We start from the raw sequence: 57,671 nt of genomic DNA on the forward strand, positions 1-57,671 counted from the left end.
TAGCATGAGTAGTTTTACAGGCAAAGCCGAAACGGATGATAACCACCTACTGAAGTAGGTGGTTTAGGGCTGAAAATGAAAAAGGAGCACTCGGCTCCTTTTTCTCATTCTAAAGCTGTTTTGCTGCAAGAACGCGCTCAACAGTATCAACAATTGCTTGAGTCTGAGGATCAAACTCAATATTAACACGCTCCCCTACTTGTCTCACTCCGAAAAGCGTTCGCTGCAAGGTCTCTGGAATTAGGTGTACCGAAAAACGACACGCTTCAACTTCACCAATAGTTAGCGAGCAGCCATCTAAACCAATGTAACCTTTCGCTAATACATATTTCATTGATTCTTGCGGCAGTTGAAACCAAATCGTGCGGTTATTGGGCGTATCGATGATATCGACAATATCTGCCGTCAAACTAATATGACCAGACATGCTATGCCCGCCTATTTCGTCACCAAACTTAGCCGCGCGCTCAATGTTTACGCTATCCCCTTCCACCAGCCGACCTAAATTAGTAAGAGCCAATGTCGCTTGCATTAAATCAAAACTGATAAGGTTGCCTTCGATCTTAGTCACAGTTAGACAACATCCGTTGTGTGCAACGGATGCACCAATTTCTAACCCTTTACAAAGTTCATCGCTTAACTCGACAACGTGCGTTTGAAAGCGTTCTTTTTTATCAATTTTAACGACCTTCGCCGTACCCTGAACTATTCCTGTAAACATTTCTTTTTACCTATTGATTTAATACCAACTGTAGTCGAAGACTAAGCCCTAAACACTGCGCTACAGGTCGGAAATAAAGACCGCAGACGATAAAGCCATGGCTTAATGAACACTGGTTTGTTCTCATGCATGTTTCAACATTACCATGATTCGCTGCTGTTCTCAGTAAAAGCGTATCCTTAGCGTAGAGAGCGTCCAGTCAGTGTTATCGACTATTCACTACCTAGCTATGGAATATAAACATACAATTGTTTATCATTTGCGCGGAGTTTCTCCGAGGCATTTTTTCACCTTATCGTGACTAAAATCAACCATCAGATCCGTTCACCACATCTTTTGCCCTCGAGCACTCTCATTCTTTCAACTTATTGTTCCGCTCTGGAGTATTTTTAGTGCATCGCTATAAAGAAGAAGCATCAAGTCTTATCAAATTGGCGACCCCGGTATTGATCGCATCTGTCGCTCAAACTGGTATGGGGTTTGTTGATACCGTAATGGCTGGCGGCGTTAGCGCCACCGACATGGCTGCGGTTTCTGTCGCTTCAAGTATTTGGCTACCATCCATTTTGTTTGGGGTGGGTTTATTAATGGCATTGGTCCCTGTTGTCGCACAGTTAAATGGCTCTGGTCGTCGAGTGAAAATCCCGTTTGAAATTCAGCAAGGCGTCGTTTTAGCATTGCTGATCAGTGTGCCGATAATTGCAGTCCTGCTTCAAACCCAGTTTATTCTCGGGCTGATGGATGTTGAAGCACTGATGGCAGAAAAAACGGTGGGATACATTCATGCCGTTATATTAGCAGTACCCGCTTTTTTACTTTTCCAAACGCTTAGAAGCTTTACGGATGGTATGTCATTGACGAAGCCGGCAATGGTGATTGGCTTTATCGGTTTGCTGCTCAACATTCCTCTAAACTGGATTTTCGTGTACGGCAAGTTTGGTGCACCTGAATTAGGCGGTGTTGGATGTGGTGTAGCAACCACGATTGTTTACTGGGTCATGTTTGCCATGCTATTGCTGTATGTGATGACATCAGAGCGATTGAAAAGCATCAACCTATTTGGAGAATGGCATCGCCCACAATGGAAAGCGCAAGTTCGTCTATTCAAGCTCGGCTTTCCTGTTGCAGCAGCGCTGTTTTTTGAAGTGACACTGTTTGCTGTCGTTGCACTGCTCGTTTCACCACTGGGTCCTATCATTGTGGCAGCGCATCAAGTCGCGATTAACTTCTCCTCGTTGGTATTTATGCTACCAATGAGTATTGGTGCAGCAGTAAGCATTCGTGTCGGCCATCGACTTGGTGAAGAAAACGTAGATGGCGCGCGCGTAGCGTCACGAGTCGGCATTATGGTTGGTCTAGCATTGTCCGTTCTCACAGCGATTTTAACCGTCTTGTCTCGTGAGTGGATCGCCGAGCTTTATACTAGCAACCCAGAGGTAATCACTCTAGCGATGCACCTGCTCGTGTTTGCCGCTGTTTATCAATGTACGGATGCGGTTCAAGTGATCGCAGCTGGTGCATTACGCGGCTATAAAGACATGCGAGCCATCTTCAACCGTACTTTTATTGCTTATTGGATTCTTGGGCTGCCAATTGGTTACGTCCTTGGCCGTACAGACTGGATTGTCGAGCCAATGGGAGCACAAGGCTTCTGGCTTGGTTTTATCATCGGCCTATCTTCTGCGGCCTTTATGTTAGGCGTCAGAATGCGTTGGATGCATCGCCAAGAGCCAGAAGTGCAATTGAACTTTTCAGTTCAATAAAAAGTAAAAAAAGCCAGCTTCCGCTGGCTTTTTTGATCGAATAATCACACGGTTGAGTATACTTATAACAAGATTACGAAGCGGTTGATTTTGCTCTCTAGACAACGGATACGAAGTTATAAAAAAGGATATTTGTGCGGTCTATTTTATTGTTCTTAATCTTGATTCTTAATGGTTGTGATAACTGGTTTAATCCAGAGAACGCCATGTTTGATAAGTATCATCAACGTGTAGCCAATGTATTGGAAGCTCCTGCTATTCCAATAGAATTACAGTCTACGGTAACGATTCCTGCGAAACGCGTTTTGTTCGAGCCATTGCCAAGGCTATCTATTGGCCTGCTAGAGAGCTATCAATTACGACAGTGCGGACTCTTCAATTTACTTGCTGAGAAAAACTCGCAACTTGGAAAGGTGCAGGATGCCTTTCATGATTTTGATTATCAAACTGCCCTTTTAAGAGTCATGCATCGATGTTTATCCGAGTTTCCACTTAGCGATGAAGAACGCGCGACATTGACAGAGCTTTACTCAACCAAGTGGCAACACTTAGACATTCATCTCGACAACTTACTACTTGTAAGTGATGCCATGCAGAAGCAACTAACTGCCTCTGATTGGCTATCTCAAGACACGACGAATGATATTGCACGCATTAACGATGTCTATCGTATTTTCAGCGAAATGTATGATTTACCCCACCGCGCGGTCTCACGTCTTCCCGATGTGGAAGTTACGCAATATCAAGAAGAGTTAGAGAAATCTCGTTTACTCGGACGACTTTACTATTCAATGGTAAACACATCCCTTTGGTTAAAAGCGACAACTCAGCTACTTGAGCAGAACCAGAGCAATGTATTGTGCGGGCCGAACAGAGACACCACTCAGTTCCGCTACTTAAGAAATGTCTTTCAATCCATTTACGTTGAAGAAGTGCAACCTTATTTGGCTTATTTAGACAGTACCTATCAACAACTTAATGATGGTGCCACTTTGGTGGAGAACCGTATGCAACTCCATGGTCACCAGTATGGCATCATTGAGGCACATAGGACATTTAGGCAAGAAACCCTAAACCACGTTCAGTTTTGGCAGGGTCTCTTCAAACGATGTGGCGTAACCGTTGGCAACTAGTAAGTGCAGAGCGTTCTATTCCTTCAACCTTTCACGCAAGAATCGAGCAAAACGTGGTTTACCAGTATGTGTAAAACCGTTATATCTAAATGTAATGGTTGAACCAATTTTCGGAGGCTGGCGACGTACTTCATCGGTAAATCCGCTACCGATGTAAAACTCAATGCCATTTGGTAAGCGAACTAACATTGCTCCCATCATACCTAATAAGCGCCCTGTTCCTGGCTTATAACCCACAACTAACGCTTCATCATCTGCGTATCGTTTTAGTTTAAGCAAATCACTACCGCGTCCAGCCTGATAGCGGCTTGATACCTTCCGCAACATCACCCCTTCACCGTCGGATATTGAAATTTTATCCAACTGTGTAAACAGATGAGCTTCATTTTGAATCGCTCGGTGCTCGACATATTTGATATGAGGCTGGTCGACTTCAAGCACTAAGTCTTTGATGTTGTAATAACGCTTCCGATAATCACCAGCGGAATATGGCATATCAAAGATCATAAAGTCGATGTGTCGCCAAGCAGACTCTACAGGAGTTTTATCTAACACCGTTTGCTGAACAAGATGGAAATTACCTCTCCCAGCCCAAAGTTCACCGTCCAACGGATAATCAGGCAAAGGTCCTGTAAACCAATCTGGGGCGTAGATTCGATTACCATTTCTCGTCACGAGATGTTGCCCAGTCCAATAAGCGCGAACACCATCAAGTTTTTCGCTATACCAATATTCAGACACATCAATGCCATCCTGATAGCTTTGTGCAAGAGAAACTGGTGGTGCGAGAGACGTATCCGCTTGAAGCTGTGAAGACGCTGCCATAACAGCCAGCGCAATTAATGTCATTTTTAATGGCATAAGAAGACCTTGTACAAAAAATCGCCTTTATTGAAACGTAAGTCCTCTCGATGACCTATTTATTACTAGTCATTCTTCGACTCATAACAATCAACATTAGTAATAATTTGCAAAGATAATCATAAACTTTAGACAGGTTTTGCATTTAGTCGTTACACGTTATTCACGTAAGGCGGATGGTTCGTCAATCGAGTTGGAATCTAATCATGACGAGCCCCCAGCTCTAACGACTTCTTTCGGCTCAAAACCTCTTATAAGCAAACCATTTCTCTGTACGTTTTTGATTCTCAATTTGAGAATCAGTCCTTTCTCAAATTGAACAATATCATTAACAATATTTAACTATTTGATTTTTCATTAATTTCAAATTGGCACGTTACCTGCTCTATATCCAATTAGAAAAACAAACGGAGACAGAGTCATGGAACTACGCAAACTAGAAATCAATCAAGACAAGTTAGCCATTGAGTTTTTTGGTGACTTAGATGCAAGCGGCTGTCGACAAGCACAACATCACATTGATGAGGTAATTCACAACAATCATCACAAAGAAGTCGAAATTAACCTACAGCACGTCCAATTTCTTGATTCTTCAGGGATTGGTGCCATTGTTTACTTATATAAGCGTCTAGTTGAACGTGAAAGAAGCATGAGTATTGAAAACGTATCAGGCCAACCTTTAGAAATCATGAGCTTGCTTCGTATCAACCATGCCATTCCCGTTAACTCAAAAGGACACTAAAAATACCGGTTTAAACGGAGGTTGGCATGGTAAATCTTATACGACGATATGCAGTAAACGTTCTTGTTGTCGGCATATTTGGTTGTTCGTCGTTTGACTACCCAGAGCACGGGAAAGGTGGCTTGGCGGAAAGCTATCAAGATATCTCGATCGAGAATTATCAGTTTTCCCCAGTGATGCCTGACGAGCCTTTAGGTCCAGAACATGGGTTAAGGTTTGATTGGCAACTGACCAAGTTACATCTAGACGCACTAATCCAAGAGGGCGCGCGCTGGTGTTTTCCTGCGGCAGTTGTTCAGGCCCTTGAAAAACAAAATAGAATTGCGCGCGAGTTAGAAGGTGGGCTTTTACTCGACGCTGCCAACGACCTTGTGATTCAGCGTCGACGCTTAAACCAGCTCGAACAACAACTCGACTACGTACTAAGCCAAACCACTTGCACACCGCCCGATGATATTGAAGCGCTGCGTAGCGACCTAAACATAGTCGCGGATATCTATGCACTACTTAATATCGACAACCAGTTTGCTGTCGATTCAGCTGAAATCAACCCGAAGTACATGGGACATTTGGCAGAAGCAGCCTACATTTTACGTGACCACCCTAACCTATCTCTTGTAGTAACGGGGCATGCGGATGCAACTGGAACACCCGATTACAACCAGAAACTTGCTCAAGCGCGTGCAGAACAAGTAAAGCGTTACCTAACCGTATTTGGTATCACTTCAGAGAGAGTCACTACCAAATCTGTCGGAGATAACCTGCCACTCTATGAAGGTGAAACATCCGCAGTGCGTTTAACTAATCGTCGAGTAAGCATCGAGGTTATTAGCCCTAATTCAGATAGCGATACCTCAATAAACCGCAACCCAACGGCAGGAGGCGCGCTATGAACACGATGAAACCATTTATCCTCTTAATGTTGTTGTGTCTGGTCGCGTGGGTACCTTCTTCCATAGCGGATGAGAGCAATACTGTTAAGGTCGGCGATTTAATACAGATTAACTTACCTGGAGAGGCGTCGTTAAACCAAGGGTTTCAGGTTGATCGTCGTGGACGAATTAATTTACCAGAAGTCGGCCCTGTATTAGTGGCCGGCTACAATGAACAACAACTCCAAGACGTGATTATCGACAGGCTAAAGACCGTGTATCGTGACGTTAACAACGCTCGAGTTTTTATTAAACAGCAACAGTTGTTAGTGTCCGTTCAAGGCTACGTGGTCAAACCCGGTGAATATACCTTACCTTCTGGGTCCAACATTCAAATGTTTGTGTACGAAGCTGGAGGCCTGCGCGCAGGGGCTCAGCTTGATAAAATGATCGTGAAACGTGGAAATAAAAACATTGAATTTGACTACAAACGCTTCCTTGATACGGGGGACAATAGCCAGCTGCCAAAACTAGAATCACTGGATGTCTTATTTGTCCCCGCCTCCCCACTCGTAGGGAATATTGAGCAAGAGTTTGATGCAGCAAAACTCGCGAATTCAGGTGACAGCGCAGATTCCGCTCGTGCAATCAAAGTCTTTGGTGAAGTCAACGCACCTGGCTCGTTCTCATACAAGCCAAACACCACGCTAGTTGATGTCGTAATGCGAGCTGGCGGCGTGACACGATATGCCAGTGTTGAGCAAATTCGCGTGATAACAAACAATAACCCAACCATGTTTAACCTGAAAAAGTACCTTGATACTGGAGACCAAAGCCTATTGCCGGAGATCCTGCCAGGTGCCACCATCTTTGTCCCAAAACAGGAAGAAGAAATCAAAGCAGGTGCAAATGTGGTTTACGTGATGGGTGAAGTCGCCCATCCTGGGGCATACGAAGGCAAGCAAGGCGCTAGCTTCATGGATATCCTCGCCAACGCTGGCGGGCCCACTCGCTACGCAGAATCTCGCCAAATTCGCGTTATAAAAGCCGATGGCAAAGTAATCAAATTCGATCTTACCGCGCATACAGAAGGACTATCTTCAGCCAGACCACCAAATGTTGGACCAGGAGACGCGATTTTCGTACCGGAGAAAACCGATTTCAATGAGAAGTCTTGGTTAAAAGTAGCACCTAGTCGAGCGGTCGCAGTGATGGGAGAAGTTGTTCGCCCTGGACGCATCGAGTGGTCAGACGAAATGGATTTGATTGATCTGCTTGCACACGTTGGAGGCCCAACTCGACGAGCTGATACCACCAAAATTGAAGTCGCCAATAACGGTCAAATGACACAATTTGACTTAGACCAATACATTCTGGATGGCTCACCAACATCAAGCCTACCTCAAGTTTCCGCTGGTACAGTCGTAAGGGTACATGCATTGCCTGACGACCCATCCGATAATAAATCGCAATGGGTAAGCCAAAGCTCTGACGCATCGATATACGTTTTCGGGCAAATCAATGCACCTGGGCGCTATCGTTTCACTGAAGATATGCATTTTCTGGATATTTTGTCTGCCGCCGATGGACCGACAATGGATGCAGATATTCACAACATCCGTGTCACACACCGAGGCCTAGGTTATGCCAAAGTGAGTAAATTGAATTTATCGATGTACTTTGAAACAGGTGATGAATCAATTCTGCCCCACGTTCGTCCTGGTGATACCATTTACATTCCAGAAAAAAACAAAAACTGGTTAGATCGTTCAAAAGAGTCCACGGTACGCGTATTAGGTGAAGTAAGAGACCCAGGGCGATACGTATTCAATGACAACATGACTGTGCTTGATCTGTTAGCGGAAGCAGGAGGACCAACTGACAATGCCTACCTTGAAAAGATCAGTGTGGTCAATATGTCTTGCTGCCAGGGCCAAGCCCGAACATTTGATTTGGTGAACTTTAGTAAAACAGCCAACATTTATGAGCTGCCAGTTATTCGCGCAGGCGACACGATTTACATTCCCCATAAAGACGAAAGCTTTGTTGAAAAAGCGAGGGCCGGATTAAGAGATATTTTACAAATCACCACAACCATCGTGTTAATAGGAGCGTTGTAATGACTATTCCTGCAACTCACGCTGAGATTGAGCAAATTTATCTTCAGAGCGAACAGAAAGGCCACAAAACGATTTGTGTTGTGGGTTGTAAATCTGAAGATGGTGTCACTTCCGTGGCGTCATCTCTTGCAGAGCGCTTGGTTTTAGCAGGGCACAATACTTTGTATGTAGACCTTAACTTATTCAAACCCGCTTATCACACTGTTCACGAATTTGATGATGACGAGAAGGTTGGCCATTTGATCACACGAGAGAATACACATCAAACTTTAGTCGGCCTCCCTGCTCCATCTCTCGCCAGCACTCAGTTAGCGTACCGAGACCCAACAATGCTGAAACGAAACATTGCACAATGGTTAACGCAGTACGAGCGCGTCGTGATAGATACATCACCACTTCTCAGTGTCAACCGAAGCAATATTGCGCCTCAAGTGATTGCTGGCGTATGTGATGCTACTTTGTTAGTAGCGCATTATGGTTCTACGACTGCAACCCAGCTCGAGCAAGCCAAAAAGCTACTCGATGCTAGCGATGCGAACTTGATTGGTTCTGTCTTGAACATGAAGCATACACCAAGCCTGAAAGATGAGTTAATCCGCCAAGTTTCCAAGCTGCGTTTCTTACCAAAAAAGTGGAAAGAAAAACTGTCTCAGCAAATTAAAAAAAGCGAACTGTTTATGTTATAGGGAGCGCTATTATGACGATAAATAACACATTGACTATCGAGCAAGAATTAGTGGATGAGCATATTCTTCAGCAAATGATCAAAGATACGTGCGCCGAAATCATCCCTACCTTGATTGATCACTATGTCGAAGAGTCACGCGATCGCATGGAGAAAATAGAGCAAGCATTAAGCACAAAAGACCTTCAAACATTAGAGTTCGAGGTTCACACACTGGGCAGTTCTGCTCTCGCTCTAGGCAATCGAACGCTTTCAAGACAAGCAAGAATGATTGAGAAGTACTGTGTCGAAGGAAAAATACCAAAAGCATTGGAGCTTTGTGAAACACTTCCTCAACTCGCCAATGAATCGTTTGATGCGTTAGAAAAGCGAAAAGCTCAAGGGTTTGAGTAGTATCAGTGTCTTACCCCCTAGCGAAGCATCACGTTTGATAAAGCGCGATGCCTACATCATCTCAGAAATTTAGGCTCCAAATTCAGTCACCCTCGCCAAGCCACACACCTTGAAGTTATTTGGGCATAACTTAATCAATTAAAAAGTATGGATTTTTCGCAAATTTCCTACCTTGTGCTAATACTTAAATAACGCTTTTCTCAAATTGAGAATTTTCAGCACTAGAGAGCAATAAACCACTCATAACGCCAAATAGTAGTGCTGACAAAAATCATAAAAAATGAAACAAACTACGTTGGGATGGGACTATGAGACCAAGGGTGTTACTGGTAGAGGACTCTACTTCACTAGCCATACTTTATAAGCAGTATGTGAAAGACGAACCTTATGACATTTTTCATGTCGAGACAGGTCGCGAAGCGATTCAATTTATTGAAAGAAGCAAACCTCAGCTCATCATTCTCGATTTGAAACTGCCCGACATGTCTGGCGCAGACGTGCTGGATTGGATCAACCAGAATGACATTCCTACGTCCGTTATTATTGCTACGGCACACGGCAGCGTCGACTTAGCCGTTAATCTAATTCAAAAAGGTGCGGAAGATTTCTTAGAAAAGCCCATAAACGCTGATCGCCTAAAAACGTCAGTTGCATTGCACCTTAAACGCGCCAAATTGGAAGATTTGGTGGAAAATATTCAGTCCAAGTTTGATCGCCACAACTATCACGGATTCATCGGTTCAAGCCTCCCGATGCAGGCGGTATACAAGACCATTGATGCTGTTGCGCCAACTTCTGCCAGTGTGTTTATTGTGGGAGAAAGCGGCACAGGTAAAGAAGTTTGTGCTGAAGCCGTCCACCGCCAGAGCGACCGTAAAGACAAGCCTTTTATTGCAATTAACTGTGGGGCTATTCCACGAGATTTGATGGAAAGTGAGATTTTTGGTCACGTTAAAGGGGCCTTTACTGGAGCAACAACAGATCGAAAAGGTGCGGCGACGCTGGCACATGGTGGTACGCTTTTTCTTGATGAGCTATGTGAAATGGAACTTGAGATGCAAAAGAAGTTGCTCCGCTTTCTACAAACGGGCACTTACACTCCTCTTGGTGGCACTCGAGAAATGAAAGTGGATGTGAGAATCATTTGTGCCACCAACCGAGATCCATTAACAGAAGTAGAAGAAGGTCGTTTTCGTGAAGACTTATACTACCGTGTGCACGTTATACCTATCGATATGCCCCCATTACGTGAACGAGGAAGTGACATCGTCACGCTTGCCAAGCACTTCTTGACCACTTACGCCAAACAGGACAAAAAGAAATTCTCAACAATCGACAGCGAAGCTCAACATATCATCAAGCATTACGAATGGCCGGGTAATGTAAGGCAACTACAAAACATCATACGTAACATTGTGGTGCTTAATAACGACGAAAAAGTCACGGTGAGCCACCTACCCGCTCAACTTACTAAAAAGTCTAAAGTGACGAAAACAACGACGCCTGCGCATGTTGCTCAAGAGTCAGCAAACATTGCACCAATCACACCACCACCTGGTTATACTGAGGAACCTTCACCTTCTGCGGTCGAACCGTCGATTACCGCAGCGGAGCAGCCTGGTACACCGTCCTCTGCTGCTACCTCACCGTACTTTAACTCTGATGGAACCATTCGCCCTATGTGGCAAGTAGAGCGTGAAGCAATTCAAAACGCAATTGCGTACTGTGATGGCAACGTCCTCAACGCCGCTGTCATGCTGGAGTTAAGCCCATCTACGGTTTACCGAAAAAAACAAGCGTGGGAAGCGGATGAAATTAATCTCGAACAATCTTGATAAACCTGCCATTGGTGAAATTTGGATCTTGCTTGATAGCCGTCTATTCGGCGGCATTGAAAGTCACGTTATCGAGCTAGCTCGGGGATTAATCGCCTTTGGAAACAAAGCTCGAGTTGTGCTAACCACTGAGTATTCGCCAGCCGCTCAGATTGTACAGAAGGCAAAAGAAGCCGCGATCCCTGTGAGTTACTTAAACTATTTGTCTGGCGAGCCCAATAAAGCTTTAAAAATTAAACACCTAACAAGCGCCGTCGCCAATCACCAACCCTCAGTGGTTCACTCCCATGGTTATAAAGCGTCGATTTTGTCGCGCTGCGCCAAACTGCTCACCCGTACGTTTCCTCGTTTGATTTCAACTTATCATGCTGGTGAATCGTCCTCAGGGAAGCTATGGCTATACGATTGGCTTGATAGAAGCTCAGGCAGCCTATCTGACTATCGCTTTGCTGTCAGTCCAAGTATTCAGCGCAAAGTTTTTTGTTCTTCAGAACTGCTGAATAACTTTGTTTCGATTCCCAACAGTCAACTCAACTATCAGGAGATCGCTTTTGTCGGCCGATTGAGTCAGGAAAAAGGCGCCGATCAATTTATTGAGGTAGCGAGGCTCTGTCCAACATTACAGTTTAGTGTGTACGGTGATGGCCCAGAAAAAGAGTCGCTTAATCAAACTGCCCCTCCAAACGTGACTTTCTTCGGCCATCAAACCGATATGGAAGGTGTTTGGGAAAATATCAGCGTACTTATCATCTCTTCTCGTTATGAGGGTCTTCCAATGGCGGCGCTGGAAGCCATGTCGAGAGGCATTGCCGTGATGAGCTTACGTGTAGGTCGTCTTCCAGATATTATCCAAACGGGTAAAAATGGTTTTATCGTCGAAGACATTCCCTCTCTTGCTAAATGTCTTCATGACTGGATGTCGATTGGTGAAGCGCAACAATCACTCATTCGCCAGAATGCTCGACAAACCATCATTGATGATTTCTCAGCGCAAAGTGTGATTCCCGTATTGCTACAAAAATATCAAATTGAAACGGATCACTAATCCATATTGGTTCTCAATATGAGAATGATGACTTCCAAACATAAATATCATATAAGATTCAATCACATAAACTAATGGCATATTTTGGCATCTCTATTGCAGCTCAGCAGTTAACGCAGATTAATGATGAGACAGAGGTGACTTATGACTACGCCAAAACGCATTCTATATGTTCATTATGGTGATAATTGGATTCGCGGCAGTGAAGTGGTGCTTCTGGATCTCATTTCAGGAATCGACCGCAATAAGTTTGAGCCTTTCGTATGGTCAAACTGCCAACCATTAATCGATAAGTGCCAATCGCTCGGAATTGAAGCGGAACATTCAGCCTTCAATTTGGTTGGTGGTTGGAGCGCTCCACGCTGGGATATTAGCGGGTGGAATAGCCTTATCAAACAAGGCTCAGATTTGATCGAAAAGCACAGCATCGACTTGGTACACGTCAATAGCGGCGGCCCTTGTCAATGGATGTGTTTGGCTGCTCGCATGAATCATATACCACTTGTCACGCAACTTCATTGCCATTATACATTGCGCGATCGCTTCTCTCTCGGACTTCACCTCTCTCCAAAATTGATTTGCGTTAGCAAAGATGTTGGACGCGAAATTCTTCAGGACGGCTACCCGCAAAACCAACTTCATGTCGTACACAACGGCGTGTCACTTCAAGGCGTGGATACACCCATCGACATTAAAGATCGCCTCGGAATCCCATCACAGGCCTTTACCTTTCTGTCGGTGGGTTCGCTGATTAAGCGCAAAGGGTTCGACCGCCTTATTCGCGCAATGCGCATGCACAACTACCACCACCACAACCCTCACCTTGTTATTGTTGGTGACGGCGAAGAAAGAGAAGCATTGCAACAGCTTGCCGCGGATCTTGGTATCCAAGAGCGAGTGCACTTTGTCGGGGAGCAACACAATGCCGGAGAGTGGATGTGTGGTAATGCAGACGCTTTTATTAGCGGCGCCTATGAAGAGGCCTTTGGTCTCGTGCTCGGGGAAGCGGCTTTAGCTCAACTGCCTATCGTGGCTCCTAAAACGGGAGGCATTCCTGAGTTGTTCGAGCATAATCACTCTGCATTGCTGTACCAGAACAGTGGAATGGCGAGCCTGTTAAACGCGATTCAACAAGTCATGCAAGACGCGGCATTAAGAAACAAGCTGGCGGAAAACGCTTACCTACATGCTAGCCAGCACTTAACGACGACTGCATCTATCAACGCTATTGAACGTATTTACGAAGGTGAACTTAATAATAACGCCATTACACCAATGCCAATGACTCACTGCATGAAGCCTCTTTCACGCTGGTTGAGCATCAATTGAGGAGCCCGGTCATGAAACGTGTATTGATGTTCGACGCCATCCCAATGCAAGGTGGATCCAAAATCGCGAATGCAGAGCTCCTTAAGCAGTGCGATAAGCTGAACGTGATTGGTTATCTACTCACTACAAATCCAGAGCATTGGGCGTCACTGCTTAGTGATACACCGCGTGTGCAAGTTATAAAAATAAAACCATCACCATTTAACTCGACTCATGGCCTGACCTACTGGTTGATGAACGCTTACTACTTTCTCCAACTTCTCTACGCGTGCATGAAGCTGCCAAAAATAGATAGCTTTTTGGGCCTATCTTGCCCAAGTAATGATATGCCTTTGTACTTACTACGATTAATTAGCAAAAAGCCTGTGGTACAGATGGTTCATGGTCCTATTGGACGATCGAGATCTGCTGGCTACTGCTTAGTAAAAGCATCGGCAATTTACTACTTGGCAAACACCCGCGAATCAATGGTAGAAGCATTACAGGTCTACCTCAAAACAGAGAAGCCAGCCACCGAACGCTATTGGTGTGGTTTGAATACATCTACGTTTGTTAATGGATTATCTAAAGATCGCTGGCCAAAACAAGCGAATCCGATTTCAAGCCGCGTTTTCTGGGCAGCTAGCTTACTAAAATGGAAGAACATCGATCTTTTGCTTGATGCTTTAACACTTGATGAGTCGAAAAAGATCAAATCCACCGTGTGTTACATCAAACCTAATGTGGCAGGTGTGGAATATTCAACACCGGACTTCAACACACAAGGTGTTGAATGGCATGAGTGCCCAAACAACTTAGATGAATTGCGTTCACAGTGTGGTGTGTTTGTTTCCACCAGTCTCAACGAACCTTTTGGGTTATCTATTTTGGAAGCTCTCGCTGCAGGTATGTGTGTCGTCATTCCACATGATGATAGTTATTGGGACCGCGTGTTAACTCACGGCCGCAATTGTATTAAATACACGCCTAACAATGTGGCTTCGTTACACAACGCAATTCGCCTTTTGAATGAATCGCCGTGGATGAAAGTAACGATGGGTATCGAAGCACTCAATGTTTCTCAACTATACACAGCCGAACGTTGTTATTTACCAATCGCCCAGCACCTCGCTAGCGAAATTGCTACCAACAATGATTGCACACTCAAGACACCGCAAGACATCAAAGGATATGATCATGTCTAAAGCAATGACCAACATGACGCTATTTGCTATCGCCTTAGTGATCAATAAAAGCATCAGCCTAATCATGCTGCCTGTATTGCCCCACTTTCTCTCACCAGAACAAATGGGCAAGCTTGAGCTTCTAACAACCTTTGGTGTTGTTACGACCTTGTTTGTCAGTTTCGCTTTGCATGAAGCGCTTTATCGATTCGTCGGCGTTGAACAGGATCAAAATACGCGCACAAGCCTACTAAACCAGCTGTACTCACTTGCTTTACTCATCGCTGGCGTCGTCGCTCTTAGCTTGCTCACTATCATTTTAATCGCCCCCATTCCCGCGCCTTTTACGCGAGTCGAATTCGCTATTGTTATGTTTGCTATCGTTTTAGAAGGCAGTATTGCAATCGGCACTGCCTGGTTAAGAACACAAGACGACAAAGCAAGAACACTGCTTAACGTCATGGTCACTACCACCATTTTTCAGGTCATTTTTATCGTCGCGGCGCTGTCTGTTCAGCCCCATGTTATTTCTGTTTTGTGGGGGGGCTTGTTGGCTGCTATTACTCAATTTGTTTGGCTGCACATTGTTAACCGTTACAATGTCACCCTTCCTAAGCTGACATTGGCAAAACAATACCTAAACTACTGCCTACCAATGATGATGGCCGGTTTAGTAGCATTTTGTCTCAATGGCGCTGAACGCTGGTTCATTGGTGCCAACACTTCTCTTGCGACGTTAGGGATTTACGCGATAGCGGTAAAATTTGCAGTGGGCATGTGTATTTTAGTGCAGCCATTTGGCATGTGGTGGATGCCACGTCGATTTAACTACTTAGAAGGGCGCAAGAACACTGAAGCAGTGCGCATCACACACTTAGGTATGATTTACATTACAGGTTTGAGTGTAGTGGTTGGCACATTAGCAATGGTGATGATCACCTACTTACTGCCAGAAACCTATCATGAGGCGGTATTATTCAGCTTATTCTTGCTACCTATCGCCATGTTAAAAGAATGGAGTGAGTTGATTAACATCTCCATTTTGTACAAGCGTCGTACTCGCTGGCTACTGGGTATAAATGTCGTCTCTGCGTGCGTTGCGATTGCTTTGCTGTTTGGCTTATCTTCTCTGGGTATTTATGGTGTGTTCATTGCGCTTTATTACGCACAACTGTGTAAGCTGGGCCTGACTTATGTAGTAGGCCAACAATGTATGACGTTGCCTTTTCACCTAAGTCTGATGGTTTTATTACAGATTATATCCGGTGTGGCACTGTTCCTGCTTCACTCTTCACAATCAATAGGCATCGCCATCGCAATTTGCATTTTGACATGCAGTTTGCTGGCAGGGATAGCCACTCGCTACATGAGTAAAGAGACGCTCAATGCTCTCACTCGATACATAGTGAAACGGCGTGGACAGGTGAAGAGATACTCGTTATGAATGAAACCAAGGTGAGAACAAAACAGTCCATCGCAGCACTGACGATTACAGTCTGTATCGGCCTGCTTTGGATTGTTATGCCTCATCCCATTTTGATTGTTGCGTTGTGTTTCGCACCACTCGCGTTACTGTTTGTTCTCAATCAAACGTTTTGGCTTGTCACACTGTTCGTTATTTTTTCATTCTTTCGTATTCACGAAGCCTTTCCTGTTATCTATAACTTCAAGATCCCATTACTGTTATCACTGGGGGCACTCGCCGCACTCGCCTTTCACCTTCTTATAAGCCGCCAGATTACAGCTTTTTGGCACCCTTCATTAAAGTGGCTGTGTATATTTTGGGGTCTGGTGATCATCGGAATCATATTCGCTTCCAGTCGTGATATCGCAATAACGGTGTTCAAAAACACCTATTGGAAAATCATCATTATGACGTTGGCCATCACCTGGCTTATTACTAAACCTTCACAGCTCGCTCAGATGTCAAAAGCAATTATTTTCGCCGGATTATTGATTGGTCTAGTGGCATTACAAAACGCAGCGAATGGCATTGATTTAGTCGAAGGAACGCGCGTGTCGATAGGACGATCCATAGGTTCCGTACTTGGCGATCCTAACGATTTGGCACTAGTGCTGATGTTTCCCCTTGCCTTTACCGTTAGTCAATTGATGGAGAAGCATTCCCCCAAGCATCTCAGGCTCTTTGCCCTTATCACCTGTTTGGTTTTGTTCTTTGCGATAATTGAGACTCAGAGCCGCGGGGGGTTACTAGGTTCACTGTCTGTATTTGCCTACTTTGCTTTTAAACACATCAAAAGCAAAACATTAGTCTTGGTATTAGGTGCTATCGCAGCGATCGTACTCTACGCATTCGCTGGTATTTCAGGACGAGAATCGGGGGGAGCCGCTGAGGATGGTATAGATGCCTCTGCGATGGGGCGACTTTATGCGTGGGAAGCGGCATTTAAAATGGCGCTGCATCACCCGTTGACTGGAGTAGGTCTAGATAACTTCTACTTTAATTACTATTTCTACAGCCCACACTGGGATGGTATCAACCACGCCGTCCATAGCACTTGGTTTGGCGTGTTAGCAGAAACGGGTTTTGTCGGGCTCGCGGTGTTCATTACTTTAATTGTGTCATTGATCCGCACCTCTTTGCATTCCATCTCATTGTTGACACCAAAATCAGATTACACCCTCTCTGTAGGAGCAAACGCCGTGTTAAGTGGGCTTATCGGTACCATCGTATCAGGCACTTTTCTGACTCAAGGTTTCACCTGGCCAATTTACATTCTAGCGGCATTAACAGTTGTAGTTAGCCGAATTGTTCAAAGTGACTGTCAAAATGAGAAATCCTAGTTTCAAACATAAACAAAACCCATAACTCACTGTTTTAAAATGGCTAATTCCTTGGCACGCATTGTGATTACTCACTTAATTAGTAATCAAATAACCAAGACTCAAGGAGAGCCACATGACGGACATCGTAGTATTTGGAGAAGATTTTGGTGGGTTACCCTCTTCCACTCAGCATATTGTCAAGCAACTAGCAGCGAACCATCGAATCCTTTGGGTGAACTCCATTGGCCTTCGTCAACCTAAGCTGGATTCTAAAGACATACAGCGTGCGTTAAACAAACTCACTCGTGTATTTCATAACGTAGGCTCACACAAGCCAACATTGGACTCTGAAACAAACCCAAACATTCACATCATCAACTTGCTCACCATTCCTGCCCCTAGTTCTGCATTAGCAAGAAAAGTGGCCGCTAAGATGATGAAACACCAACTCAACAAACAATTACAAGCTCTTGGTTTTGATAAGCCTGTATTTTGGACGTCGCTCCCGACTGCTGCTGATCTTTGCGCAGAAATGAACCCACGTGGACTGATTTACTATTGTGGCGATGACTTTAGCGCTTTAGCTGGTGTTGACCACGACACGGTGGCCAAGCACGAACGTACTCTTGTTAATGCGGCCAGCGTTATCTTTACGGCAAGCGAAACACTCTCCACCAAGTTTCCATCACATAAAACCGTCACTTTGCCTCATGGTGTCAACGTTAGTCTGTTTTCTGAGCCAGCACCGAAGGCCAAAGACTTGCCTGACAACGGCCGCAAAGTGCTGGGCTTTTATGGCAGTTTGTCTGAATGGTTAGACTACGACTTAATTGCCCAAGTCGCAGACCAAGCGCCTGACTGGGATCTCGTGTTCATCGGCCCTAACGAGTTCAGTGATAATCCACTTCCACAAAGATGCAACGTATACTACCTGGGCCCGAGAGCGCATCACACTCTGCCACGTTACTCCCAACACTGGGATGCCAGTTGGTTGCCCTTTGTTGATAACGCTCAAATCAAGGCATGTAATCCGCTTAAACTTCTTGAGTACTTGGCAACAGGAACCCCTGTTATCAGCACACCGTTTCCTGCATTAATGCCCTACAAACATATGCTTCATGTGGTTCAAGATGTCGAAGACGTATGTGCCAGTCTCGATCACCTGATCCCCCCCCCGGCAAACTCAAAGCAATATGTTCAACAGCAAAGCTGGGAAGCAAGAGCCAACCAAGTTGAGAAATTAGTGAGGACGCTATGAACGATTTGAGAGAGAACCTTAGTGTATTACTACATGGCGCTTGGCGACGTCGTTACATGATCGTTATACCAATGCTTGTCTTGCCGGTGCTGGGTTTCATCGTAAGTAAGCTGGTTCCGACGACTTATGTTGCTCACACCAGCATGCTTATTCAAGAGACAGCGAAAATGAACCCGTTCCTTCAAGACCTTGCCGTCTCAACAATGCTTAAAGACCGATTGAGCGCACTCAGTACTCTGCTAAAAAGCCGACACGTTTTGTATTCTGTCGCAAAAGAACAATCGTTGATCAATGATGAGATGAGTGCAAAAGAGCAAGAGTTCATCATAAAAGATCTCGCGTCGCGCCTGTCTGTTCAGCCACTCGGTAAAGACTTCATTCAAATTCAATTGCAAAGTGGTAAATCAGAAGGAATGGAGTCGATGCTGCTGTCTGTCAGAGAGCATTTTGTCGAACAGCTTTTGGCTCCTGAGCGTTCTTCGATTAAAGATTCGAGCCATTTTTTGACTATCCACATCAACAAACGTAGGGAAGAACTAGACAAGGCAGAGCAAGCCTTTGCAGAATATAAAAATACTTACTCAGACGCGACGCCCGAAATGCAAGCTCAAAGCCTTACTCGCCTTGCTAGCCTCAAACAAACGCTAGCCGAAAAGGAGGCGGAGCTTGCTGGTGTTTCACGAAGTCTAGGCAGTTTGGATCAACAACTATCCAAAACGAACCCGGTTATCGGTAAACTGGAAGAGCAAATCATCGACATTCGTAGTGAACTTACCCTGCTTCGCGCTAAATACACAGAGGCGCATAGTTTAGTGCAAGGTAAGTTGCGAGAATTAAACCGGTTGGAGCAGGAACGCTCGGTACTCTTGAACTCTAAACAACCAGAACTAAACAGTGCTCAACTATGGGATATCGCGAGCAATACCACAGTAAACAGTCTTGGCGAAGCACAGCCTCTACTTGTCTCCCAACTACATCAATTACAAATGATGCGCGGACGTTTTGAAGCACTTACGGAAGAAACCAACAGCTTGCGAGACATGATCCAAGAATTAGAGCGAAATGCGCACCAATTTGGGAGCACAGCAACAGAAATCAACCGCTTAGCTCGTGACGTCGCAGTGAAGAGAGAAATGTATGATGAACTCGTCGAACGCTATGAGATGGCCCAACTAACGGGTTCTTTGGGAGAGTTTGAAGAGAATAAGCGCGTAAAAATCATTGATGAACCGTTCACGCCAACGATTCCAACTAACTTACCTAGTTTTGTATTTGTCATTTTAGGATTTATTGGTGGCGCTGGTTTAGGCATTGGATTAGCGGCGATACTAGAGTTAGCCGATAACTCTATCCGCTCTAAAAGAGCATTAGAAAAACACCTTGGTGTTCCTGTCATCACCACTTTACCTAACGTAGTGTACGGAAACTAACCGCCATAAGAACTCATTTACAAGCACTCAGTCGGCGAGTGCTTTTCTTTTACTACTGCCTTATACAGCCTCATAGCATGTCCACTAATATGAATCTCAAATTGAGAATAAACATAAAGCCTCACAAGTATAAACATTAACTTATTGTTTTTAAATGATTAATTTTTTGGCACGCTGTCTGCAATTCCTAAATAAACAAAGAACTCAACGAGGGTTTGAAAATGGAAGTCAGACAAAAGCACAATAACACTGAGCACAGCAAAAAAGTGATATTACACGTCGTGCAACACTTAGCTCCTGGCGGTTTAGAAACGCTCGTACTAGAAATACTTCGTTTTGCGCAGCCCAACCATTCCGTTTTTGTCGTGAGCTTAGAAGGAAGTAAAGAACATGCACTACAAGGTTGGCAAAAACTATTGCCCTACCAAGGCCAACTGCACTTTCTTAATAAGAAACCTGGATTCAGCGGAAAAACCATCAGTACACTGACTTCCATGCTCAAAGGACTTAAGCCTGATGTGGTCCACACCCATCATATCGGCCCACTTCTGTATGGTGGTATTGCTGCACGTTTAGCGCACGTACCTGTAGTGATTCATACCGAGCACGACGCATGGCACCTTAATAACAAAAAATCAGCTCGACTACAGTCCCTTTTGCTAACGGTGATTCGCCCGCAAGTAGTTGCCGATGCTAACTTTGTCGCCCATCAAATACAGACTAAGTTAAAGTATCGCAAAGTTTGTACTATCCATAACGGGATTGACTGTCAGAAGTTTAAAAGCGGTGACCAAACGGCAACAAGACACTTGTTTGAACTTCCAACCGACAAAATCGTGATTGGCGTTGCCGGGCGTCTAGAAGCAGTTAAAGGCCATAAAGTGCTTATCGAAGCCTTCTCTCATCTTACGCCAAACACACACCTAGCCATTGCTGGAGATGGTTCTCAGCGAACTCAATTGGAAGCACAAGTTAGAACGTTAAAACTTGAGGATCGAGTAACCTTTTTAGGTTTGGTGGACGATATGCCCAGCTTTTACCAAAGCCTAGATTTGTTTTGCTTACCATCACTTCAAGAGGGCTTTCCTCTCTCAACCCTCGAGGCTCAAGCATGTGACATTCCTTGCGTCGCGACGGATGTTGGCGGCGTGAAAGAGACGCTCTGTCCGAACAACAGCACACTGGTTGAAGCAAATCGCGTGTTTTCGTTGGCCGAAGCGTTATCACAGCAACTGGAATCATCACACCATTCTCCTCGAACTTTTATTCTCAAACACTTTGATATCAGAGACATGGTGAGTCGCTACTCACGTTTGGCCAAGGAGGCTAGCTATGAATGATTTACTTTGGATTATAGGGTTTGGTTTATCCGCGTTTTTGATTGTCTATCATCACGTTGGGTATCCACTGCTCCTTAAGTGGCTTCCTTTAAAACAGCAAGACGAAACCAAAGCACCATTTGTAGAGCGAGCTTACAAAGCCTCCAAAACAGACAGCCAGCTACCCTCTATTACTGTCATCGTGCCCGCCTACAATGAAGAACAATGGATAGCAGAGAAGATCCGTAACCTTGCGAGCCTAGATTACCCAAGGGATAAGTTAAGAGTAGTGATCGCATGTGATGGCTGCACAGATAACACAGCCGAGATTGCTCAAGCGACAATTCAAGAAGCAATCTGCTCTGATACTCTGTTCATTATTAATGATCACCAAATCAATCACGGTAAAGTTGCCCTACTCAACGAAGAAATGCGTCATGTTAGCTCGGACATTACCGCACTGAGTGACACGTCGGCATTGATTTCTTGCGATTCTCTGTTGCTAGCTAGTCAGCATTATCAAAATGAGAACGTTGGAGTGGTTAACGCAACATATCAAATAATGAGCACTAATAACCAAGGTGAAGCGGCGTATTGGCAATACCAGTCTCGAGTAAAGCACCAAGAATCCTTGTTAGGTTCAACGATTGGTTCCCACGGTGCGTTTTACACTTTCAGAACTCACTTATTTGAACCACTGGAAGTTAGCACCATTAATGACGACTTTATTCTCCCTATGAGAATCGTTTTGCGAGGCTATAGCGCTATTTACGAGCCAAACATGCTGGCTCTTGAGCTCGAACAAAGCTCAGACGACGCAGATTTCAAACGACGCCTAAGAATTTCAGCGGGTAACATGCAGCAGCTCATGCAATTAAAGAAATTACTGCTACCTCGTTATCGTGGCACTGCCTTTGCATTTCTATCGGGAAAGGTTCTGCGCTTAGCAACACCCTATTTGATGATTGTTTGCTTTATTTGCTCACTACTACTGGCACACAATCCGCTGTTTCAAGTAATGCTGTTCGCACAAGTTGGTATTTACAGCATCGCGCTTATTACTTACTTAATGCCAGCACTTAACACTATTAAACCTTTTAAGCTGATTAGCTACATCGTCATTGGTCATCTCGCCAACTTTATCGGCGGTATGAAGTATTTGCTCGGAATGGAAAATGGACGTTGGAAACGCGTCAACCAATAAGGAAAGCATCATGAAAAACTCACGCTACGATTCAAATGTATGCCACGCAAAAAGAACGTTTGATGTACTGGTTGCAATGCTTATTTTGGTCGTCACTGCACCACTATTCCCATTTATCGCGCTAGCGATCAAAACCACATCGAAAGGCCCTGTGATTTATCGCCAATTGCGAGTAGGACGCTGCACACCAGAAAAAATGGATCTTTTTCAAATCATGAAGTTTCGCACCATGTATATTGATGCAGAGCAACGCTCTGGCGCAGTATGGGCAACTGAAAATGATCCCCGCATCACGCCAGTAGGACGCTTTTTACGCAAAACGCGTTTAGATGAACTACCTCAACTGTTTAATGTGTTGAGAGGTGAAATGTCGATGATTGGGCCGCGCCCAGAACGCCCAGCTTTCTACCAGAAATTAGAAGATGAAATCCCCTATTTTGTAGAGCGCACATATGGCGTGTTACCGGGTATCACAGGCTTAGCTCAGGTTAACCAAGGCTATGATGCATGCATTGAAGATGTAAGACGCAAAGTTGGGTTTGACCACAGTTACGCACTAAGCTTAGGTTCGTTTTACTCTTGGATTTCAATGGACCTTTCAATCATGAGCAAAACATTCGTTGTGATGATTGACGGACGAGGTCAATAACTTCCGGTTCTGGTAACGGTCACTCTTGCCACTGGCGTCGCATCTTTTCTATCGTCGCTGGTGGCACATCATGAATGCTTTGATACGCTCCGTGGCACACTTTAATTTCCACCTCGATGCGCTTCTTCATGCAGTAGTCCATGTAACGCTTCATCTCCCAATGTCGAACAAACGTATTGCTCACAATCACGACTCTCCCTTTGTTCAACCACTTTCTAGTTTGCTGAAAACACCACTCATGCGCTTGAGGTAATTGAACTGGTTCAAAGTGATAATCACCTTCATCATTTTCAAAATACATGTCAGCTTCAAAATGCTTAGCACCAAGCTCTATTGCCAGTTGTTTTGCTAAGGTTGTTTTACCTGAACCCGGAAGTCCACGAATAAGAATGAGTTTAGCCAGTGACATAATGCAGTTTAATGAGGTGGGAATAAGCCTAAACTGTAACGAAATTATTGGAAAAGAAAAGTAGAAATAAAAAATGCCGAGCACATTAGGCTCGGCATTTAAACTCAATCATGGATCGTGTTGTATTTATTTGTAAGCTGGCAGTTCAGTTCTTAACCCTTTCACCAAACTTACGCACATCAACAGCAGAACAAAAGTAAACGGTAACCCTGTTGCAACAACGCCTGATTGCAATGCTTGCAAGGCTTCTTTACCACCAACCCAAAGCATTACGGCTGCAATTGCGCCTTCAATACACGCCCAGAAAATGCGTTGCGGTACTGGTGCATCAATCTTACCACCGGCGGTAATACTATCGATAACCAGCGAGCCAGAGTCTGACGATGTAATAAAGAATACCAGAATCAGCACGATAGAAAGCATTGAAATCACTGAGCTATACGGAAGCGCATCGTAAACATGGAACAGAGTCAATGAAATATCAGTTAGGCCATTTGCACCTAGCTCACCAACTTTATTCACCACTTGGTCAAGCGCGATACCACCAAACACAGACATCCAAATCAAAGTAACAACTGTAGGAATAACGATGACTGCGAATAAGAATTCTCGAACGGTGCGGCCTTTCGATACGCGAGCGATAAACATACCCACAAACGGAGACCAAGATACCCACCAAGCCCAGTAGAACACTGTCCAACCGTGCATCCACGTTTCGTCTTCACGACCATGCGGGTTACTCAACGGAATGATGTTTTGGATGTATGCCATTGTCGTGTCGACTAATGAACCCATCGCAGTATCAAAGGTAATGAACGTAATAAAAATAAGCAGAGCGAACGCAACGATCATATTGACGTTACTTAGGAGTTTGACACCGCCGTCAATACCACGAACAACAGAAAGCACAGCAATAAAGGTTACAAACGCAATCACCACCATTTGTGTACCGATGCCGCCGTTTAAACCAAATACATGGTTAATACCACTGGTTGCCTGCTGAGCACCCAAACCAAGAGAAGTCGCAAGACCGAACAACGTCGAAAGTACAGCAAGGATATCAATAACGTGACCTAACCAGCCCCATGCACGGTCACCAAAAATTGGGTAAAACGCCGCGCGCAATGAAAGCGGTAAACCTTTGTTAAAGGCGAAAAAAGCAAGCGCCAACGCAACAAGGGCGTAAATACTCCAACCATGCACACCCCAGTGGAACATAGTGGCACCCATCGCGAGGGATTTTGCTTCTTCGGTGTATGGTACTGCGTTCAGTGGCATTCCCCACCAATCAGTGAAATACGCGGTCGGCTCAGCCACACTCCAGAACAGAAGACCAATACCCATACCCGCGGCGAAAAGCATCGACAACCAAGAAACGGTTGAGTGATCCGGCGTTGCTTCTTTGCCACCTAAGCGGATTTTACCTAGCGGAGAAAAAAGAAGAGCAACGGCGAACAATAAGAAGAAGTTTGTCGACCACATAAAGAACGCATCAAACTGTTCGATAATTCCGTTTTTTAGACCGTTTAATACGTCACGAGCAGTGGTTGGCTCAACAAGAAGAAGTGAAATCAGACAGAAAACAACGAGCCCCGCACTAATGCCAAAAACCGGGTTATGTATATCGAATCCCCACTTTTGAACGTTATCCTGTCCAACCTGATAATCGGTTGTATCAATACTATATTTTTTAAATGCATTATCCATAAATACAAATTTAACGTGAATTTGAAACGCCCCTCAGGTGAGAAGAACTCCAATACCGCCCTCCATTAATTTGAACTCTAAAGTTTTAAAGCGGGACGAATTTTAGCAGCAATCACATATTTTTGCAAAAAGTCGTGGTTTATTGCATTTTAGGCTCAATTCGAGACAAATGAAGGGGAAATAATATCAACACAAAAATTACGAGGTCTAACGATTGATTTTGTCGTAGGTTGTAGACTAGAAAAGACACAAGAAATACTTAAGTTCATAGCCAGTCACTGCGCAAATAGAGAAGACCTGCGCTGATTTGGTTTCACAATTAACGACGAAACCAAATCAGCAAACCTTTCATCCAGCGAGCGTTATAAGAAATGGAAGGTGATGTTCCCTGTTACGCTGCTAACGGTATCGCTATCGCCTTCAATATCCACGCCAAACGCTTGATAACTCGCGCCCACAGACACATTGTCAAGCAAGAAGTATTCGGCACCAACACCATACATATAAGAGACGCCATCATCTTTGTCTAAGTTTCCAAGTCCACCGTCATAATCAACGTTGAATGCATTGATGCCGCCTTTTGCGTAAACGTGTAACGGGCCGAAGTCGATACTAGGTTTCGCCGCTAAATAGAATGAATCAAAATCAGCACTCCCCCTGCTGCCACTCAAAGATAAATCCACTTTGCCGTGGTTAAAGTAGCCTGCCTCAATGCCAATGAATGGCAAAATACCAGTACCGACATGAATACCATAAGTTGTATCATTTTCGCTGTCGATATCGGACTGACCAATTTGGCCACCAGCGTAAATCCAAGAGTCAGCCATTGCTGACGTTGAGCACAACGTTAGAGCGAATAACGAGAGTGTTTTTTTCATACTATCCCTTCCTGATCGATTCCTAAGCGAAACATTACGCAAATATGCGCATTTAATCGCCACTATATATTGGAAAGCATAGGCATTTTAAGACTCTAAAAGTGAATAATTTATGTTCAACTTTTGTTTTGTGACTTCCAGACAAAAAAACACCGACATAAAGCCGGTGTGTTTCATATGGTGTTAGAAAGCTTGACGCTTATAGGAAATGTAGTGTTGCGTTAACAGAGAACGTGCTGATATCGTCTTTACCAGCAGTGTAGTTCATGTAGCTAGCACCAACAGACATTGGGCCAAAAATGAAGTACTCAGCACCCACACCGTACATTAGGTCCAAATCGTCATCGTCTTTGCCGCCTTTCACTTTTTTGTCCCACTGATGGAAACCACCTTTTGCGTACACGTGTAGCGGACCGAAGTCGATACTTGGCTTAAGTGCTGCGTAGTAAGAAGTTAGCTTAGTGTCTTGACCATTTACGTTGAACTCACCGTGTTGTGTTACACCAGCTTCAACACCAATGATAGGTAGAATGCCTGTACCAACGTGAACAGAGTATGATGTGTCCGTCTCACCTTTGTAGTCAGACTGACCTACTGTTGCACCACCGTAAATCCAAGAATCCGCCATTGCCGCAGAAGATGCGCCAAGTAGCGCCACTGCTAATAGAGTTTTTTTCATCATCTACCTTTACTCTTTATTATTCCCACGTCTGCATAACTCAGTCGTTGGTACTACAAATAAAGGGAGGCGAACTATTGCCTCCCAGAACTAAAAAATAATGCTTATTGAGTTACTAGCAATTAGTGTACCAGCAACTTCTTAAGCGATAATTACAAATCTGACACTATTTTACTGGTTGATTAGCAAGCATCAATCGCGTTTTTGACTCGTTTATCAGAAACAGGATAAGGAGTGCCTAATTGTTGAGCAAAGTAACTCACGCGAAGTTCTTCAATCATCCAACGCACTTCTTTTACATTTTCAGGAATGGCCACACCTTTCGGGATCTTGTTCAGCAACTCTTTATAGTCTTGAGTCACAGATTCAATCTTCAGCATATGTAAACGATCTTTGTTTGGATCGATAGGCAACTTCTCCATACGGCGCTCTATCGCGCGCATGTAGCGAAGAATATCCGGCAAGCGCTTCCAGCCACATTCCGTTGCAAAGCCTTTGAAGATCAAGCCTTCAATTTGTGCTTTGATATCGGACAGAGCAAACGCCATTGTGAAGTCGATCTTGCCTTTTAGCTTCTTATTGATGCTAAACGCCGTGGTCAGAATAGTCTCAACCTGTTGAGCAATCTCTACAACGGTGTCACCCAATTCAGCACGAACGTGTTCTTTCAACGCTTCGAACTTCTCTGGCTCCCAAACTAAACCACCCTGCTCTTCAATAAGCTTATCGACACCACAGGCAATGCAGTCATCTATCAGATCAAGCACTTTGCCGTATGGATTAAAGTACAGACCCAGCTTCGATTTGTTCGGTAAGTTGGCGTGCAAATATTTAATTGGCGACGGTACGTTCAATAAAATTAGGCGGCGCTGGCCAGCACGCATTGCGGTGATCTGCTCAAATTCGGTTTCGTAGAGTTTGATTTCAACGCTGTCTTTGGTATCAACAAGCGCCGGATACGCTTTTACATCGTAGCCGCCACGTTTTTGTTGATACACTTTCGGCAATTCTCCAAAACTCCACGTATGCAGACCTTGCTGTTCGATATCGTCATCCGCAACTTTGGAAAGCGTTTCTTGAACTTTGTCTTTCAAACTTTCTTTCAGTTCATGAAGGTCTTTGTTTTCCTTCAGTTTACGATTTCGGTGATCAACCGCACGAAACGTGACTTTCAAGTGCTCAGGTACTTGTTCCAAGTTCCAGTCTTCACGCAACACTTCTACGCCCGTCATGCGTCGCAACTCTTTCTCCAATGAATCTAACAGCGGCGCTTCCATTGGCGTAACGCGCGCTAAGAATGCATCGGCATAGTTCGGCGCAGGCACAAAGTTCTTACGAATTGTCTTTGGCAACGATTTAATCAAGCTAACCACAAGCTCATGGCGTAAACCTGGGATCTGCCAGTCAAAGCCCGCTGGTTCAACTTGGTTTAAAATCGGCAACGGCAAATGCACTGTGACACCGTCACTATCATCGCCTGGTTCAAATTGGTAACTCAATTTGAGCTTCAAACCATTTTGATGCCAGAAGTTCGGGTAATCCAAATCGGTCACATGGCTAGCATCACCCTTGAACAGCATCTCTTTTTCAAAGTTCAGCAGTTCCGGATTTTCTTTAGATGCCTTTTTCCACCACGTATCGAAATGCTTACCAGACACCACTTCGGTGCCAACGCGTTGGTCATAGAAATCAAACAGCTCATCATCATCCACTAAGATGTCTCGACGACGAGATTTATGCTCAAGCTCTTCCACTTCTTGTAAAAGCTTACGGTTTTGCTTAAAGAACGCGTGTTTGGTTTCCCATTCACCCTCAACCAATGCACTACGAATGAAGATTTCGCGACTTACGGTCGAATCGATACTGCCGTAGTTGACCAAGCGTTTCGGTACGATTGGTACGCCGTAAAGCATCACTTTTTCGTGCGCCATCACCGCAGCGCGTTTCTTCGACCAATGTGGTTCGCTGTAACTGCGTTTAATAAGGTGTTTAGCTAACGGCTCAATCCATTCTGGCTGAATCTTTGCGATGATACGACCCCAAAGTTTTGAGGTTTCCACCAACTCAGCAGACATGATCCACTTAGGCTGTTTCTTGAATAGACCTGATGCAGGGAAGATATGGAAACGAGCATTACGCGCGCCTTGATATTCATTCTTTTCTTGGTCTTTCATGCCGATGTGCGACAGCAAACCAACCAAAATGGCACTGTGTACGCCATGGTAAGAAGCGGGCTCATCGTTAAGCTTGAATTCCATCTCACGCATCGACTGATGAATTTGGAAGTACACATCTTGCCACTCGCGAACGCGCAAGTAGTTCAAATAGTCTTGCTTACACTGTTTGCGGAACTGATTGCTAGACAAGGCTTTTTGCTGCTTTTGGATGTATTCCCACAAATTCACAAATGTCAGGAAGTCCGACTCTTCATGGAAGAAGCGACGATGTTTATCGTCTGACGATTGTTGTTTGTCTGAAGGACGTTCGCGTGGATCTTGAATCGACAAGGCAGCTGCGATGATCATCACTTCTTTAAGCGCACCATATTTTGGCGCTTCCAATACCATACGCGCCAAGCGCGGATCGATTGGCAAACGCGCTAATTGGCGACCAATGGAAGTCAGGCGTTTTTTCGGGTCTTTTACCTCAGAGTTAATCGCACCAAGCTCTTCCAGCAAACGCACGCCGTCTTGGATGTTACGTTTATCCGGTGCTTCCACAAACGGAAACGCTTGAATATCACCCAAACCAAGTGCCATCATTTGCAAGATAACCGACGCTAGATTGGTACGTAGGATTTCAGGATCAGTAAACTCTGGGCGTGACTCAAAATCTTCCTCTGAGTACAGACGAATACAGATACCCTCTTCCACACGACCACAACGACCTTTACGCTGGTTCGCACTCGCCTGAGAAACTGGCTCGATTGGAAGACGCTGAACCTTAGTACGGTAACTGTATCGACTGATACGCGCCGTACCCGGGTCGATAACGTACTTAATGCCCGGAACAGTTAGCGAGGTTTCTGCCACGTTGGTTGCCAGTACAATTCGGCGACCAGTGTGAGGTTGGAAAATCTTATTCTGCTCACCTGCCGACAAACGCGCGTAAAGCGGCACAATTTCCGTGCTCTTCAGATTACGTTTGGACAATGCATCTGCGGTATCACGGATTTCACGTTCACCGTTCATGAAAATCAGGATGTCACCTAAACCTTCATCGCACAGTTCATCTACCGCTTCGAAGATGCCTTCAAGCTGGTCACGATCATTGTCGTCATCACCGCTTAGTGGGCGGTAACGTGTTTCTACCGGGTAAGTACGACCCGATACTTCAATGATTGGTGCATTGTTGAAGTGTTTTGAGAAGCGTTCTGGGTCGATGGTTGCCGACGTGATGATCACTTTCAAGTCAGGACGACGTGGCAGCAACTCTTTCAAGTAACCCAAGATGAAATCGATGTTGAGGCTGCGCTCGTGCGCTTCATCGATAATGATGGTGTCGTATTGATTCAAGAAACGGTCATGCTGAATTTCAGCCAACAAGATACCGTCCGTCATCAATTTGATTTGGGTATTTTCAGAGATCTGATCGTTGAATCGAACCTTGTAACCAACAAACTCACCAAGCTTGGTTTCCATCTCTTCGGCAATACGGTTAGCAACCGAACGCGCTGCAAGACGACGAGGCTGAGTATGGCCAATCAGACCAAATTTACCGCGACCAAGCTCAGCACAGATTTTTGGTAGCTGAGTGGTTTTACCAGAACCGGTTTCACCCGCGACGATAACCACTTGGTTTTCTGCGATCGCTTTCGCAATATCGTCGCGTTTTTGGCTTACAGGCAGGATTTCTGGGTATTCAATCGTTGGTTTGTAGTTGCTGCGCTGCTCTGCAACCATCATGGATTTTGCGATGTCTAATGCGATTTCGTCGAACACAGCATTACGCGCTGCGTCCTTCTTAATTTTGCTTGCACCAGAAATACGTTTACTCAAGCGGAAACGGTCGCGCATCATGCACTGATTCAGCGCTTTACGCAGAGATGCAGCACTATTCACTTGAGCCTGAGGTGTTTGAGCTTGTTTCGCTGTCGCTTTTTGCGCACCATTTGACGGTGTCGCTTGCTCTTCAGCTAAATTCTTTTTTGGGGGCTGTGACGAAGTCAAAGCGTTTCCTATTCTTTTCATTACAAAAACTGCGCGGATTGTATCACACAAGATCTGTAACAAGATAACCGAAAGCTCATTCAATTTTTTCGAACATGTTCAGCGAATCGCTAGGCTTTTGAACTCACTTACGTTGCTTATAATGGCTCCCATAGTCGAAAGCACTTATTTAAGGAATAACCATTATGTCTCGTGTACTAGCTCTAAAATCAAGCATCCTTGGCGATTACTCTCAATCAAACAAATTGGTTGAAAACTTCATCAAAAATGTAGACCAAGACAAGCTTACTGTTCGTGATTTGGCTGCAAACCCGCTACCTGTTTTGGACTTCGCCGTTGCGACTGCACTGCGCGCTACGGAAGATCTTTCACAAGAACAGCAAGCGGTGGTCGACTTGTCTGACACCCTTATTGAAGAAGTAAAGGCCGCAGACACTTTGGTTATTGCCGCTCCAATGTACAACTTCACCATCCCGACTCAGCTTAAAAACTGGATTGATTTGATTGCTCGTGCAGGCGTGACATTCAAATACACAGAAAACGGCGTTCAAGGTTTGATTGAAGGTAAAAAGGCGATTGTAGTAACGACTCGTGGTGGTATTCATAAAGATTCACCAACTGACAACGTTACGCCATACCTACGCACTGTGCTGGGTTTTGTAGGAATCACTGATGTGGAATTTGTTTACGCAGAAGCGCTAAACATGGGTGAAGATGCGGCTGAAAAAGGCATTTCAGAAGCGCAAAGCCAACTTGCAACAATGGCGTAAGTTAGAATAAACCAGAATACAAAAGGGATTGGTTCGCGCCAATCCCTTTTTGGATCCTGATGCCTTGATCGTATTTATAGGGTCTCTTACATCGTCAAAAACGATTCACTTTCTCCAAGTTGCGTATTGCATCGAGGTAGACTTTTTCTAAAGACCGCTCAGCTTCGCTTATCATATTCTCGATCATCGCATTAAACGCGACATCGCTACGGATTTCTATATTGTCTCCCGCCTTAACGTCAAGAGAGTTGACGTACAACACCAACCATTCATCGCCCTCCAAGTGCCCTTCTCCGTGAATGGCAAAAAAGCGTTTGGCAAATTCAGCGTTGGTACAATTTATCGCTTCAATTTGAAGATTGAATGAGGAGTCGATACTCATGGTGCTCATGCCATCCGATTCATCAGATGCATCACAAACAGCCTTAACTCTGGCACGATATACGAAATTTCTCGTTGAAAGCAGCATAGTATTATTCATCATCACTCATAATGGGCGATAAATAAGTCAGTTGCAAATCCGACTTATATGCATCTCGCGATGCGCTAAAACTCGAACTGGAAATAAATAGTATTGTAGTTACTCCCACCTTTAATTCGCCCAAACTGGGAAGCGCTTTCAAAAATCGCCGAACGGTGATGCAATGAATAGCCCACCCACATATTGTTCCAGCTCTTTTGGTTGAAGAGATCGCCTACATTGACATCAAACGAGAAATCTAAGTAGTTGAGCAACTTGCTTGGTGTATAACCCTTGTCTTCCATTTCTGTGCCTTCAATATAGGTAATGCTATCAATGTATGACACACCTTCCGCTACACCAAATCGCCAAGTCGTAGGCCAATTAACCGTATAATAAGCCTTAATCGCCATGACGTATTCTGTGCTCGCAGACTGAACACTGGACGACCAGTGATGAACCAACCCTGGCGTTAAATAAATATCAAGAGGAAAACCAAACAGCTCATCCGTTAATGGATGCCCATAAAACAATGAAGTAAGTTGATTGTCGTATGGGTCTTTTTCTCTCTCAAAGCTAAATATTTCACCGATGTTCGAAGGCGTCGCCCAACCATGCGCAATACGTAGATATGCTTTATTGCTCAGTGTCGGTTTCGGAGCTTTGCTTTTATCGTTGAAAAAGCCAAAACCGACAAACACTTCTCCCTGATATCGATCTTCTACAAGCTGACTGTTGTAGGCGTTATCATCTAAGCGAGTAACACTCGTCTCACCCAATAAATACAAATTTGAAGTTACATGGTAACGCGCTTTAATACCAAGATTGGTGTCAAGCCCAGCTCCAATTCTCTCGCCAGTAATATCCTTAAAGGAATAATATTCACTATTGAAATCAGCGTCTTTGTATCGAATCGTAATCGATGGCTCTAATTCCCAATCACCAAATACATAATTGGCAGCAAGGCGGTAATTAGAGTGAAACTGGAGTTCGTCGTCCGTCATCAACTCTACTTCTGCGCGCCAAGTGTCGTTAATGCTATAACGCACTTGCCCACCGAAATCGACTCTGTCCCCTTCATTAGCATTTTGTAGCGACATGGGAATATCGACAAATCTCAATCGCATGAGTGCGCTCGCGCGCCAGTCGGAATCACTCTCGTTATACAAAAAAGCGCCACCTTCAATGCCATTGATATACACATGTTCGTTTTCAAAGAACATCATTGGTACAAATGTACTCACCGTAGAGTCATTATCGGCGGTGTAAAACGGAATCGATGCTGTGCGATACATCGCAGCAATCCCCCACGTTTGTTCTTCTGTACCATGCGCAGAAGAAACTGCCGCAGCCAAAGGTAAAACGAGTGTTGTTAGAATTAATCTCTTCATGAGTTCGAAAAATGTTGGTTGAGAAGCAGGCAAACATCAATGATTTGCCATTAAAAGCTTATGTTCTGCTGATGATAGCCGTTACAATGGCAAATGTTGTCATCCTCGTGACAGTTTGAGTCCCAAGATCATATTAATATTGCACGACTAGGTGAGCTTGTTTGCGAATATTTTACCATTACAACAAGCGCTTAAACTCTAGCTTAGTTCTAAATCAAACATAATGAAGTAAAAAGTGAAAGCATCAGAACTCATCTCTACCTTGAATCATTTACCCGCAGATACAGACCCAGACATTGTGATGGGAGAAGCATGGCTGCCAGAGAGGTTGATAGGGACTCAACTCGATGGTGACATGTTGTTTTTGCACTTTGATAATGCACCAGAAGATGGTCAAGGTGACGAAGAAGGGCGTGGCTTCGTCGAACACGAAATCGACCTAATTAGAACTCGGCTTCAGCAAATTTTGGATGAAGACAGTAATAACGCGTCAAAAGCCGATGCGATGCTTGGTTTGTTCCTTATGGGACATGAACTTAGTAGCTCGCAAGTTATCGAAATATTAGAAGAAGAAGCTGACACATAAGGAGCCGTTTTGCCAGCATTGATGAACACGACTGAAATTTCTTCACTTCCTCTTGTCGTTGCAGGTCCGATCCTACGTAAAGTGACCGCAACTGAAATCAATATTTGGCTAGTCACCACCCAACGCTTGGAGGGTATGGTGCAAATTACGGATGAAAATGCCTCCATCCTTTATCAAGCCCCTTTAAGTGAACAAAAAGAACAGCTTCAAATCGGCCTCAATGCGTGGTGTTGCTTACTTAAATTAGAAGGCGAGTTTCCAACCCATCAAGCGTTACGCTATCAAATAAAAACGCAATATGGATTAGTGACGGAACGGCTCCCTCACCTGACTTATGAGCGAGATAATACGCCAAACTTGGGTATTGAGTTCCTCGTTAGTGAAAAAGCGGATTATCTCCTACATGGCTCTTGCCGTAATCCCCATCACTTCAGTGATGATACATTGGTCGCTGCGGATCATAAAATCGCGTCTCAATCCATTGAAGAAAGACCGGATATGCTCATCATGAGTGGTGATCAAATCTATGCAGACCATGTTGCAGGCCCCACTCTCGATGCCATTGAGCAAGTCATAGCTTTATTGGGTTTGCCAGGCGAAGAATTCGATCAAGCTCCGATAAAAAATACCAATGAGCTCTACCAACACCCTGCTTGCTATTATGGTCGAGATAAATTGTTGCCTCATTATGTGAGTGATGACAGTTTACTAAGTAAGTTTTTTCCACACCGAGGGACACCAATATTCAGCGCCAAAGAGTGTGAGAATCACCTAATAAGCTTTGCTGAGTGCTTTGCAATGTACTTATTGGTTTGGTCTCCGACCTTGTGGAAGCTTGTTCGAACGGATCGTTTGTTAGAAAACGAATTTACTGTCGGCGGAGAAGTTCTTGAACCCAAATGGCAGCAGCAATGGCGCGAAGAAAAAAAACAAATTGATAAATTCGTCGCAGGTCTGGACAAGGTTCAACGCTTACTCGCTCACATTCCAACCTATATGATTTTTGATGATCACGATGTCACCGACGATTGGAATCTCACCATAGGCTGGGAACAAGCCGCATACAGCAACACGTTTGCAAAACGCATTATCGGTAATAGCTTGATTGCTTACTGGCTTTGCCAAGGTTGGGGAAATGCGCCAGAAAAATTCAATGATGAATTTATGAGCCTCGCTCAACGCTTTATCGATGAGCGAACCTCGCAAACCCAAGATGCATTTATTCAATATTTGTATCGCTTTGAGAATTGGCACTACACCATTCCTACGACACCAAAAGTTGTCGTGCTAGATACACGAACCAGACGCTGGCGTTCTGAGTCTAAAATGAACAAACCTTCTGGCTTAATGGACTGGGAAGCGATGATTGAGTTCCATCAGGAGCTCGTACATCAAGACAAGGTTGTTATTGTTTCTGCCGCGCCAATGTTTGGTGTGAAATTTATCGAAGCACTACAACGTGTGGTGACCATGCTTGGTAAACCATTGATGGTTGATGCTGAAAACTGGATGGCTCACCCCGGAAGTGCGAATACTCTTATTAGTATTTTCACACACACAAAGACACCAACTAACTTTGTTATTCTCTCTGGCGACGTACACTACTCTTTTGCATACGATATTAAGCTCCGCTATCGAAAAAACAGTCCGAATATCTATCAAATCACCTGTAGTGGAATTAAAAATCAGTTCCCTACACAACTGCTCAATATTTGTGATGGCCTAGATAGACTGCTATACAGCCCTCGCTCACCTTTAAACTGGTTCACAAAACGTAAACGACTCAAGATTTACAAACGCGCACCAAGTACGCACAACTTTTATCGCTTGGTTAACCATAGTGCCATTGGTGAGCTACGCCTTGATGATGAAGGCAAACCAAGTCAAATTAGTATTCTGACGAGTGATGGTGACGAAGTTCATTTTCCACCGACACGTGCTGAAAGCTGAGTATCAATCCCAAAATGACTTGCCCTTTGTAAGAGGCAAGTCACCTTGAACTAACTCAGGAGTTTAGGTTTTTTGGGGAGAAAGTGGCCGTTCTTAAATGTCAACGGCGTGCTAAATTTGGTATCGCACCTTGAGATCTTCCGTATTTATTACCATGTTAACCAAATAAACAATAGCTCGGTGTTCATTATGTTTAATTCTCTCACATCATTATTTAAACAACTCATTGATGGCTCTGATTTAAGCCAAACCAACACACTTTCCCCTAACATGGCTATCGCGTGTTTGCTTTGTGAAGTTTCTGGCGCAGACCATAGTGTCGATGATAGAGAACAAGAAACAAAGCGCTCTTTATTGATGAAACTGCTTTCGTTAAATGAAGAAGAATCAAATACTTTGTTAGAGCAAGCGCAACAGAAAATAAAAGATTCCGCTTCGCTGTACGACTTTACCTCTCAACTAAGAGAACTGACTCAAGAAACTCGTTACAACTTAATCAAAAGCATGTGGGAAGTCGCTTACGCAGACGGCGAAATTGACCCGCTAGAAGACGCGGTGATCCGTAAAACAGCAGAGCTACTCTATGTTGATCACAGCGAGTTCATTCGAGCGAAGTTACAGTCTCAGTAAAGTAACGAGATGAGTATATAAGTCGCTGGCTAACTCTAAGCTACCCCTAGAATGACAACAGATATCGCTTCTGTAGCCATAAAAAAACGCGCTCTCTGCGCGTTTTTCAATAAGCCAACGACATTGTTATTTAAAGTACTGGTCAAGGTATGTGTTTAGCTCTTTCCACACTAAACAGATTGCATGACAAAACAACAATGGTTGGATGATAATTTAATTACAAGCTAGCTAGGTTCGAATAACTAAAACATGGTCAAAGCAAGCTTAGCTAAGTTGTATGCATCTACATAGCCAGAGTGTTGACGCCCTTCCCAGTCTATTCCTTTTGCTTCTTGAGCGGCTCGATGGCCTATACGTTTATCTTTAAGACGATTTTGAATACGGTAGAGTGTCGCTAAGTTGATGAACTCTGTGAACGGTGCTTCAATACCTTTTTGCTTACACTCTTCTAGAAGAATGAGGTCATCTCGCCCCCAAGATGCAAAGATTTTGTTGCGACCACCGAAGTTCTTAACCATGGATTTAAGCACTTCTTCTAGTGGGCGTCCTTGTTTTTCAATCTTACGTGGTGTGATGCCCGTTAACTCAGCGCAGAACAGAGACACTTCATCTTGTTCTGGTTTCACGTAGTATTGAGCACGCTTGACTATCTCACCTTTAGACAAATCTATTTCAGCTAACCCCACTTCGATAATTTCACCCGTGCTGCCGACGCCATTTTCGTTCCAGCAACACATTTCTAAATCGAAGCATACAATACGGTTATGGTTCATAGTTTGCCTTGGTTCCTAACATAAAAATTTAAAGCGTGCGATTCTATCGTAACACGGCGTAAAACTCGAATTTGTGCGCCCATTTAATCGCCGATCGACACATTATTACGGCCGTTTTTTTTTACTCAAATAGAGTTGACTATCCATTTTGTGATACAAGCTCTCAGGATCTTCTTCTTTATGGATAACCGCACCGATACTCAACGTACAGATGATTGACGCATCACCATAATCAAAAGCCGTACTTGCCACAACACTCCGTAATTTTTCTAGGTAAGCTTCTAGCACTGCTCTATCAATGACTTTAGAAATAATACAAAACTCGTCACCACCAGCTCGGTAAAACTTATCTCCCGGTTTTAAATTAGCACTGACCAGCTTAGTAACATGTTGTAACGCTTCATCTCCACCTAAATGGCCGTGTTTGTCATTAATCACTTTGAAGTGGTCGATATCAAAACCAACCAAGGCGAAGTTAACACCTTTGTTTATCTGATTAAGCAAATGATCGTTGAATGCCCGGCGATTCAGTAGTTGAGTTAGAGGGTCTCGCTCTGCCATTCTTTTTAATTCAACGGTTTTGAGCTCCAACATGACCGCTAAGCGCTCTTTTTCTCGAGACTGTAAATTCACAATCCAACTGATCAAAAAGGCGATTACCAATCCGGCTAGCGTCGTGCCCGCTAAAATAGAACGCTCCCAAGCTGAGACTGCGTCAGAAAGCTTAAAGTCAATACGCCATTCACGGTTAGGCAGTTGAATGGTTCGGCTTATAACGGTTCCTCGAATGTTATCCCAGCTAGCACTTTGAAAGAGAACAGGGTCATCTGCTGCGTCGAATCCCAAGTCTTCTACGCGCACCGACATATCGAGCTCCGTCGCGGTTTTCGTAATCAAATCCTCAAAGTAAACCGTACTTCGGATAACGCCGGTCACTACTCCTAATAAATATTTGTTCTCGAAGTCGAACACTGGATGGAACACCAGCAACCCAGTCTTAGGTATGGACTTGTCATAACCATCTTGCAGTAAGCGAACTTTATCCGAGACATTCGCTCGCCCATTTTCGGAAATATCATCCAAGATTAAATCGAAGCGTTTGCGCGAAAAATAGAAACCCAATAGAGAAAGGTTTTCCGGTGTTCTTGGGTAGATATCCGACGCGATAAAAATTGGCTCATTGTGTTCAAAAATGTACCCGTAGGTTTTGGGACCATCTTTAGGAACGGTAAACGGTTGGAAGTTTGGAAATTTTTGACGGGTCTTTAAAATATGTTCATCAAGATCTTCGAATTCGACCTTTTGCATCCATTGAAGTCCAATGAGACTTCGCGAGCTATTAATCACTTGTTCCGCATACATAGGAAACGATGGCCAATAGCTTCGCTCAATCGAATGGAAAAAGTTTGCGCCCGCACCAATGAACTTTAGATCATTCTCGACGTTTGCTTTAAGTGATTCTGCTTGTCGGTCGGCTAAAGTATCAAACGTCGTCTGTGTATACCGTTGCTGCATTGTATAAGCAGCACCTACTACACCAGCAGTGACACATAAAGTCGCCAAAAAAGCTAAAATAGAGTCTGAATGTCGTTTTATAAAGCTCTTATGAGCGGTGCTTTGTGTCATATCGTAATTTTTGATACTTCCGTAAGTTAAACTTCGGGATCTATTGAAATACTGCGTTAGCAACGCACAAACATCAAGCAACAACCTATATTGGGGAGTCTGAACGTCGATTTTTCACGCTGTTCGTACGGTATAGTCACGAATTATTACAGCCTTAAGCCTTGAATATGCTACCATCCGTCATCATTTTAATGTCTAAACTTGGTGCAAGATCGCAAAGACGATCGTTTTAGTGAACAAATATGAGCCAATACTGAGCACCAATAAATCAATAGAAAGAGAAAAAACGTCATGAACATTGATTTGAACCTAATTCCTCAAACGTTCGATATGCTTCACGCTGGCCTAACCGCATCGAGCGTTTTGCTTCTTCTAGTTGCAGTGTCGCGCAAATCAAAAGTGGTCGAGAAAGTGGTAGAAAAACCAGTCGAGAAAATCGTCGAGGTTGAGAAACCAGTTGAGAAGATCGTTGAAGTAGAAAAAGTAGTAGAAGTAGAGAAAGTCGTAGAGCGTGTTGTAGAAGTTGAATCAAAACTTGCAACCGCATCAACAGACTCTGCAATGCAGCTGCTTTCTATCATGCAACAAGAAGCTCGTCTGATTGACTTCTTAAAAGAAGACCTAACGTCATTCTCTGATGAAGAAGTAGGCGCAGCCGCTCGCGTAATCCACACTGGTGGTCAGAAAGTACTGAACGACTACGTGACGCTAGCGCACGTTCGTAACGAAGACGAAGAAACTCGCATTACGGTTGAAGAAGGCTTCAACCCACAAGAAATCCGCCTAACTGGCAACGTAACAGGCAGCGCGCCATTTAACGGCACGCTAGTTCACAAAGGTTGGAAGGCAACATCAATGACGTTGCCTAAACTGGCTGAGAACTACGACGCATCTGTGATCGCTCCAGCTGAGGTTGAGCTGTAATGGAACACATGAACCAAGAAAACCATTCTCAAGAAGCGTCTGTTGAAACTCAACAGACGCCTAAATTCAGTGTTGGTATCGACTTAGGTACAACACACTGTGTGATGTCTTTTGTTGATACTCACGACGAAGACGCTCGCGTTGAAGTGATGCCTATCCCGCAGTTGACTGCGCCGGGTACGGTAGAGACTCGCAGCCAATTAGGCTCTTTCCTTTACCAACCACACGAACACGAAATGAACCCGCAATCACGCGTTCTTCCGTGGTCGAGCGAGCCAAAAGCTCTAGTTGGTGCAATTGCACGTAACCTAGGTTCAAAAACACCAATTCGTCTTGTTGCAAGTGCGAAATCTTGGCTTTGCCACGCAGGTGTGAACCGTCGTGATGCTTTCCTGCCAGCAGGTAGCCCAGAAGAAGTGGAAAAAGTATCCCCTCTTCGTGCGACAGAGCTTTACCTAGAGCACCTAAAAGACGCTTGGAATCACGCGAACCCAAATCACAACCTTGCCGATCAAGACGTAACCATTACGGTTCCTGCTTCTTTTGATCCTGCTGCTCGCGATCTAACTGCAGAAGCAGCACGCAACGTTGGTTTTGTGCACCTAACACTTCTAGAAGAGCCACAAGCTGCACTTTACAACTGGATCGATAACAGCAACGACAAATGGCGCGACGAAGTTGAAGTTGGCGACATCGTGCTTGTGGTCGATATCGGTGGTGGTACAACCGACCTTTCTTTGGTTGAAGTAACTGAAGACGACGGCAACCTAACTCTGAACCGTATCGCGGTAGGCGAACACATCCTACTTGGCGGTGACAACATGGATCTTGCACTTGCGTACCGCTTGAAGATGAAGCTAGCCCAAGAAGGTAAAGAGCTACAGCCATGGCAAGTTCAGGCAATGACACACGCATGTCGTGACGCGAAAGAAGCGTTATTGAACGACAGCGAACTTCAGTCAGTGCCAATCGTAGTACCAAGCCGTGGTTCTAAACTGCTTGGCGCAACGCTGAAAACAGAACTGACTCAAGAAGAAGTACAACAAACACTGGTTGATGGCTTCTTCCCTCAAGTTGCAATTACTGACCACCCTGTTCAACGTAACCGTGGTGCACTAACGCAAATGGGTCTGCCTTACGCACAAGATGCAGGCATTACTCGTCACATTGCAGCGTTCTTGTCTAAGCAAGCCAATGCTCTTTCTACTTCAGGAAATGGCGCAGAAGCAGCAGCTCAAGATTTCAACCCATTCGCTAACATGCCTGGTATGCCAGGTTCGGATGCAGCGCAGTCAGCTGACTTCATCAAGCCAACCGCAATCCTATTCAACGGTGGTGTTCTGAAATCGAAACTTCTAGCAACTCGTCTAGAAGACACGATCAACGAATGGCTAATTGAAGCAGATGCAGAAATGGCAAAACGCCTAACAGGTGTGGATCTAGACCTTGCAGTTGCTAGCGGTGCGGCTTACTACGGCTCTGTGCGTCGTGGTCAGGGCGTTCGTATCCGTGGTGGTATTGCTTCGGCGTACTACGTGGGTATCGAAAGTGCGATGCCAGCTATTCCGGGCATGGCGCCGCCAATGGAAGCACTTTGTGTTGCACCATTTGGTATGGAAGAAGGCTCAAGCGTTGACGTACCAAGCCAAGAGTTTGGTTTGATCATCGGCCAGCCAGTTAACTTCCAATTCTTCGGCTCAACGGTTCGTCGTGATGACCTAGCAGGTACTCACCTAGACTACTGGGCACCAGAAGAGCTTGAAGAGCTTCCAGAGATCCAAGTAACGCTGCCTGTATCTGAAGGTCGTCGTGAAGGCGAAGTGGTTCCAGTAACCCTAGCCTCTCGCGTCACTGAGCTTGGTACGCTTTACTTAGAAGCCATTGCCGCTGATAACGGTCAAAAATGGCATGTTGAGTTCGATGTGCGCGAAGACGCGAAAAGCAACTCAAACGAAGAAGAATAAATAGAAATCAAACGGCATCCAATCGGGTGCCGTTTTTAAATACACGAAGGTTTGTATGGCATCTCCTCGTTTTCTTGTTGGTATTGACCTTGGCACCACAAACACTGTGGTGGCGTATTGTGAAATTACCGACAACCTTGAACAATCCGAAGTATCCCTATTCGACATCGACCAATTGATTGGTCCGGGTGAAGTGGTTCGTAAACCATTGCTGCCCTCTTTCCGCTATCACCCTGCGGTTGGTCAAATCTCCCCTTCTGACCTAACACTCCCTTGGGAAAACGAACCTGTCTCTGGCGACATTAGTAATGTGATCGTGGGTGAATGGGCTCGTGAATTAGGCGCGAAGGTGGAAGGACGTCAGGTATCCAGTGCAAAAAGCTGGCTATCGCACCAAGCAGTTGATCGTAGCTCAGACATTCTCCCTTGGGCTGGCGCGCAAGACGTAGATAAAGTCTCGCCCGTCATTGCCAGCGCAAGCTACCTTAACCACATTCGTCAAGCATGGAACTACCGACATCCTAGTAACAAGCTAGAAGACCAAGATGTGGTTGTGACCGTTCCAGCGTCGTTCGATGAAACCGCTCGTAAGCTCACGCTTGAAGCCGCAGAGTTGGCAGGTTTAAAGAAAATCGTCCTGCTCGAAGAGCCACAAGCCGTATGTTACGACTGGTACGCACGCCATCAGAAAACCGCAGCTGATGAGCTCAAAGAGTTACCGCTGATTCTGGTGTGCGATGTGGGCGGTGGTACCACCGACTTAAGCTTGATTGAAGCAAGTTTCTCTTCTCAAGATGAGCTAGCCCTTGACCGCATTGGCGTTGGCGAACACTTGATGCTTGGTGGTGATAACCTCGATTTAGCATTAGCACACCTTGCAGAAAGCCGCTTCAACCAAAGTAAGAAGCTCACTGCCGCAAGCCTGACTAAGTTGATTCAGCAAACGCGTAAAGCGAAAGAAAACCTGCTTTCAGCGAATGCACCTGAAGAAGTGAAAATCACCATGCTGGGCAGCGGCTCGAAACTTCTTGGCGGAACAAAGAGTATTGGGCTGAGCAAACAAGAAGTGCACCAAATCGCTTTAGATGGCTTCTTCCCGCTTTCTGATTTCAGTGAAGTACCAGATAAACGCCGCAGCGCGGTTGTCGAGTTTGGTCTTCCATACGTTGCCGACCCAGCAGTGAGCAAACACGTTGCCGAGTTCTTAACGACGCATCAGCAAGTCTCTCGTGCCGCACTTGGCATTGAAGACGACAAACAAAATGCCATTCCAGTCGGTTTGCTACTCAATGGTGGTGTGTTCAACAGTGAGCTTGTGACTGAGCGTGTCACTACCCTACTTTCCGATTGGCGCGGCGCACCAGTTACGGTATTAGACAACCCACATCCAGATTGGTCGGTTGCACTGGGTGCTGTTGCATTTGGTAAAGCGCGTCGTGGCGCACAACTTAAAATTGGTGGTGGCGCAGCGCGTTCTTACTTCTTGCATCTTCAAGAAAAGAACAAGATGGGCAAAGCGCTCTGTTTGCTTGCAAAAGGCACAGAAGAAGGACACGAGATCCGATTAAGTGGTCGCCGCTTCTCGCTTACCCTAGGTGAGCCCGTTCGCTTTAACCTGCTGACTTCTACCCACGACACCTTAACCAATAACACCGCCATTCAAAACGGTGTAATGGTTGACGTTGATCCGGACTTGTTTGCTCCCCTGCCGCCTTATATCACCACCCTTGAAGGTGAAGGTGCCGAACTGCAAGCCAACCAGAAAGAGCGCGTAGAAGTGCAACTGGCGTGTCAGTTGACTGAAGTCGGCACGCTTAAGATGGAATGTGTCAGCGCAGAAGACGACAACAAACGTTGGGAGCTAGAATTCGAAGTTCGTAACAAGCAAACCGATGACAGCGAGCAAGTTAAACTTCACCCTAAGTTGAACGAATGTAAGGAGCTGATCGCTCGCCTTTACAGCGGTAATAAGAAAAGCGCGGAAAGCAAAGAGATCAAAACCTTAGCCAAAGATCTTGAGAAGAAACTTGGCAAACGCGATGAATGGGATTTCACGACCCTACGTCAACTGTTCGATACCTTTGCACAAGGTCGTAAGCGTCGCCGCCGTTCAGAACAACACGAGAAAAACTGGCTTCGTTTAGCTGGCTTTGCACTGCGTCCGGGCTTTGGCGATCCAACCGACTCATGGCGTATTGAGCAAGTTTGGGGTCTCTACCAACAAAACATTCAGTTTAAGAACCATCAAGGTTGGACCGACTGGTGGGTGTTCTGGCGTCGTATCGCAGGTGGCTTGAGCCAAGAGCAACAAGAGACCATCTTGGCGGACATCGCGAAATACCTACACCCTGGCGCGATGAAAAACCCACAATCCGCCAAAGCAGCGCAAGACATGGGTTACGAGTCGATGGTTCGCTTGTCTGCCTCTCTAGAGCATCTAGAAGTCGAAGACAAAGTTCTATTGGCTACGTGGTTCTTGAGCAAAGCCATCAACCATAACCAGTTCGAACAAGCACACTGGTGGGCAATGGGCCGCTTGGCATCACGGACGCCTTTATATGGCAGTCAGCATAACGTCGTTCCTCGTGAACAAGCGGAACAGTGGTTGCCTAAGCTGTTAGAGCAGAACTGGCAGAAAGAGCCAATGATCGCGTTTGCAGCTGTAATGATTTGTCGTAAGACGGGCGACCGCCTATTTGATATCTCAGACGACTACCGTGAGCAGGTACTGGCTAAGTTGAAGCAAAGCAAGGTGCCTGAATCTTGGGTATCATTGGTTGAAGAAGTCAAAGAGCTATCTGAGAGCGAATCGAAGCGTATCTTCGGTGATGCACTCCCAAGCGGCCTGACGCTGGTAAATAACTAAGCTCCCATGCTCATAAAAGCAACAAAGCCCTTCTCGTGAAGGGCTTTGTTTTATCTGGTTCTAATAGCTGACGATAGTCGACTCGTTAGTTCATTTCCGTATTGATTACCACATCACGCGTTTCATTATCCATATCACTGATGCCGACCACTGAGATTTCACGGTCAGATAAATTCTCAATCATGCTGTCTTCTAACCCACCATCCGTCATCCACGCATAGAATTTTTCTGCAATACGATCCGAACCTTCTCCGACAAACGTTAATGTGACCTTCTTCATTTGTGACACTCCATCAATTTACGATTCAGCCACTTAAGCGTAGTATGTTTCGCAAATATCGACATAAACTAGGACTAACTTCTTTTATGAGTATCGAAAAATTTGACGCGATTTATCAGCGCGCTGCCGAGCGTAAAGGTGGTGAAGATCAACTTGAAGCGCTTTTGTCTCATCCACTAAGCAAAGAAGAACTGGCAGCGATTCCCGACGACCGTTGGCTGGCCGCTTTTTCGATGAAAGTATTCCAAAGTGGGATTTCGTGGAGCGTGGTTCGCAACAAGTGGCCGAACTTCGAAGAAGTGTTCTTTGGGTTTAAGATTGAGCCGCTATTGATGCTGTCGGATGAGCAATGGGAAACCAAAGCAACCGACAAACGCATTATTCGCCACCTCACTAAAGTCATGTCGATCCCTGCCAACGCACGTATGATCCACGAAGCAAAAATCGAATACGGCTCGTTTGGCAAAATGGTTGCCGATTGGCCGCAAGAGAAAATCACCGACCTATGGGCGTATTTGAAGAAACGCGGTAATCGCCTAGGTGGCAATACCGGTCCTTACACACTTCGTCAAATGGGCGTTGATACCTTCATCTTGTCTAGCGACGTTGAAGCTTACCTACGTAATTGCAAGATCATTGAAGGTGGCAAAGATACGAAAAAATCGCTCGATGCCACCAACAAAGCGTTTGTTCAATGGCAGCAAGAAAGTGGCAGAAGCCTGACTGAAATCAGTCAAGTCATTGCATTTAGTACCGGCGACAACCGCATTTAATCCAGACTGAACACAAAATAAAAACGGCGCACTGATAATTGTTAGTGCGCCGTTTTTATTTTCATTGGTCTATTTCACCTAAACACAGGCTTACTTTGAAGCCAGTGATTCCCACTCCGTCAGTAGCTGCATAATACGGTGAGAGTCTTCCCATGTTGCACAAGGGTTCTCTAACGATGTACGCCCTGCTTCAACCGCTTGGCGAATATTGCGCACTTGATAGAAGAAAGCGTCTCCAGCTGCCGATACAGACAGCTCGCGCTTCGACGTCTCGTAAATTTCCATACTAAACTGGTTGTCTTGCGTTGGTAGCCATGGATTCGAGTCTAACGTAATACTGCCTTTACTACCCAGAATAGTGAATTGGTGTTTCAATCCATGATCTTCGGCGGTGTGTAAGCTCGCCGTTTGTTGCTCACCGAATTGCATCATCAAACTCGATTCACAGATATTCCCATCGTTACCTCGTCGACCAATCGCCGTCATAGAGCGGTTTCCAAAGGCTTGTTCACCCAACATGGTTTTCACCACCAAATGCACTAATGACATTGGGTAGCAACCTAAGTTATACAAAGCACCTTTGCTGTCTGGATTAACAAACTGCGCAATCGACGCAATATAAGACGTATGGATGGAGCGAAGTTCACCAAGCTCTCCCGATTTAAGCACAGAAACCAACTCGCTGATCAATGGGTGATGTAAGTACATCAAACCCTCAGCAAAGAATACCTTGTGCGTTTCGACTGCTTTTAGTGCCAACTCGGTTTTTTCCATATCTACCGACAGTGACTTTTCACACAGGATCGCTTTTCCCTGCTCTGCCGCTTTAACGATAAAGTCATGATGAAGGTGATTTGGCAATGCTATGTAAATAATGTCGACTTGCTCATCGGCAATCAACGCATCGTAATCGTTGAACGTATTCTCGATGCCATATTGCTCAGCGAATGTCTTTAAGTTCTGCTCCGAACGCCCAGCAACCGCGTACAGTTCACTCTTGTCATCGCCTTGGATTGCCTCAGCCATGACACCTGAGATAAAGCTTGTGCCTAGAATACCCCATTTCATGTTCGCCTCTCCTATTGAGCTTGGGTTTCGAATGCTTGAACTAACTCTGCCATTTCAGCCGCAATAAACGCTTGTGTATGCGGCATAGCAAAATGCGCTTCAATCGCGGCGCGGTTTTCATATCGCTCCCAAAGAATCACACGTTGTGGATCTTTAGAATCGTAGGTCGCATTCGCTTGCAAGCACCCCGCTTCGCTTTGCATATCAAGGCAAAATTGTTCAATGGCTTCAACCACTTGTTGTCTTGGCTTATCGGCATTCATTTTCAGTTCGGCGGTAACAAAAATCGTCTCGCTCATGATGGATCTCTTTCTCCATTCTTAATCATACGCCCACTGTAATTAACCTCATTTGATTGATAAACTCTGCTGTAGTTATTTCTTTATCAACTCTGGGTGTGCAATGGATAAATTAACAAGCATGAAAGTTTTCGCTTACGTGGTCGAACACGGCAGCTTTCGTAATGCTGCACACCACTTTGATATTTCACCGACTATGGTTGGCAAGCACGTGAGCTTTCTTGAGCAAAGCTTAGGTACACAGCTGATTCATCGCACCACGCGTAAACAGTCCCTGACCGAAGCCGGCAGACTCTACTACCAAGAGTGCCACCGCATTATTGAAGACATCACCAACGCAGAGAACCTGATCCAGACGCTGATCAACCGTCCAACCGGAACAGTAAAAGTTAACTGCCCTGTCACGTATGGCAAAAAGGTCATTGCTCCTATCGTGGCTGACTTCTTAGCTGAATTTCCCGATTTGAACGTTGAGCTGATGTTGGACAACAATTTGATTGACCCATATCGAAGCGAAGCAGACGTGATTATTCGAATCGGTGAGTTGGTCGATTCGTCGTTAGTCGCGAGAAAATTGGGTGAATACCACATGACTTACTGCGCCTCACCCTCTTACCTTGAACAACATGCCCCTATCCAATCGCTTGATGACCTTGAACATCATCATTGTTTGGGGTTTCAGTATCACCAAGGAGAAAGCCAACAAGTGGTGAACATGCCATCTAATACCTTTGGAAACAGCAACACCCGATTAACGTCTAATAATGGCGATGTACTTAAGTTTGCCGCGTTAAAAGGCTCTGGTGTTCTTCTGCAACCAAAGATCTTAGTTGAACAGGAAATCCAATCTGGCGCCTTGGTAGAAATTCTCCATTCACACATTCCCAAGCCAAAACCGATCCACCTGCTTTACCGTTCAAAACAGCTTTCCCTTAAAAATCGCACCTTAGTCGATTTTGTTCTTTCGCATGTGAATCCGTAACGCCCCACATAAAGCGGCGACAATTTAACCATTTAATTAACTTTTATTGTCGATATGACAAATATTATTGCTTGTTAATTGTCTTTATTTTTCATGTTGTTAGTCAGAAACACCCATAACTAGGCATAATTTATTGATTCACACCAATTGCATTGCTCTGACAAAGTGACTAGGATTGCCGCCTTTCCTGAGTGAACTATCAAAAAAATATCGAGAAATTTAATCTAATTTCTCTTCCTGTTCGTGTGCAATCACAACATTTACACTCATTTCAAATTGCATAAGCACATTCCTTTGCTTATGAAAACGACATTGATTTCTCAACGCTGTTAGTCACGTATGTGGCTTTTTGGCTTGAGAGAGATTTTTATTCAAGGTAGGTCACAAGGACGCTACCCCTTGACTGCATTTACTGGAGGATAAGATGCCTAAAGGTCTAATGCTGACTGACTTAGCCATCGCTGGCTTACTATTAATTTTGGCAAAAGTCATTCGCGTTCACGCGCCATTATTACAGCGTATGTACATTCCATCGGCGGTTCTCGCAGGATTATTCGGTCTAATTTTTGGACCAGCCCTGTTAGACGTACTGCCTTGGACCGATACGTTTACCGCTAACGCAAGCCTATTAACTGCTGCACTTTTTTCTGCGTTAGGTCTGGCAACGGATGTTCCATCACCTAAAACCGTCGCACAGCGTGCTGGCTCATTGTGGGCGTTTAACCAAATCGCTTCTGTTTCTCAGTGGTTGTTTGCAGCAATGTTTGGTCTAGTTCTCACAACCTTCTTCTGGCCAGAGATTAATCCTGGCTTTGGTGTGACAATGTCTGCGGGCTTTATGGGCGGACATGGCTCTGCATCTGTTGTTGGTGAAATCTTCACGGGGCTTGGCTGGGAAGATGGCTTCACACTTGGCTTAACGTTCGCAACCGTGGGTATTTTCATCTCGATTTCTGTCGGCATGCTCATGCTGCAATTCGCATTGAAGATGGGTTGGATTCGTAGCTTTACGACCTTCGACAGCATGGACGAACACGAACGCAAAGGCCTTGTTAAGCCTGATGATCAAGAACCGGTAATGAAAGACACCATGTCTTCCCTGTCGGTTGATTCTTTCGCGATTCACGCTGCGTTAGTGGTTGTCGTAACCGCTTTCTCTTATGTCGCCGCCAACTACTTGTCTTCTTTCCACGATAAGGTGCAGATCCCGACGTTTGTAACTGGCTTCCTTGGCGGCATGCTTGTGCGAATCATCGCGAAACAAACCAAAGCTTCACGCTATCTTTGTGACGGTGCATTCAAACACGCTGCGGGCATCAGTACCGATTATTTGATTATCTTTGGTATCTCAGCCATCAAGATTACCGTCTTAGCCCAGTATTTAATGCCGATGGTAGTGCTTGCAATCGGCGGTATCGCCTTCACACTATGGCTAATCTTCTGGGTTGCCCCACGTATCATGGGCGAAGATTGGTTCGAGAAAGGCATTTTCTCTTGGGGTTGGTTAACCGGTACGGTTGCCATGGGTATTGCGTTACTTCGTATTGTTGATCCCAAAATGCGTAGCAAAGTACTTGATGATTACGCCATAGCTTATGTCCCTGGCTCAATCACTGACATCTTCATCATCTCTTTGATGCCAATCGCGATGTATAACGGCATGCACTGGCAAGCGCTTGGTGTAGGATTAGGTTACATCGCAATTGTCTTATTTATTTGGCGATTCATTTTTAAACGTAACAGCAGTGCTCTGACACACGAATCTTAGTCGCTTTACTCGGGAGGATTTTATCCTCTCGAGTTCATTCCTTGGTTTTTATCAAAATCACTCCTCATCTCGAAAATAAGCAACTTGTTTTATATTTGAGATTTGCAATCCCGATCTCTTACTATCATTCTTTTTTAATACTTGACCTGAAAGTTTCTATATCAGAATAGCCGCCTATTCGTTTCTAAAACATGGAGAAAGGCTGTGCGTCGCTCTCAAGGATTTACTCTTATTGAACTCATTGTGTGCATCATCATTCTTGGTATTGTAAGCGTCGTTGCATTTCCTAAATTTCTTGGCTTACAAAAAGATGCCAGAGTGGCGGTTCTATATGGAGCCAGAGAAGCACTCATGACCGCCAACAACTTTGTCTACACCAAAGCAGTGATTCAATCTCAAGAGACAGTAGATGGCGGCATACAATATAACATTGATCTAGATAATGACGGCCATAACGACCTAATTGGTTACTTTGGATTTATCAAAAATGTTATTCCAGCAAAAGAGCTAGCAGGCTTTGATCCGCAACTCACTATCAACACTTGGTATGGGGTAGATAGCCCAGACGAGCCCTACTTCCTTATTGGTTTTGCAAACAAGCCTGTTGGTCCAGAACATATGTGTTATGTCGAAGTTTACTACCCAGAAACTCCTGGTGGCCAAGTGAAATACAAAATACAAACTGACGATTGCTAATTCCCATAGAGAGTGGCAGTAACACTTTTACTTTTGGTGTCTTCATCGTTATTGCAAGGTAATGGCTCCAAAACCATCATTAACAACTATTTCACATAATGTCGTCGCACAATGAGCTCATAGAGATAAAACCAGTAATTTGCGCCGACACATGGCTATAATTGAAACAATCTATCGTTTTTAAACCCGCCTATAACTTGTGCTTGTAAACTCATCATTTCGCTCAATAATAGTTCTATAACAAATTCAATAATTTAAAGCGGGAGGCGTAATGAGAATATTCTGGCAGCTACGTTGGTATTTCCAACAAAAGTGGAGGCACTATGTCGGATCCATTCTGCTTTTCGCTGTTATATCAGCACTACAGCTTGTTCCGCCCAAAGCAGTTGGCATCATAGTTGATGGCGTCGTAGACAACACTTTAGATACAAATACGCTGATTCTATGGCTCTCAGGGTTAACTGTACTGATCTTTACTATTTATGGGTGTCGCATCTTATGGCGAATTTGGCTTTTCGGCGCAAGCTGGGAGCTCGGGACCATTCTACGTAACCGTCTATATAGGCATTTATCGACACAGCCACCTCGTTTTTTTGAACGTTACAAGACGGGGGATCTGATGGCTCGTGGCACTAATGATGTGCGTAATATCGTTATGACTGCCGGCGAAGGGGTTTTAACCGCCGCAGACTCTTTGATCACTGGTATTGCGGTTTTAATCATTATGGTAACGCAAGTAAGCTGGAAGCTCACCGTAATGGCGCTTCTTCCAATGCCATTTCTTGCCATCATCATCTTCTTTATTGTGCGTATCCTACATCAACGCTTTCGTGTCGCTCAGGAAGCCTTTTCTACCATGTCAGACATGACACAAGAGTCACTTAATGGCGTGCGAATGCTGCGTGCTTTCGGATTAGAAAACCAAGAGCAGCAACGTTTTGAAGAGGTTGTGGATGATACTGGCGAAAAGAACATCGCTGTCGCAAGAGTCGATGCTAGATTTGACCCGGCAATTCAGTTAACCATCGGTCTTTCTTTCCTTCTTAGTGTCGCTGCTGGTGCTTACCTTGTTGATAAAGGTGAGATCACGCTTGGTGATCTGACCGCATTTACGATGTATTTAGGGTTGATGATATGGCCGATGCTGGCATTCGCATTCCTATTTAACATTTTAGAAAGAGGCTCTGCTGCATGGAACCGATTACAAGAGATCTTTGATGAAAAGCCAGAAATTATCAGTGGCAATAAGCCAATAGAAAATAAACCACTTCCGTTGAAAATTGATATCGACGATTTCCACTGGTCTAGTGATTTACCGCCCGCTTTGACGGAAGTAAACATCGAACTTGAACCCGGAAAAATGTTGGGAGTTGCAGGGCCTGTAGGAAGCGGAAAATCGACCCTGTTAACACTACTTTTGCGTCAACATGATTTAGAAAACGGCTCAATTAAATTCGGTGATGTCGAGATCAAGGATGCCCTACTTCCACAGTGGCGCAACCGTTTTGCTGTCGTTAACCAAAGTCCGTTTCTATTCTCCAAATCTATCTTCGACAATATTGCCTTAGGCAACCCTAATGCAGAGAAAGAAGAAGTCTATAGAGCAGCAAAGTTAGCCTGTATACATGACGATATTGAGAAGTTTCCTGAAGGCTACCAAACAGAAGTTGGTGAAAAAGGCATTACACTCTCCGGCGGGCAAAAACAACGTATTGCGATAGCACGCGCTATGCTGCTGAATGCCCAAGTGTTGGTTTTGGACGATGCACTTTCCGCTGTTGATGGACGGACCGAACATCAAATCCTTAAGAATTTGGAAACACACTACCGTGATCAAGCCCTAATCGTTATTGCACACCGCCTCACCGCATTGGAAGCAGCAGACGAGATCATTGTCTTGAATCACGGCCACATTACTGAACGTGGGCAACATAGCGCTTTATTAGCGCATCAGGGATGGTACGCCGAAATGTTCGAGTACCAAAAACTAGAACAGGCGATGGAGGAATAATGAATGAACCAGACCAGCACGTTTAAACGGTTAATGTCTTACCCATTATCTCAACCAAAGCCAATGATTAAAGGACTCGCCTTGCTGTTTATTGCAGCGTTAGCTAGCGCCGGCGGCCCTTGGTTGATTCAATATTTCATTGATGAGCACATCGCTAAAGGTGACTATTCACAAAATGTTCTGATTTCGCTAGCAGTAGGTTATATCGCTCTTCAGATCGTATCGGCAACATTCCAGTATTTTCAGTCATTGCAATTTAGCATTGTCGCGGCTAACACGATCAAAGCGATTCGTAAGCAAGTATTTTCTGGCGTGATTAAGCAGCCGTTATCTGCGTTTGATTACACGCCTGCTGGAAAATTGGTGTCGCGAATCACCAACGATACGGAATCTTTACAGCAATTTTATGAGCTTTTGATCGCGACCGTGGTGAAAAACGTGGTCATGATTGTCGTAATGCTTGGCGTTATGTTTTTCATGAGTTGGAAGCTCACACTCGTTGTGCTTGTATTGCTGCCGATCGTCATCGGCTTTATGTACTTGTTTAAGCAGCTAAGTACAGAAAGCTACCGAAAGATGCGTGACCTATTGACTGATATAAATGCGAATCTGAGTGAATCCATTCAAGGGATGAGTGTCATTCAATTAATGCAACAAGAAGAGCGTTTTAATAAACAGTTCAACGAGCTAACCGCAGAGCATCTGGTGGCATCTAAACGAGTGATTCGGCTAAACGGCTATCTGCTAAGACCCTTAATGGATTTGCTCGCTGGTCTTGCGTTGCTTTGCTTGGTTGCGATCTTTGGTTTTAATGGTATTGAGTTGATTGGTGTGGGGGTACTGTATGCATTTATCAGTTATCTTGCGCGAGTTACTGAACCACTAATTGAGATGACTCAGCAACTTGCTCTACTTCAGCAGGCGTTAGTATCAAGCGAACGTGTTTTTGAATTGATTGATGCGAAAGAACAAACTTACGGGGGCGATCATCAACCATTAAGGTCAGGTGCTATCGAACTTAAAGACCTCACATTTAGCTACGATGGTAAACAGGACGTCCTAAAAGACATTTCGTTGAAGGCCAACCACCAAGACTTTATCGCGCTTGTCGGGCATACAGGAAGCGGTAAAAGCACATTAGCGTCACTGTTAATGGGCTTTTATCCAACGCAATGTGGTGAACTGCTCATAGATGGTCGTCCACTTAAAACATTAGGGAAAGACGTACTTCGCAAAGATGTGGCAATGGTTCAACAAGATCCACATATTCTCCCTGCTTCAGTCAGAGAAAACATCTCTCTCAGTCGGGCGGTTGATGACAATCAAATATGGGATGCGTTAGACAAGGTAGGTTTGGCAGAACAAATTCATCGTTACCCTAACGGGCTAGACACGCAGTTAGGTCAAGGCGAAACTAATTTATCTGCAGGTCAGAAACAGCTTTTGGCGTTAGCACGTGTGCTTGTGGTAAAACCTAAGATATTGATATTAGATGAAGCAACCGCAAATATTGACTCAGGAACAGAGGCTTTAATCCAAAAGAGCTTGGCGGTCCTCAGACAAGACATGACGCTCGTTGTTATTGCTCATCGGCTTTCAACTATCTTAGATGCAGACCAAATCATTGTTCTTCATCATGGGGAGTTAGTCGAGAAAGGCACACACAAAGCACTCTTAACGCAAAATGGTCGTTATGCTCAAATGTATCAGTTACAGCAAGCAAACCGACACCTACAACAGATTGAAGAAGACACCAAGCAACTCGAAGAAGCGGTGTGATTTTATGCCCGTGCCTTCTTTTATTTAGTCGGCATGGGCATAATTGGTGTAACTTCAAAATTTAGCCTTGTAAGCTTCCAATTTCTTCATAATGTGAACTAATTTTCTATTTCTTACCTATTATTGACATAACCCCTCGCTATATCACGCAAGGTCGTTGTAAAATCGTACGGTACTTAAGTCTACTGCCTGTGGCATTGGGCTGAATTCCGCTTTCTAATTATGCACATTAATCTCATGACACAAGTCCATGGACAAAGATAAGTTTACTAACATCTATCGCTTGCCTGGTTCGATTCAAATTCGTATCGGTAAATGGCAAAAGACGTTCCGCGGCACCTCTGATTTAGTTTTACATCAGGCGCTAATGGAGCGTAATAAGCAATTTAAGAAGCCAGACTTTTTACCTAAAGGCTGGTGTGTCACTCCTGTTGATGAAAACGACATTACCATTACGCATCACGGTAAATATATCCAAACCGTTATGCGCACAATGCTGGACAGAAAGGTCTCATACAAGCGACTGTTCCTATCTCGAATGAGTCTCGAAGATGGTGAAAAAGTGCTCCACAATTACAAGCTGGAGTGGGTAAGAAAACATAACCAGATCGCCAAAAAGTACAATCAAATTAAAAAGAAACAATATATGAACTTTGCAAGAGAAGAAGAGGAAACCCTCTACCCTTCGATTCCAAAGGGTGAGTTTGACAAAACATTATGGAACAAACTTGTCGTATCATCGTTTGGTCCGCAGAAAAAGTACAAAAACCCGCACTTTGTCCGTAAAGCCGATTTCTAAATAAACACCCCTAAAGTTAGGGGTGTTTATTTATACGTTAACTCACCAGTCGTAAGTTAAACTTGCAATAACATTTTGTCGGTCGCCATACCAACAAAAACCATCACATGTCGCTATGTACTTTTTATCCGCGATGTTTTTAGCTGCGACTTGTAGCTTGTAATCGCCGATTCGATAACTGACCGTCGCATCCATTAAGAAATAACTTGGTACTTTTAGTCTCTCTTCATTGTCTCCGTATGACTCACCTGTATAGCGCGCGCCTAAGCCAACAGCAAAGCCATCAAGAGGTCCATCAAAGAAACGATAATGTGCCCAAGCTGATGATACGGTATTCGCCACTTGGGAAGGTGTTTTGCCAACCCATGCCTTATTGATGTCTTCTTTTATCTCTGCATCAACGTACGCAATGTTCCCGATCAATGTTAAGGATGGTGTCACATTAGCTACAGCTTCAAACTCAACGCCGTTATTTTCTATTTTTCCTATTTGCGTTAATTCACTCAAGTAGATACGAGCCAAGTTTTCTTTTGTTGCCCGATACGTTGCAATATTGAAATAGCCATCAAATGAATCCGGTTGGTATTTCATACCGATTTCAAATTGATCACCGCTTTCAGGCTTCGCTGGCTTACCATTGCTGTCTTCTTGAATAATTGGATCAAAGTACTGAGAGTAACTAAAGTATGGCGTGAAGCCAGAATTAGAAATATAAGCCGTTCCCACGCTAAACGTCCACTCTCCATGATCGACTTTCGTGCGAGCACCCGTGGTAACATTATGTACTTCATTACTTGTATCGTCGTAACGTGCGCCCAATAACATCGCCCATTTATCGTTGATCAGCATATGATCTTGAAAGTAGACGCCGAGCTGCTGATTATCGATTTTCGTTCTTTGTTTATCGGTTTCGCTCAATGGTTGTAGCGTATTCGGATCGAGTAACATTATGTTATCCGAATAAGTAGGATTAAATACATTAAACCTAGGATCGGGCAAAGCTCCCATTGGTGTGTTTAATAATGCATTACCATTAGCAACGATAGGGTCATTGGCAAAATCTTTACCATCGATACTGATCATTTGAAAATCTATGCCCAACATCAAGTTATGCTCAACACTTCGCCAATTTACTTGGTGCATCAAACGATTATCGATATTAAAAGCATCAGATGACCCATCTTCTGTTGAAGCACCCCGAAGTATGGTTTTGCGTTCATTTGATGGGTCCAAAACCGGCCCCAACGCAGGCACGTCAGCCGAGTAAACGTACGAATACATTTGTCTTAGCTTAACATCCATTTCGCTGTAACGAGCTGCTTGAGCAAATGAAGTGGTATCATTAAATGCATGAGAAAACTCATAGCCTAAAGACACCTGCTCACGCTCAAACGTCTCCCAGTTAGGATTGCCTATCGCTAAACTATCACTGATCTTTCCATTTTTGTTTGGCGTTAACGTTCCTTCAACTGGCAAAAATTGCAGATAAGGATCTGAGTCGTCTTTTTGATAGCTCGCTAGAAAGGTAATTTCAGACGTCTCATTAAATTTGTACGTCATCGATGGAGAGAAAAGAATGCGCTCTGCTTCTACCCCACTAATTCTCGTCCCATTTTTTCTCGCTAACCCTTGAAAGCGAAAAGCTAGCTGCTCACTCACCTCAGAGTTTACGTCAAGAGAAAGTTGTTTACGGTCTTCAGAACCGTACTCCAAAGATACAAGTCCTGACCCCCCATCAAATTGAGGTCTCTTACTGACAAGATTGATAACCCCACCTGGAGGGTTTTGCCCATAAAGAACAGACGCTGCACCACGTAAAACTTCAACCCTCTCTAACGCAAACGGATCTATTTGCCAACTATAGAAGCCAGAAGAATATAAACGGGTACCATCTTGATACAACCCACTGTTCGCCTGTTTAAAACCACGAATAATAAACCAATCTTGCTTGTTATCTTCGCCAAAATAATTGGTTTGAATGCTTGGTGTGTACTGTAGCGCGTCAGAAATGCTAATAGAGGCACGATCATCCATTTGCTCTCGCGTAACAACAGACACCGCTCTTGGAGTCTCATTGATAGCAATATCAGTTTTCGTCGCTGCCCGACTCTTCGCTCCGAGATAA

General features: G+C 44.6%; 46 protein-coding genes and 1 pseudogene (1 of these 47 running past the window's edge). 32 read left to right on the plus strand and 15 right to left on the minus strand.

The window, feature by feature from the left end; all coding sequences use genetic code 11:
- Positions 1-109: 109 nt before the first annotated feature.
- Positions 110-721 carry a riboflavin synthase gene (locus R7M92_RS09670; RefSeq protein WP_005377625.1) on the minus strand — a complete coding sequence of 204 codons (612 nt, stop codon included), beginning with the start codon at positions 719-721 and terminating at the stop codon, positions 110-112.
- Positions 722-1,113: 392 nt separating this feature from the next.
- Between R7M92_RS09670 and R7M92_RS09675 the strand changes: the two genes are divergently transcribed.
- Together R7M92_RS09675 and R7M92_RS09680 are read left to right on the plus strand one after the other, a co-directional pair.
- Positions 1,114-2,484: an MATE family efflux transporter gene (locus tag R7M92_RS09675; RefSeq protein WP_005377626.1), complete on the plus strand. Its 1,371-nt coding sequence runs from the start codon at positions 1,114-1,116 to the stop codon at positions 2,482-2,484.
- A gap of 134 nt (positions 2,485-2,618) precedes the next feature.
- Complete coding sequence (locus tag R7M92_RS09680; protein ID WP_054576897.1) at positions 2,619-3,617, plus strand: DUF3080 domain-containing protein; 999 nt, start codon at positions 2,619-2,621, stop codon at positions 3,615-3,617.
- A 15-nt stretch (positions 3,618-3,632) separates the two neighbouring features.
- Here R7M92_RS09680 and R7M92_RS09685 read toward each other — a convergent pair whose 3' ends face one another.
- A complete protein-coding gene (locus R7M92_RS09685) occupies positions 3,633-4,478 on the minus strand; it encodes a DNA ligase (RefSeq protein ID WP_086046755.1) in 846 nt (281 codons plus the stop codon).
- A 421-nt stretch (positions 4,479-4,899) separates the two neighbouring features.
- On the opposite strand from R7M92_RS09685, the gene R7M92_RS09690 reads away from it, so the two are divergent.
- The 16 genes from R7M92_RS09690 (at position 4,900) to R7M92_RS09765 (ending at position 23,309) form a co-directional block, all read left to right on the plus strand.
- Complete coding sequence (locus R7M92_RS09690; RefSeq protein ID WP_017634929.1) at positions 4,900-5,220, plus strand: STAS domain-containing protein; 321 nt, start codon at positions 4,900-4,902, stop codon at positions 5,218-5,220.
- 26 nt (positions 5,221-5,246) lie between these two features.
- Positions 5,247-6,113, plus strand: coding sequence for an OmpA family protein (locus tag R7M92_RS09695; protein WP_318133255.1), 867 nt, complete (start codon positions 5,247-5,249; stop codon positions 6,111-6,113).
- Positions 6,110-8,212 (plus strand): SLBB domain-containing protein, encoded by a 2,103-nt coding sequence (locus R7M92_RS09700; protein WP_017820662.1) that lies wholly within the window; start codon positions 6,110-6,112, stop codon positions 8,210-8,212. Before R7M92_RS09695 ends, R7M92_RS09700 begins: the two co-directional genes overlap by 4 nt.
- A complete protein-coding gene (locus R7M92_RS09705; RefSeq protein ID WP_017820661.1) occupies positions 8,212-8,898 on the plus strand; it encodes an AAA family ATPase in 687 nt (228 codons plus the stop codon). Before R7M92_RS09700 ends, R7M92_RS09705 begins: the two co-directional genes overlap by 1 nt.
- 11 nt (positions 8,899-8,909) lie before the next feature.
- Complete coding sequence (locus tag R7M92_RS09710; RefSeq protein WP_005377636.1) at positions 8,910-9,290, plus strand: Hpt domain-containing protein; 381 nt, start codon at positions 8,910-8,912, stop codon at positions 9,288-9,290.
- A 308-nt stretch (positions 9,291-9,598) separates the two neighbouring features.
- Positions 9,599-11,125 carry a sigma-54 dependent transcriptional regulator gene (locus tag R7M92_RS09715; RefSeq protein ID WP_318133257.1) on the plus strand — a complete coding sequence of 509 codons (1,527 nt, stop codon included), beginning with the start codon at positions 9,599-9,601 and terminating at the stop codon, positions 11,123-11,125.
- Positions 11,100-12,170, plus strand: coding sequence for a glycosyltransferase family 4 protein (locus tag R7M92_RS09720; RefSeq protein WP_285386007.1), 1,071 nt, complete (start codon positions 11,100-11,102; stop codon positions 12,168-12,170). The genes R7M92_RS09715 and R7M92_RS09720 overlap by 26 nt, the downstream gene beginning before the upstream one ends.
- A 144-nt stretch (positions 12,171-12,314) precedes the next feature.
- Positions 12,315-13,499, plus strand: coding sequence for a glycosyltransferase (locus tag R7M92_RS09725; RefSeq protein ID WP_285386009.1), 1,185 nt, complete (start codon positions 12,315-12,317; stop codon positions 13,497-13,499).
- An 11-nt stretch (positions 13,500-13,510) separates the two neighbouring features.
- Complete coding sequence (locus R7M92_RS09730) at positions 13,511-14,683, plus strand: glycosyltransferase (protein ID WP_213877484.1); 1,173 nt, start codon at positions 13,511-13,513, stop codon at positions 14,681-14,683.
- Complete coding sequence (locus tag R7M92_RS09735) at positions 14,676-16,106, plus strand: lipopolysaccharide biosynthesis protein (protein WP_285386011.1); 1,431 nt, start codon at positions 14,676-14,678, stop codon at positions 16,104-16,106. The genes R7M92_RS09730 and R7M92_RS09735 overlap by 8 nt, the downstream gene beginning before the upstream one ends.
- Positions 16,103-17,467 carry an O-antigen ligase family protein gene (locus tag R7M92_RS09740; protein ID WP_005377645.1) on the plus strand — a complete coding sequence of 455 codons (1,365 nt, stop codon included), beginning with the start codon at positions 16,103-16,105 and terminating at the stop codon, positions 17,465-17,467. Before R7M92_RS09735 ends, R7M92_RS09740 begins: the two co-directional genes overlap by 4 nt.
- Positions 17,468-17,582: 115 nt before the next feature.
- On the plus strand, positions 17,583-18,707 hold the full coding sequence (locus tag R7M92_RS09745) for a glycosyltransferase (RefSeq protein ID WP_285386013.1): 1,125 nt from the start codon (positions 17,583-17,585) through the stop codon (positions 18,705-18,707).
- Entirely contained in the window at positions 18,704-20,137 is a 1,434-nt protein-coding gene (locus R7M92_RS09750; protein ID WP_285386015.1) for a GumC family protein, read from the plus strand. Before R7M92_RS09745 ends, R7M92_RS09750 begins: the two co-directional genes overlap by 4 nt.
- 221 nt (positions 20,138-20,358) lie before the next feature.
- Positions 20,359-21,477 carry a glycosyltransferase gene (locus R7M92_RS09755; protein WP_318133262.1) on the plus strand — a complete coding sequence of 373 codons (1,119 nt, stop codon included), beginning with the start codon at positions 20,359-20,361 and terminating at the stop codon, positions 21,475-21,477.
- Positions 21,470-22,660: a glycosyltransferase family 2 protein gene (locus R7M92_RS09760; RefSeq protein ID WP_285386018.1), complete on the plus strand. Its 1,191-nt coding sequence runs from the start codon at positions 21,470-21,472 to the stop codon at positions 22,658-22,660. The genes R7M92_RS09755 and R7M92_RS09760 overlap by 8 nt, the downstream gene beginning before the upstream one ends.
- 10 nt (positions 22,661-22,670) lie before the next feature.
- Complete coding sequence (locus R7M92_RS09765) at positions 22,671-23,309, plus strand: sugar transferase (RefSeq protein WP_005377654.1); 639 nt, start codon at positions 22,671-22,673, stop codon at positions 23,307-23,309.
- A 19-nt stretch (positions 23,310-23,328) separates the two neighbouring features.
- On the opposite strand, the gene R7M92_RS09770 is transcribed toward R7M92_RS09765, so the two are convergent.
- From R7M92_RS09770 to hrpA, 5 genes are all read right to left on the minus strand, one after another.
- Positions 23,329-23,718, minus strand: coding sequence for an ATP-binding protein (locus R7M92_RS09770; RefSeq protein ID WP_005377656.1), 390 nt, complete (start codon positions 23,716-23,718; stop codon positions 23,329-23,331).
- A gap of 126 nt (positions 23,719-23,844) precedes the next feature.
- Complete coding sequence (locus R7M92_RS09775; protein ID WP_285386019.1) at positions 23,845-25,425, minus strand: BCCT family transporter; 1,581 nt, start codon at positions 25,423-25,425, stop codon at positions 23,845-23,847.
- A 362-nt stretch (positions 25,426-25,787) separates the two neighbouring features.
- On the minus strand, positions 25,788-26,303 hold the full coding sequence (locus R7M92_RS09780) for an outer membrane beta-barrel protein (protein ID WP_213966940.1): 516 nt from the start codon (positions 26,301-26,303) through the stop codon (positions 25,788-25,790).
- Between the two features lie 199 nt (positions 26,304-26,502).
- Positions 26,503-26,982, minus strand: a complete 480-nt coding sequence (locus R7M92_RS09785; RefSeq protein ID WP_021033871.1) for an outer membrane beta-barrel protein — start codon at positions 26,980-26,982, stop codon at positions 26,503-26,505.
- A gap of 182 nt (positions 26,983-27,164) precedes the next feature.
- Positions 27,165-31,151 carry an ATP-dependent RNA helicase HrpA gene (gene hrpA, locus R7M92_RS09790; RefSeq protein WP_318133265.1) on the minus strand — a complete coding sequence of 1,329 codons (3,987 nt, stop codon included), beginning with the start codon at positions 31,149-31,151 and terminating at the stop codon, positions 27,165-27,167.
- A 185-nt stretch (positions 31,152-31,336) separates the two neighbouring features.
- Between hrpA and R7M92_RS09795 the strand changes: the two genes are divergently transcribed.
- Positions 31,337-31,921 carry an FMN-dependent NADH-azoreductase gene (locus tag R7M92_RS09795; RefSeq protein ID WP_115385963.1) on the plus strand — a complete coding sequence of 195 codons (585 nt, stop codon included), beginning with the start codon at positions 31,337-31,339 and terminating at the stop codon, positions 31,919-31,921.
- 94 nt (positions 31,922-32,015) lie between these two features.
- On the opposite strand, the gene R7M92_RS09800 is transcribed toward R7M92_RS09795, so the two are convergent.
- Together R7M92_RS09800 and R7M92_RS09805 are read right to left on the minus strand one after the other, a co-directional pair.
- Positions 32,016-32,390, minus strand: coding sequence for a hypothetical protein (locus R7M92_RS09800; RefSeq protein WP_054574176.1), 375 nt, complete (start codon positions 32,388-32,390; stop codon positions 32,016-32,018).
- 77 nt (positions 32,391-32,467) lie between these two features.
- Complete coding sequence (locus tag R7M92_RS09805) at positions 32,468-33,772, minus strand: MipA/OmpV family protein (RefSeq protein WP_318133266.1); 1,305 nt, start codon at positions 33,770-33,772, stop codon at positions 32,468-32,470.
- Between the two features lie 235 nt (positions 33,773-34,007).
- On the opposite strand from R7M92_RS09805, the gene R7M92_RS09810 reads away from it, so the two are divergent.
- The 3 genes from R7M92_RS09810 (at position 34,008) to R7M92_RS09820 (ending at position 36,938) form a co-directional block, all read left to right on the plus strand.
- Complete coding sequence (locus tag R7M92_RS09810) at positions 34,008-34,358, plus strand: hypothetical protein (protein ID WP_017634942.1); 351 nt, start codon at positions 34,008-34,010, stop codon at positions 34,356-34,358.
- Positions 34,359-34,367: 9 nt separating this feature from the next.
- Complete coding sequence (locus R7M92_RS09815) at positions 34,368-36,308, plus strand: alkaline phosphatase D family protein (protein WP_318133268.1); 1,941 nt, start codon at positions 34,368-34,370, stop codon at positions 36,306-36,308.
- Between the two features lie 189 nt (positions 36,309-36,497).
- Positions 36,498-36,938: a TerB family tellurite resistance protein gene (locus R7M92_RS09820; protein WP_017820644.1), complete on the plus strand. Its 441-nt coding sequence runs from the start codon at positions 36,498-36,500 to the stop codon at positions 36,936-36,938.
- 242 nt (positions 36,939-37,180) lie between these two features.
- Here the strand turns inward: R7M92_RS09820 and R7M92_RS09825 are convergent, their stop codons facing one another.
- Both R7M92_RS09825 and R7M92_RS09830 read right to left on the minus strand, forming a co-directional pair.
- A complete protein-coding gene (locus R7M92_RS09825; RefSeq protein ID WP_042522915.1) occupies positions 37,181-37,711 on the minus strand; it encodes a 3'-5' exonuclease in 531 nt (176 codons plus the stop codon).
- An 83-nt stretch (positions 37,712-37,794) separates the two neighbouring features.
- Positions 37,795-39,337, minus strand: a pseudogene (locus tag R7M92_RS09830) (diguanylate cyclase domain-containing protein).
- Between the two features lie 291 nt (positions 39,338-39,628).
- Here R7M92_RS09830 and R7M92_RS09835 point away from each other — a divergent pair.
- From R7M92_RS09835 to R7M92_RS09845, 3 genes are read left to right on the plus strand one after another with little or no spacing between them, the layout of a single operon-like run.
- Positions 39,629-40,261 (plus strand): DUF2760 domain-containing protein, encoded by a 633-nt coding sequence (locus R7M92_RS09835; protein WP_017634945.1) that lies wholly within the window; start codon positions 39,629-39,631, stop codon positions 40,259-40,261.
- On the plus strand, positions 40,261-42,225 hold the full coding sequence (locus tag R7M92_RS09840; protein ID WP_161440737.1) for an Hsp70 family protein: 1,965 nt from the start codon (positions 40,261-40,263) through the stop codon (positions 42,223-42,225). The genes R7M92_RS09835 and R7M92_RS09840 overlap by 1 nt, the downstream gene beginning before the upstream one ends.
- 55 nt (positions 42,226-42,280) lie before the next feature.
- Positions 42,281-45,091 carry an Hsp70 family protein gene (locus R7M92_RS09845; RefSeq protein WP_318133270.1) on the plus strand — a complete coding sequence of 937 codons (2,811 nt, stop codon included), beginning with the start codon at positions 42,281-42,283 and terminating at the stop codon, positions 45,089-45,091.
- A gap of 85 nt (positions 45,092-45,176) precedes the next feature.
- Here the strand turns inward: R7M92_RS09845 and R7M92_RS09850 are convergent, their stop codons facing one another.
- A complete protein-coding gene (locus R7M92_RS09850; protein ID WP_005377692.1) occupies positions 45,177-45,371 on the minus strand; it encodes a hypothetical protein in 195 nt (64 codons plus the stop codon).
- 86 nt (positions 45,372-45,457) lie between these two features.
- On the opposite strand from R7M92_RS09850, the gene R7M92_RS09855 reads away from it, so the two are divergent.
- Positions 45,458-46,144, plus strand: a complete 687-nt coding sequence (locus R7M92_RS09855; RefSeq protein ID WP_005533850.1) for a DNA-3-methyladenine glycosylase I — start codon at positions 45,458-45,460, stop codon at positions 46,142-46,144.
- Positions 46,145-46,234: 90 nt separating this feature from the next.
- On the opposite strand, the gene R7M92_RS09860 is transcribed toward R7M92_RS09855, so the two are convergent.
- Both R7M92_RS09860 and R7M92_RS09865 read right to left on the minus strand, forming a co-directional pair.
- Positions 46,235-47,212, minus strand: a complete 978-nt coding sequence (locus tag R7M92_RS09860; RefSeq protein WP_213968801.1) for a Gfo/Idh/MocA family protein — start codon at positions 47,210-47,212, stop codon at positions 46,235-46,237.
- A gap of 11 nt (positions 47,213-47,223) precedes the next feature.
- Positions 47,224-47,511 carry a putative quinol monooxygenase gene (locus R7M92_RS09865; protein ID WP_005389066.1) on the minus strand — a complete coding sequence of 96 codons (288 nt, stop codon included), beginning with the start codon at positions 47,509-47,511 and terminating at the stop codon, positions 47,224-47,226.
- A gap of 103 nt (positions 47,512-47,614) precedes the next feature.
- Between R7M92_RS09865 and R7M92_RS09870 the strand changes: the two genes are divergently transcribed.
- The 6 genes from R7M92_RS09870 to R7M92_RS09895 all read left to right on the plus strand — a co-directional run bounded on the left by R7M92_RS09870 (position 47,615) and on the right by R7M92_RS09895 (position 55,546).
- Positions 47,615-48,493: a LysR family transcriptional regulator gene (locus R7M92_RS09870; RefSeq protein WP_213960862.1), complete on the plus strand. Its 879-nt coding sequence runs from the start codon at positions 47,615-47,617 to the stop codon at positions 48,491-48,493.
- A gap of 424 nt (positions 48,494-48,917) precedes the next feature.
- Complete coding sequence (locus tag R7M92_RS09875) at positions 48,918-50,261, plus strand: sodium/glutamate symporter (RefSeq protein WP_158156349.1); 1,344 nt, start codon at positions 48,918-48,920, stop codon at positions 50,259-50,261.
- 204 nt (positions 50,262-50,465) lie between these two features.
- Entirely contained in the window at positions 50,466-50,957 is a 492-nt protein-coding gene (locus R7M92_RS09880; RefSeq protein WP_005377704.1) for a type II secretion system protein, read from the plus strand.
- Between the two features lie 271 nt (positions 50,958-51,228).
- Positions 51,229-52,968, plus strand: a complete 1,740-nt coding sequence (locus R7M92_RS09885; protein WP_065274505.1) for an ABC transporter transmembrane domain-containing protein — start codon at positions 51,229-51,231, stop codon at positions 52,966-52,968.
- Positions 52,969-52,971: 3 nt separating this feature from the next.
- Positions 52,972-54,747: an ABC transporter transmembrane domain-containing protein gene (locus R7M92_RS09890; RefSeq protein WP_169644495.1), complete on the plus strand. Its 1,776-nt coding sequence runs from the start codon at positions 52,972-52,974 to the stop codon at positions 54,745-54,747.
- A 250-nt stretch (positions 54,748-54,997) separates the two neighbouring features.
- Positions 54,998-55,546: a hypothetical protein gene (locus tag R7M92_RS09895; protein ID WP_017820633.1), complete on the plus strand. Its 549-nt coding sequence runs from the start codon at positions 54,998-55,000 to the stop codon at positions 55,544-55,546.
- A 42-nt stretch (positions 55,547-55,588) separates the two neighbouring features.
- On the opposite strand, the gene R7M92_RS09900 is transcribed toward R7M92_RS09895, so the two are convergent.
- A protein-coding gene (locus tag R7M92_RS09900; protein WP_318133274.1) for a TonB-dependent siderophore receptor crosses the window boundary here: on the minus strand, positions 55,589-57,671 show its 3' portion. The gene runs 140 nt beyond the window's last position; the window shows 2,083 of its 2,223 coding nt (coding positions 141-2,223); its start codon lies off the right edge, out of view; it ends in the stop codon at positions 55,589-55,591.

Origin of the sequence: Vibrio sp. Vb2880, from assembly GCF_033337975.1 — a bacterium.
Lineage (GTDB): Bacteria > Pseudomonadota > Gammaproteobacteria > Enterobacterales > Vibrionaceae > Vibrio > Vibrio alginolyticus.

Excerpts from the sequence above, each read along its gene's own strand:
- R7M92_RS09670 (WP_005377625.1), bottom strand. The coding sequence starts at position 721 with ATGTTTACAGGAATAGTTCAGGGTACGGCGAAGGTCGTTAAAATTGAT.
- R7M92_RS09685 (WP_086046755.1), bottom strand. The coding sequence starts at position 4,478 with ATGCCATTAAAAATGACATTAATTGCGCTGGCTGTTATGGCAGCGTCT.
- R7M92_RS09690 (WP_017634929.1), top strand. The coding sequence starts at position 4,900 with ATGGAACTACGCAAACTAGAAATCAATCAAGACAAGTTAGCCATTGAG.
- R7M92_RS09695 (WP_318133255.1), top strand. The coding sequence starts at position 5,247 with ATGGTAAATCTTATACGACGATATGCAGTAAACGTTCTTGTTGTCGGC.
- R7M92_RS09700 (WP_017820662.1), top strand. The coding sequence starts at position 6,110 with ATGAACACGATGAAACCATTTATCCTCTTAATGTTGTTGTGTCTGGTC.
- R7M92_RS09705 (WP_017820661.1), top strand. The coding sequence starts at position 8,212 with ATGACTATTCCTGCAACTCACGCTGAGATTGAGCAAATTTATCTTCAG.
- R7M92_RS09710 (WP_005377636.1), top strand. The coding sequence starts at position 8,910 with ATGACGATAAATAACACATTGACTATCGAGCAAGAATTAGTGGATGAG.
- R7M92_RS09715 (WP_318133257.1), top strand. The coding sequence starts at position 9,599 with ATGAGACCAAGGGTGTTACTGGTAGAGGACTCTACTTCACTAGCCATA.
- R7M92_RS09720 (WP_285386007.1), top strand. The coding sequence starts at position 11,100 with ATGAAATTAATCTCGAACAATCTTGATAAACCTGCCATTGGTGAAATT.
- R7M92_RS09725 (WP_285386009.1), top strand. The coding sequence starts at position 12,315 with ATGACTACGCCAAAACGCATTCTATATGTTCATTATGGTGATAATTGG.
- R7M92_RS09730 (WP_213877484.1), top strand. The coding sequence starts at position 13,511 with ATGAAACGTGTATTGATGTTCGACGCCATCCCAATGCAAGGTGGATCC.
- R7M92_RS09735 (WP_285386011.1), top strand. The coding sequence starts at position 14,676 with ATGTCTAAAGCAATGACCAACATGACGCTATTTGCTATCGCCTTAGTG.
- R7M92_RS09740 (WP_005377645.1), top strand. The coding sequence starts at position 16,103 with ATGAATGAAACCAAGGTGAGAACAAAACAGTCCATCGCAGCACTGACG.
- R7M92_RS09745 (WP_285386013.1), top strand. The coding sequence starts at position 17,583 with ATGACGGACATCGTAGTATTTGGAGAAGATTTTGGTGGGTTACCCTCT.
- R7M92_RS09750 (WP_285386015.1), top strand. The coding sequence starts at position 18,704 with ATGAACGATTTGAGAGAGAACCTTAGTGTATTACTACATGGCGCTTGG.
- R7M92_RS09755 (WP_318133262.1), top strand. The coding sequence starts at position 20,359 with ATGGAAGTCAGACAAAAGCACAATAACACTGAGCACAGCAAAAAAGTG.
- R7M92_RS09760 (WP_285386018.1), top strand. The coding sequence starts at position 21,470 with ATGAATGATTTACTTTGGATTATAGGGTTTGGTTTATCCGCGTTTTTG.
- R7M92_RS09765 (WP_005377654.1), top strand. The coding sequence starts at position 22,671 with ATGAAAAACTCACGCTACGATTCAAATGTATGCCACGCAAAAAGAACG.
- R7M92_RS09770 (WP_005377656.1), bottom strand. The coding sequence starts at position 23,718 with ATGTCACTGGCTAAACTCATTCTTATTCGTGGACTTCCGGGTTCAGGT.
- R7M92_RS09775 (WP_285386019.1), bottom strand. The coding sequence starts at position 25,425 with ATGGATAATGCATTTAAAAAATATAGTATTGATACAACCGATTATCAG.
- R7M92_RS09780 (WP_213966940.1), bottom strand. The coding sequence starts at position 26,303 with ATGAAAAAAACACTCTCGTTATTCGCTCTAACGTTGTGCTCAACGTCA.
- R7M92_RS09785 (WP_021033871.1), bottom strand. The coding sequence starts at position 26,982 with ATGAAAAAAACTCTATTAGCAGTGGCGCTACTTGGCGCATCTTCTGCG.
- R7M92_RS09795 (WP_115385963.1), top strand. The coding sequence starts at position 31,337 with ATGTCTCGTGTACTAGCTCTAAAATCAAGCATCCTTGGCGATTACTCT.
- R7M92_RS09800 (WP_054574176.1), bottom strand. The coding sequence starts at position 32,390 with ATGCTGCTTTCAACGAGAAATTTCGTATATCGTGCCAGAGTTAAGGCT.
- R7M92_RS09805 (WP_318133266.1), bottom strand. The coding sequence starts at position 33,772 with ATGAAGAGATTAATTCTAACAACACTCGTTTTACCTTTGGCTGCGGCA.
- R7M92_RS09820 (WP_017820644.1), top strand. The coding sequence starts at position 36,498 with ATGTTTAATTCTCTCACATCATTATTTAAACAACTCATTGATGGCTCT.
- R7M92_RS09825 (WP_042522915.1), bottom strand. The coding sequence starts at position 37,711 with ATGAACCATAACCGTATTGTATGCTTCGATTTAGAAATGTGTTGCTGG.
- R7M92_RS09835 (WP_017634945.1), top strand. The coding sequence starts at position 39,629 with ATGAACATTGATTTGAACCTAATTCCTCAAACGTTCGATATGCTTCAC.
- R7M92_RS09840 (WP_161440737.1), top strand. The coding sequence starts at position 40,261 with ATGGAACACATGAACCAAGAAAACCATTCTCAAGAAGCGTCTGTTGAA.
- R7M92_RS09845 (WP_318133270.1), top strand. The coding sequence starts at position 42,281 with ATGGCATCTCCTCGTTTTCTTGTTGGTATTGACCTTGGCACCACAAAC.
- R7M92_RS09850 (WP_005377692.1), bottom strand. The coding sequence starts at position 45,371 with ATGAAGAAGGTCACATTAACGTTTGTCGGAGAAGGTTCGGATCGTATT.
- R7M92_RS09855 (WP_005533850.1), top strand. The coding sequence starts at position 45,458 with ATGAGTATCGAAAAATTTGACGCGATTTATCAGCGCGCTGCCGAGCGT.
- R7M92_RS09860 (WP_213968801.1), bottom strand. The coding sequence starts at position 47,212 with ATGAAATGGGGTATTCTAGGCACAAGCTTTATCTCAGGTGTCATGGCT.
- R7M92_RS09865 (WP_005389066.1), bottom strand. The coding sequence starts at position 47,511 with ATGAGCGAGACGATTTTTGTTACCGCCGAACTGAAAATGAATGCCGAT.
- R7M92_RS09870 (WP_213960862.1), top strand. The coding sequence starts at position 47,615 with ATGGATAAATTAACAAGCATGAAAGTTTTCGCTTACGTGGTCGAACAC.
- R7M92_RS09875 (WP_158156349.1), top strand. The coding sequence starts at position 48,918 with ATGCCTAAAGGTCTAATGCTGACTGACTTAGCCATCGCTGGCTTACTA.
- R7M92_RS09885 (WP_065274505.1), top strand. The coding sequence starts at position 51,229 with ATGAGAATATTCTGGCAGCTACGTTGGTATTTCCAACAAAAGTGGAGG.
- R7M92_RS09890 (WP_169644495.1), top strand. The coding sequence starts at position 52,972 with ATGAACCAGACCAGCACGTTTAAACGGTTAATGTCTTACCCATTATCT.
- R7M92_RS09895 (WP_017820633.1), top strand. The coding sequence starts at position 54,998 with ATGGACAAAGATAAGTTTACTAACATCTATCGCTTGCCTGGTTCGATT.